Here is a 57,671-nt window from a genome sequence, read left to right on the forward strand (position 1 = left end):
GAATGCGGTCAGGCGACCATACCCGACCATGATAGCAATAAAGTCTACTGTGTCACTACGGGTAAAAAGCCCTCGGGAGTCTCTTATTGCAGTCTTCAGCTACCGTCATTTAACAATACGGCAAAAGGGACTGAGTTTGTTATTAAGAATCAATCGAAGAATTTTATTGAGTTCTGTTCACGTGAGCGAAGGTATCCAATTCCGGCTTGCAGCCAGTGGCTTGGGGCAGGGGAGGCCATCATTCTGCACAGGGCGGAAAAGAAGTGGGAGTGTCTCGGCAAAGCGGGAGGGCATCGGTCTGACCGGGTTGCAACAAACCCTCTACTTAGAGAGTCGGGTTCTGTTGTGGACTGTAATCAAGGGGTCATCAATTACGAAAATGATGGTGAATACTTTCTCACTCGCCCGGTTATTGAGCACACGCTGAGTAAAAAGCTGGCAAAACAGGAGGGTACTTTCAGGTATCACTATTGCACCTCCCCTGATGAATTGGGGGCTGCCATCAAAACCGAAGAAAAGAGTCCGTGTTATTTTGTCTATGAGAATACAGAAAATAACCATGTCACGGCCGGTTGTGTCCAGGTATCCGGTGATGACGTGCAGTGCTACCTGCATGAAACCCTGGGTGCTGAAAGCCGCTATACGGAACCTCTGGTAAAAACCATCCGCAAAGAAATTGAGACCGCTTTTCCGGGAAAGCGTGCAGGCATATTGTTACCGGAGGAGGGGCTACAGATCGATTATGTAAGTTGTGGTGTTATGGCGATCAAGGGCATTGGTTACTTTGCCAAGCATCCTGAATGGTTGGAAACGCTATTCAAACAAGAGAAGGTGAACGACGGTAATCATCTGTTCGACACCGTTAAGGTGGGGTCGTTGCCAGCGGGAATAGTCAAGCTTTGTCAGGATCGCTCGTTGATATACAGTCACCCGGATCAACAAGACAACGTCAACAGCAAGGAGACGCTGCGGGAATACTTAGGCCTTTTTGATGCGATAGCGGTTAAAGAAGGAAGTGGTATAAAAACGTGCGTCAATGCTGCCGCTTATGTAAAACGTTATAAATATCTCATGGATTATATTAAAGATCATAACGTGAGCAGGGCGACAGCCGATACCATTGTCCAGCTCCCGGAGTCTGGGAATAGTAGGAAAAGGCGTATTGCAACGCTATTAGGGCCGCTGAAAAAAATGCAGGTTCTGGATAAGGCTGAAATAGAGAAACCCGCGCCGTGTCCGGAAGAGCATTTATCGTTTGCTTTCCTGCAAGACCACGATTATTGTGCTCTTCATCCCCATTTTCAGTCTCAGACCTCTCGAGATAGTTCGGGTTATGGCTCTTCATAAGTAAAACGACGAGAGTAGGTCTTGAATCTTCCGCTTATGCAAAATGGAAGACATGACCCCTGTCTTCACGACCCGGTCTTTGATTTAGTGAAACCAGGTTTTACCAATCATCGATAAATAACTACCGTCTGTCATCAATCAATGAAGAAAACTAATCAGAATAATGACTGCTTATCATTGAGAGTAAGTAGAAAAGTAACAAAAGATTCAGGACATAAGGGGTTTTCTACTCTTTTTAAGACCCATTGCTTCAGTCATTCTTCAATTTGGAAATTGCTAAAATAATTAATTATTTTTCATTACTTTTTAAAAACACTGATATCCATCTGAAAGATGATAATCGACATCGTCTTTCAGAAATTCAAATGGAGTTTGAATATTTATGGCCATGTCAGCCTGTCAAGTCAGGGATGTTCTTCAGGACGTATGCGAGGTCGTTACATCCACTTCAGGTATTCCTCAGTTATTGAAAGAGTTAGGGCGTACTTCTGATGGTCGGTGTGTTTGCATTAACAATTTTGATGATAAATCGGCGGAGGAGTGTAATCGCCGATTAATGAAAGAGCTTAACGAGTGTATGCCTGCTGACGGGGTTAATATTGAAACGGATATATCGACGGTCAGTAAAAAGCTGGAATCCAGGGTTGTAGAGCTGACGAAAGAGTGGGAAGACATTAATCGTTTTATTAAATCTGCAGAAGATTTACTGAATACCAGCAAACAATCGGTGGTCACTGTAGGCGAGGTTGGCACGTCAAGGAGTGGCAGTAAGTTATTTCTATTAAGTGCATTCCCGGGTGATGCAAGATTTGATGAGGTTCGCAGCAAAGCTGGGAACTACCTGAAAGACAGAGTCCAGAGCTTAATGCCATTGTCTACCGTTGATGAGAGTATGAGCTTGGCTCAAGTCATCAATCGACTTGAGCAAAAGGCGACAGAGCTTAATGGTATAACACTCACAAAAGAGAAAGACTACATCGCACAGGGCCTGATTAAGCGCCTCAACTTCTCAGGAAATCCAGAAATAAAAAAAACACTGTATGAGTTCATGGAAGCTAGAGCCAGGTTCTCTGGCTATCAGCTCCAGCATTTAACCAGACGGCAGTTTGGTATTGCAATGAAGCAGGCCTTACTGGAGCTGCGAGTCAGAGGTTTGGGGGTTGGTGATGACCTGAGCCAAAGTAAGATCAGCACCAACCTGTCACAGATCCGTGACCTGGCTCAAGATTATTCGCAAGTTCTGGCATACGACGGGGTGATGCAAAGTTACCTCCACAGTCATTGTCCGCTATGGTCTGATGAAAAGCCCCTGTATCGTGGTGGTGATGTGCAGCGTGAAGCCCGGAGGAAAAGGCGCAGTAAAAAGGGTAAAGGTTTTTTTAAACCTGAGTCTGAGAACATCAATGGAGAAGCGCTTGGTAAAGGGGTATACCTCACAGGTCTGAAGTCAGAGGCTGTACGCTATGCGTCGGGTGGTATGACAAAACTCTGGCTTAAACGAGGAGTGCCTTTGCTGGATATCAGTACAAAGGAAAAGAAAGAGGTACTAATGAAACTGCTGGGTATTTCTGACCAGGAAAGACTCAACCAGTACATACAGTTTCAGTTTGCCGGGGCTTGTATTTTATATCACTTACCGGGAGTCGAATATTTCACGCTTAAAGATCCGGCCGTCATTGATAAAATTCAAACGATAGAAGCCAGTGCTGGAGAAGATAATAAGGTGTCCAGCCAGCATCTGGATCAGAATGGTGCCATCAACGGTAAGCCAGCGTTTTTTAAGGAAGTATCAGAATTACCCTCGACACCTGAAGATACACCATGGAAAGCGGATGGGTTTTGGAACGATAAAACCGGAGCGGCTGAGTCGCTTGATGTACTTAAGTATCGTGATAGAAAAGGTAAGGAGAAATATGTTGTTAAATCACCGTTAAGTGATGAGCAAAAACCGGTTTACTGGCGGGTTAACCGGGGGGCGGTAAAGGAAGGCCAATTTCTTCTTGAGCCGGATGCCGGTGTTATCAAACAGAAGTATGAAGACAAATGGCAGAAAGGTTACCCCAGGTCCGTTCAGGAAAAAATCGATCATACCATCAATACATTGTATGAACATGTGAAGGGTATTCTTTAAATGGTGAGTGATTCGCGAATGGTGGCAAAAGCCAGCTTCTGATTTTTAAATCACCTCCTCGCTCCCACGCTTTTAGGTCCTGTGGATTTGGCGTGGGAACGAGGTAACATTCATCTTGTTGCCTGAGTGTTTTGACATTATTACTGCATTATTGCTAACGGCGTATCGCCGTTATCAGTCGCAAATTTTCAGGAATGCTACTGACAGGGTACGCCGCCTGATTTTTGCTTCAAACGCTAGAAATGATCATAACTCCTTCATGCCAGCTATTTGAGATAGTTTCAGACAAAGTCGCACATTGCGTAAACATATAGAACTTTATATCCTTAAATAGGAAAATCTGGTCCAATACGATGCGCTAATTTATTTAGGGCATCTAATGAAGATACAGTCTGTTGCATTGTGGAAGCTAACTTTTCACTACTAAAACCCGGCATAAACTCTTTTATTGGATCCTTATAAATAAACGTATGTTCAAAGTCATGAAATCTAAAGGTATACCCTGAACTATCAATTTGGCGATAGTTGACTTCTCTATCTCCAATTTTTTTAAAGCACACTTCATTTGTACCAGGAGAATAAAGAACCTCTATAGCAGTATTATGATTAGAGCATGAAACTAACCATTTTCTTTCAGCAAAGAATCCTAGTTTAGTGTTTGAATTATCATTAAAGGTGGCAGAGGATGTTTGGGAAGTAAAAACAGGGTTGTGGTTTGTTGAGTTTGCACCATACATAAAAAACACCATTACTATATACGTTAGTACCAAGAATTTAATGTTTTAAATTAATTCTTGAGATTGAATTTATTTTCAATAGAACCTTTGTAGACCCAGTTTTAGTGTAATGGTTCCTTTTTTATATAGGTGACTTCAAATTTTAAATAAATAATTAGGGTGTTCTCTCTGAATGATTTAAATAAATACACCTCGAATCAAGGCTGATTAGTTAATCACAAGAAAACATATATCTATGATCAGTAAGGTAAAATGCGCGTTTAAGTTTGCTTAAAATCCGTAAAAAATCATTACTTCTAATAAAATCAGTCATTTTTACTTTACCATCCACCATAACATTTCAATCCAGTTGACTCTTGGTAAATAAGTGAGAAAAAAACAGACAAGAATAGCCCTTTTAGAAGATACTAAAGATTGTGAAAAATATTATGCGTTGGGGCTGTCAGCCAATCAACAGTTTTACTCAGAACGGCAGCATTCAACTGGCATTTTTATCGCTAAAGGCTCAATAAAATTATATGACCCTAATGAGGGCTGCTTCGAGATAGATAGCACTGACTATAACGAGTTTTTTTCCCAGTGGCTAAGCAATAGTATTACACCGTATGGGGGGAGAGAATTTATCGCCTTGAAGAAAAATACAAATTCTTTCACTTGATACCCTGCAGGTAATATTCATTTTCTTTGAAAAGACCTCCCCGGTTTTTTTCAAGGTTAATCAATCTCCGACCTTTGCTTTAAGGGCGGGAATTTACAAGCTACACGCAGCTGTTCGGCCAGTGCTTTTTTGTCCGTAGCATGCCAGTGCCGTATCAGGTCGATATCGTGCTTGCCGGAAGGTTTGCACAACTGCTCATCAGTCATCTGCAGATGCTTTCCGGTAATGGCCAGCAGCATTTTTTCGGCAAGTTCATATTTCTCCATGGCTTCCCATTGTCGTGCCAGATCGATATCGTACTGGCTGGAGTGTTTGAACAGTTCAGTTTCAGTCATCTTCAGATTCTTGCCTGTAATGGCGAGCAGTATCCCTTCAGCCAACCGATGCTTTTCCATATCCTGCCAGAGCCTTGCCAGAGCCAGATCAAGGTCGGTATTGCCGGAGCGCTGGCATAATAAAACCTCAGCCTGAGCCTTTCTCATGTTCGGGTGCCTGCCCGCCATAGCATGGAGCCATTCGTGTGGGTGCTTATCACTCATTATCAGTAGTATCTTTTCAGCAAGCCTGTATTTCTTCATGGCTTGCCAGAGTCTTGCTATAGATAGATCTGTATCGTAATTGCCACAGGGTTGGCACAATGCATCCTCTGGCATGTTTAATTGCCTGTTGATCATGGCCAATTGTAGCTTTTCGGCACACGAGTATTCGCGAACCCCCTCCCAGAGCTTTACTAATGTAATGTCTAATTTATGGTCACCGGAAGGTATGGTTGGGTCGAAACGCCTTCCTCTGAAGTCCAATATAATTGGAATGGCTCTCTGGTAGTTTTTTACTCCCCCTTGATTCTTAATCGCTCTTGCCAGTCCGGTAACAACCCGACATTGATCTTTCTGCCTCAGGCAGCCAAGTCTGGCTGGGTATATTTTTTTAAACTCAATTTCAGCGCGTGAAGGGGCATTTTTTAAGAAGCTGTATCCGATGTTTATTGTGTGTTCCAAATCAGAGCACTGCCCTCGATCGGAAACACGTCCTGGTCTATCGTGAGGTATTTTGTGATTTGCAGGAAAATTAAAACGCTGGGTAGGCGAGTTAAACCGTGGAGTCCTCTGTACACCCGGGTGTCTCTGATAAGAGCCTTGCAATAACGGGGGGACTTGTGAACCTCCCGGTGGTGCTTGGCGAACAGCGGGGTGACCATGACTGACACGGAATCTCTGGGGAGCTGAAGCCGTGGGTTGTGCAAGACGGCGCTCGCCCTCACTGTCAATGCGGTTTACGTTTTTAGCTCGCTCTTCTTCCAGGCGATTCTCCCACTGATCAACCTCTGGAAAAGGCCCCGTAATCACAGGAGAAAGAGTGTCAGTTGCAGAGGCGCTATTCATGTTGACTGGCATCATCGTGGAGCGTGGGTCAGAAAGTCTCAGTTGTTCCATTCTTGAGTCCAAACCTGATTCTGGAGACTGAGAGACTGAATAGTCACTGTTAACACCCGAGGCATCAGTGGCAGTGAGTACTGTGGTTACTGAGCGGCTGTAAGCACTCATTGTCGATGGTTGGGAGGTGCTACTGATTGCAGTGGTTTGACTCTGCCTCGTTGCGGTTGAGTGAACAACGCCATGGGTTTTAAAACTTCCCTGATGATGCGCATGGGGTTGTGAAGGGCGACGATTGGCCGCGCTATTAAAGAAAAGTGGGTTTGAATTGACTCTATCAACGTTATCCATCTGATGATTAACACTTGAGCTTAGGGTTTGTTGATGTCGGAATGTGACGATTGAATGATTTATGATCGGTAAACATAAAGAAATGGGTTGTAAGCTAATCACCAGATTTTATGTAAACGCACCAATCAGACTTAAACTCAGCATCCTTTTGCAAATTCCAATTAGACTGACAGCGTTTTTGGCAGTTCCTTACCTATGAAAAACAGGTCACTAAATGTCCATTAACTGCCTAATGTTCTTTTGATTTACTGTGGCGTTCACTTCAGTCATTGAGCCCAACTGATGCTCGGGATAGATATGTTGAGCTCGTGACGAAGCGTCAACAAGCCCTGTATTCATAATGAAAAAGCTGCCCCTGACTTTCGCGGCTAAACTGGACCATACATTGTGGCTTCAACGTAATTAGCGTCGTAAGTTCAGTCGGTTTGATCCGGGAAGTGTTATGGAATGGCTCAGCGTTATTATGGTACTTATTGCCGGTGCCATGTTGCCGATTCAGGCGGGTGTGAATGCCCAGCTGGCCCGTGCCAGTGGCCATGTAATCTGGGCTTCAGGGTTCTCTTTCTGTGTCGGCACTGTTGCACTTCTGGTCATATTCACCATGCTGCGCTATCCCTGGCCAGCGTTAGGCCAACTGAGAGAAACGCCCGCTGTCGCTTGGACCGGCGGTTTAATGGGTGCGTTTTTCGTGACGTGCATGGCATGCTTTGCGCCAAAATTAGGTGCGACTACTTTGCTGGCGGTTGTCATCGCCGGACAGATTGGTATGTCCCTGACGTTGGACAATTTTGGCCTGGCCGGTTATACCCAGCACGCGATTACCTGGCAAAGAGTTTTTGGCGTTCTGCTGATGTTATCAGGGGTATTTCTGATAAAAAAATATTGAGATTGCCTTTCTTTTCAGGATTAGTACAAAGCAGTGTAAACAGGTCTTACTCTTAAAATTCTATATGACAGTGGACAATTAATTATGAGTCCGGGTCCTTACACCCGTTGACTCGTTTCCACGGTCCTGAGCCTGAGGCTGCTGCAACGCTCAAAAACGAATCTATTAGCGCAGGTCGGTTTACGAAGGGGCTGCCCCCGAACGAGTATAGAGGGTTTTGCAACACGCTCTCATCTGTGGGAAGGCAGACTTGTTTCTCTACCGGTATTGCTATCGAGGCATAATCTCTGCAGTATACATTTCACGCTAGGCCCTCAGGGCCTGAAAACGTGGGAATGTGGAAAAATGAAAAAACGCTGGGGCTATCAGAAATAGACTATGAGTAAAATCATATTTACGCCTTTTTTGTTTATGCTGGGGGCAGCACTGGCCAGTGCCCTGTTTATTTTATTGGAAAATGTGGGCTTCACCTTAGATCTCTATTCTATTTTATTTTTTATTGCTTTTCCGATCGTAGTGATTCCCGCACAGGTTAATTATTTCCCACTGATAATTACGCTACCTTTAATTGCCACCATTTTTATCGCATTTTCTGTTGTTTTTCTGGGTTATAGAAACTATAAAAAAATATGGGGAAAGGCTTTGATTATTTCAGGTGGTAGTCTGTGGGTTTTTTGCGGACTTATTGGAAGCTATCTTTCGTTATAAAAAATTCATATGTCCAATAAATAATAGATCTAACTATTTTTTTGATTTCTTTTCGGACCTTCTCTCCTTAATTCGACTCCTTTGGGGGGTAGGTTTTTCCTTTTGAATTCAGGAGGGATTCAATTATTAATCTATGATCTTGGTTTAACGCTAGTTGATATGGGGATTAAAAAGCAATGGCCGAAGTTTATTCGGGCTGCTCATATCGTAAATACACAAGTATCGATAAACGCTATTTTTGTACTATAAAGCTGAAGTTATCAATTTAAATGATTCATTTCATTGTCAGTTTTGAATAATAGGGTAGTATGTTATGAGAACCCTATTGTTATAAAATATTATTTGGTTACGGAGAAACGAATGAAACCATTTTTTGGTTTGGCGAGTTTATTGCTTTTGAGTACAGTGACCCTTTCTGACGAACGCATCGTTGATACATTTACAGAAGATTTTGGCGGACCAAAGCCGGGGTTTCGATACAAAGTAAAGGATTTGAGTATTGAAGGGGAAGGTAATGTGTTTTATGCCGAACCGGGTAGCCAGGTGTATGTAGAAATGGATGTGCTGCACGATTGCACCTCCTGCGGAAATGCAATTAACCAGATTATCGTCGGGCTGTCATCCGATCATAAAGCACAGGTTTCTGTTTGGAATGGTAAGCAAAGAAGTGGTGGCGGGGTAAAGGTCGTTAATTCTGGAACCAGTGTTGAATGTCTGGCAGAAGATAACGATGGCGAAGCAGAGTGGGTAACGGTTGGATTCCAGTTAACAGTACCGGATCAGCTTGGAGATTATTATATCAGAACCCGTTACTCTCAAGCGTATACGGGGAATCTTCTTACTGAGGACGGTCGTCAAATAAAGCAGAGAGCCTTTGAAGAACCACTGAAGTGGTGGAAGGTTGATCGTCCATCCGGGCCAGGTGAACAGTCAAATATCGGTAAAATTATCGTTGAGTCTGACACACCATTGCCCTGGTAAAGCCACTGAGAGCGGCGTTGAACGACTTGAACATGGAAACATCATTCCAAGCCCAGCCTGGCTAAATTAGAAAGCTCTTAGATATTCCTGACAGCTCTGAAGTCAGCTCTACAGGTTTAGAAAATTTGATTGGTATAAAGCCCTCTACTACTCTGACTGGAATCTTTATTTTATTTATAAGGCCTGTCCAAATATATCCTGAACCTTTGCGTGGACTGCATTAAGCCTTTGCTGATTCTCTGCTGCTAATGTTATTTCATAGAATCCACTGTATCCCGAAGGCATTCTATATTGGCCATTAGTATTCAGCAGGGAGGGTTTTCCGTTGTGCATTACCAATGAAATGGCATGCGCACCACTTCTGTCACGCCTTTCGATCGCCAGCGTTGCAGCTACCTGGTTATCAGCGCAGTACCTGGTAAATCGCTTCAGCTTTTCCATATTTTCCGGCGTTAAAGGGTGTAAATGCCGGAGCTTAACTCTGGTGGCAAAGTCAGTATAATTTTTGAAAATATTAAACGGCAGACCACCACTGGTATCATTAATACAGTGCAGACCACGTGAACCAAGTCTGTTATTTCTGACTTGTTGTATGCTGTGACTCAGCCTTTTAGCGTTAAAATGCAGGATTTTATGGCCCTGGTTAACTTCCGCAATAGTTTCATAAACCGTATCCTCCATCCTTGTTGCCCTTTTTTCTTTCGGAAACCTGATATTAACAACCCTCGGCTCTCTAATATCTCTAGTCACTGACCCCGCTAATGCAGCATTGCCCCAGGGCACACTGTTGAGGGAATTGATACAGGCAATTAAATAACAGTTACCTGTCCTGGTTTGATGCAGGTGATCTCCCTCTCGGAGCGGTTTATTTTCAAAGCAGTCAACACAATGGGTACCGGGACTCAGACTCATAAACTCGTCTAATACGACGAGATCATCAGTATCATTCATGCCTTGCCCCCTTCTCTGATCATGTCGATCTGCATTAGCATGCATATCTATCTTCAAAGTAATAAAGGCATCAATAAGCTCATTGCGACCATTTTCTCTGGTTCTCATTCTTGTCAGTTCATGATGAATTCTGGAGTCATAAGTGTTCATCAACTGATAATATTCATGATTTAGCCTTCCCTGTTCATGAGAGAGCCGTCTGGTGATATCACTGATACTTTTCGACCTTAACTGGTTACTGATGCACTGCCGACTTTGTGGTACAAAATCTTGATGGTTAACCAGAATGTGGAGAAGAAAAGCCAGGTTTTCATTGTTCAAAGGTCGGTTTTGCCTTGCGATGGATACCTGGTTAGCAAGCGCCCAATTAATTCTCGCAAGTGCTTCTATAGAAACGCCATTATTTAAAATGGTCCATCGATCAACAATGCGGCTGGCTGTTACTTTTTTATCCCTGTTACTGTTCTCTACACCAACGAGGCGAAACAGCTCAGTCATGCGCGTCTCATCCAGCCCTTTAATGATGTCAGCTACTTTGTTACGAGCACAATCAAATTTTCTGTACTGAAATATCAGGTTTTCAATGTAACGACATTCATCATCTACGCTGTCCTCCAGCTTAAGCTCTGTTCTGATGCCTTCGATTTTTCCCATCAACTCAAAACAGCGATCAAAAGCCTCATCGGATAGCTCGCTTGCATCTGAAATACGTTTCGTTATTTCATATTCAACTACTTTAAGAGTTTTCACCATAGCCGGTGCTTTAAGTCTTAATGCTGCTTTGATTTCCAAATCCCATTTAGCCAGATCATCCATTTCCGGGGACAGAGCATCAGCCGTACTATCAGAACCGCCCACTGCACCAGGCTCTGACTCTGCTCTCTGTGGTATTTCCTGATCGTCTCTCACGACGCTTATTGGTCTTTTCCTCAAGGCTGACGCTGCTTCGATATGCCTTTCTTGCCCACCTGAACCGCCAGGTTGACAGAGTGGCCTGACTCTATTCGCCTTGTTTACTTGTCGAGAATCCGCCTTAGCTTCACAAAGTAAATTCTCAGGGTTTTTTTTGATGAATTCCAACGTTTCTGGTGATGCGGTCTGTATGGCTACAGCAGAATATATGACGGGAAAAGGCATAGTATTTATCTTCCTTAATATAACGTTCGTTGAATAACGCAATCATTTTTCGGTGTGTAACCGCTTTATATTGAATCACTGAGAAATGAAATAAATGAGAGATAATCGCCAGGCAACGGGGTTATCAATACCTAATAGACCGAACTTCAATGGAAATGTTCCTTATTCTATAATTTTATAAATATTAAGATAACTATGTTCAGTTGTAATGTTATGCGTTTGGAATGATTAGGCGTGCTTTTAATAAGTCTGTGTGCACAGTTATTCCTAGGGCAGGGGGCTGGCGGTGAATCTTGCGTAAATTCAAAATGAAAGTACTGCATCCAGCATTACTATTCCCTGTGCAGGGCAGCGGCTGGATATTGTTTTTTGATGATTATTCCCATCAAAAGGCATTAAGACACCCGGTCACAGAGAAAATCCTTACTCACGCTACCATGCCCCGCCTATCGATTATCTCTCAACTCTCCCATTACAACTGGCACGGGGTATACCGACGAAAATCAGCCGGAAAATATGACGCAAAGCAATATTAAGAAATATGGTTCGTTGGTACTATTTATGACTTATGAAATTACTCACCAAGTGTCGTGCAAGAGAGTGTCCCCTGACTGTTCCTGAAAATGTCTGGAGGGGCGGTAGTGTGGGTTTCAGGCAGAGGTAATGCCAGGGGCTTGCCTTCGCTCTTTCGCAAAGCAAATCACTTTCAAAATTACATGCTTAGGTAGTTAACCTGCCTGATGGTATTGCCCGGTGAGTTCATTGTTGCCCAATACCCAATATCAGGGCGGAACGTGCTCATACTCTGTTAACTGGACAAGTCTGGCTTATCTAAATCAACACTGTAACCTGGAAAATCAGTTGTATTTTATGCTTAGTTCAATGAAGAGATTTATTGTTTTACTTTTATCATTTTTAATCATTTCATGTTCAGATGATGAAGGTAATAATGATGAGCAGGTAGTTCCTAAACCCACTATTACTGAACTCAGGAAAGAAGGAAACCTTATTCCTGGTGAATTAATTACTGCAAGTGCAAGCTGTAAAAATTGCGATCCAGAAAAAACAACGTTTACCTGGATTGTTGATAGAAATGATAACAATACGTTTGGTGATACCGTAGAAAGAGATGAGATTGAGGTCAGCGACCATTATTCAAATGGAGCAACCTATCTTTTTCAAAGTGATGACTTTGGAAAAAAACTAAAATTGATGGCCAAAGCGTATTCACCGACGGGTGAAAGCAGCGAAGAGTATGTGGTTGCTCTTAGAGTTTCTGCAATCAATATTCAGAACAATATCTCTTCTGTATCAGCATTGAAAAATGATGGGCGTGTTGTTTCATGGGGGAATGATCGTTTTGGTGGTGATCAGAATACTGGTAGTGGTGGTGATCTATCCAGTGACGTTCTTAAAGTTATACCCAATAATTCATCATTTGCCGCGTTGAAAGACGATGGAAGTGTTGTGGCCTGGGGTGCTAAGTATTTTGGTGGTGATACCTTTATTGGTAGCAGTGGGGATCTTTCTTCCGGCGTGGTCGACATCATACCATCCCATATGGGCGCTTATGCTGCCATTAAAGAGGATGGGAGTATTGTTGCCTGGGGAAATTCGTCATTCGGGGGCGACGTTAACCATGGCAGTGGTGGTGATTTAAGTTCCGGTGTTCAGCGTGTTGTTTCCAATGGTTCAGCGTTTGCAGCGATCAAAGCTAGCGGTGAAGTGGTTAGCTGGGGGGCCTACAATGAAGGAGGTGATGTCCGTCAAGGAAGTGGCGGTGATTTAACCTCTGGTGTTATCAGTATTACTCCAAACGAATCTGCATTTGCAGCACTGAAAAAACATGGTGAAGTGATTGCCTGGGGAGATTCGCTTCAGGGTGGGGATGTGTATCTTTACGGAAGTGGTGGTGACCTGTCCTCCGGGGTTTTGGCCATATACGCTAATCCCTACTCATTTGCTGCATTAAAAAATAATGGCAGTGTTATTGCCTGGGGGAACCCTGCATTTGGAGGTGACACGAATGCAGGCAGTGGTGGTGATGTAACCGCTGATGTTGCGGATATATATACGACTGATTATGCCTATGCGGCATTAAAAAAGAACGGCAGTGTTGTTACCTGGGGGCATCAGGCATATGGCGGTGATCATCGATGGGGAAGTGGTGGAGACGTAAGCTCGGAAGTTATTAAAATTGTGTCATCAACCAAAGCATTTGCGGCCCTGAAAAAAGATGGATCGGTCGTCGCTTGGGGAGATTGGGAATATGGCGGTGATGTACATTTCGGCTCAGGAGGTAGCCTGGTGGATGTTATCGATATTAAAGCAACAGAACGAGCATTTGCCGCGTTAAAAAGGGATGGCAGTGTGGTGGCTTGGGGGGCAGAAGCGTTCGGTGGTCGCATCAATGCCAGTGACGTTGATGTAACGGCAGAGGTTGTCGAACTTTTTGCCAATCAGAGCGCATTTGTAGCTTTGAAAAAAAATGGAACCGCAGTGGCCTGGGGTGATCCTGCTCATGGTGGCAATATTGAGCATGGCAGTGGTGGCACGCTCACCAACATAAGAGAGATTTATCCATCGGAGCATGTATTTACAGCGTTAACACAGGATGGGCAGATTTTTACCTGGGGTGATTTAATTCATGGTGGAGATAGCAGCCCTGTTAAAAATGAACTGACCCCCGTTGACGTCATTATTGAAAGTTCGCTTGAGTAAAGCGCCACATCCAGCGGGCAGAAAAATAAAAGATTTTCCGGGGCTTCGCCCCCCGAAACTGGGGGGTAGGCTTTTCAATTATAATTCAAGTACGATCCAAGACCTAAAGGGATGGTCTTGAATCTTGCATGTGTGAGCAACGAAAGATCTGAATCGAGCCACATTGCACCAGAAAAGTATGACACGAAACGCAGGTGTAAAAGCTTATGGACGTTATGCTTATCTTTCTAACATTACTCTTAATGCCAGTTGGTATTTTCCATCTTAATGCCGAAGCTGCTGAGCTTTTCAGGGTTATGGAAGAGAGTCATTATGGAGTGTGGGTGAGTTTAGGTTCACCTAAAAGGCTCCTTGGTATAGTCAATGGAGCAAAAGAGCCGGCTTTCAGCTTTGTATACGAGAAGGGGTACGAAAGCCTGGATGACTCAAAAATTAGTAAACTGTGCCACAGCATTGACATTACTTCTAAAGTATTTGTTTTAGTATTTGCAGTATCGTTCATATTAGCCAGCATCTGGAGTGGCATTTTATAAGTAGCAGCATTCGGACTTAGCAAAATCTGTCGCCTTTTTTACTGGCACAAAAATCCGACAGTGTCACAGTGTCGTTGCGCTGGGCATTAGCTGCTTGAAATCATCAAGTAAAATAATAATAGAGAGATTATATCGGTGGAATTAGAAAGCATCGTACCTTGGGGGCGTACTCTTCAAGAGTATGAGTCAATGTTTTGTCTAGATGAAAGAGATATTAAAAAGAGAATCCTTGGTTGTGGCGATGGTCCAGCCAGTTTTAATGCTGAGCTTTCAAATCTAGGAGGAGATGCCGTATCCGTTGATCCGATCTATCAATTTTCAAGAGATCAGATCGCTGGTCGCATTGAATATGTTCGCCCAAAAATAATGCAGCAAGTAAGAAAGAACAGCGGTGATTATCTCTGGAACAGTATTTCATCTCCAGAAGAGTTAGAGTTAATGCGAATGACTGCTATGAGGAAGTTCTTGTCAGATTATGATGAAGGAAAGATCTCAAACAGGTACATTGATGCTTCTCTCCCTGAACTTCCATTTCAAGATAAGGAGTTTGATCTCGCTTTGTGTTCGCACTTTTTATTTCTTTATAGTGAGCATTTTTCAGAACCCATGCACCTGAAGTCCATCATTGAGCTGCTCAGGGTTGCAAAAGAAATTCGTATTTACCCATTAATATCATTAGATAATTCGCCGTCAATACATTTACCACAAGTGCTCAGCAGCTTGAAAGAACTGGATGTGAAGGTAGAGTTGAGAGCTGTTGGGTATGAATTTCAAAAGGGGGCAGATCACATGTTGGTAGCAACCGCTGGCTAACAAAAATGTCCAGTTCGTTCCAAAGTTTCCCCATTTTATAGTCGGAATTAGGGGGCGTTATCAATGGGTTGAATGGCCAGTTGATAATGCCCCTGGAGAGTACTTTATGGCTATGCCATAAATACATCTTGATTGTGCCAAGTGCCATCATCATGTGATGTACATCAGTCACCTGGGGGCTATTTTCATAGCTTATTGAGGATAAAGAGGTACCTGTTAACAGGGTTCTTGGCTGGTGTCATGCTTGTGATATCTTTAAACCCATAGAATCGTTTGACTCTGATGAAAGCCTTAAACAAATTAATTCAGTAAGGAAGGAATTTAAGCTCTCGAATCGAGTAGGATATTGAGCGTTTTTAGCCGCTGAAGTCCTCGTCGGGTCCAGGGCTTCATGATTTTTCCCTGCGACGTCACATAATATTCTTCCCCCCTTGTTTATGGCTTTGTAGGTGTTTATGCTTCCCATTTCTGAATCGATCATAACAATTACTAAGGTTGGTCATGCGCTATAAACTAGCAGGCATCTTATCATTCAGCATCGCTTTTTGCGCGCAAGCTGATACGCTATCCAAATCGGCACTCGAACGTTGCATAAACCTTAAGGAAGAGATTAAAGAATCGAATGAGTATTTAGAACGATTAGATGCTTCCATTGACGAGAAAGAGCGTGAATTTGAAGAGATATACTCTTCTTTGAATTGGGCAGAAACGAATGTGAATAGTGCCATCGCGACCTGTGAAAACTATGATCAAGCCTGTGGGCGAGCCAATTTGCTGATCGATGAATATAACGCAATGGTTCGCAAGAAAAATCAGATAGCCTCCCGACATGAGTACTATATTGAGCGCCAACATCGCGAAGTGAATATTGTCAATGAAGCCAATGATCAGTTTAATCAAGCCTGTACAGGTCAATCGTTTTATCAGAAAGATTTAAATGCACTGTGTTCCGACGTTTTTGACTGGAACTGGGTTTTTTGCAAAGCCAATAAATAAGATGATTGATAGTTTTTACCTTGGACAGAATAAATTAAACAGCTATTTATTTAATTTTAATGACTTACTCATACTGCAATAGTGGGGCGTGAATCAGGTGTATTGATCTCGCATATTTTTTGGACACAGATGACAGGTAGTCTGTTCATTTTCCTATGGCTGTCATCAAAGTCGTATGTATTCACTGTGATACCACAGAAGGTGTTGTGACAAAAGGTAAAATAAATGGGAAGGTGCCACCTATCGAACTGAAGAGAAAAATCATGCGAGAAAGGAGCGTCGCCCTTGTCTGGTAATTAATATATTTGACGAGTTTGTTTATTTCTCATTTGATTGGGAAGAAATGAAAATACTAGACATTGCTGTATCAGTCCCGATGGAAGGAGATAGCTTTAATACGGATAGCATGAACATTCGTTATTATATTTCATCTTCTGAATTAACCGTTGAGAAATTAGCAAAGGCTACCAGAGAATATTGCAGTTAATTTTTATTAACAATACAAAAACGTTTAAGGCAGGCCTTAAACCTAGGCAAAAGATGGCATCAATGAGTACCCGCTAGCGCTCTGAGATATTGGTAGGCTGCGGAGCTTCATAATCTTGCCATGTATTTACAAGTAAACTTAGAACAGGTCTTTAATGATGACTGCATGCAAGGTTCAAGACATGGCTCCGGTTCTTCACTTTTAAAAGGTCTTTTATGTTTCAGTGTCCCCACTGCAAAAATAAGGGAATAGGTATTTGGGCCAAGCTCTGGTGTGGCTCGGATGCGCCTGCTCAATGTAAGTACTGTGGTGAGTTGAGCTTTGTCCACTCCAGGTATCGCTTTGGGCTTCAGTCGGCGAGGCCATTGATTGTTTCATGGCTGACTATTGGATTGTGCATTTATTTATTTTTCGTCAGTCACCCTATGTATGTGTTACTGGCAGTGCCATTTATCTGGCTTGCGGGTCGCTTTTGGGCGCTTGCCCTTCTTCCATTGCAGCCTATTACTCAGCAACAATCAGTAGCCTGTCGTCAATTTGGCAACGGGTTTATTGTTGTGGTGGCGATATTAGTTATTACAGGAATCACCATTGCCAGCCTTTGAGTTATTCAGGCAGTGGATATAAAAAGCGTTGACCATTTCCCATGTTCCTCCGTAGGAGAGCCAGTTTGATTATTTACTGGCATTGCTATCGCGGCATAATCTCTATCCCATGCAGCACCCTAAGTGTCTGAAAGTGTGAGAATGAGTAAAAACGGATATTAAGGCGATCGATGTTTTTCAAAAAGAAAGTGAAATATAAGCTCTACCTGGGCCAGATAGAGGTAGTTGAACGACGTGACCTCAAGCGCTTTCTAGATCAGAGCGGTTATTGGGGGGGCGGAAAATTGAATGAGCAGCTCTATCACCGGTTGCTCGATATTTTTGACTTGCCATTGGCAAAGAGCCTGAGTGTGGTATCTGAACAGGATCTGGCGATTGATATAGCCATTCCCGGGTTTCAGGGGGGCGCTGCTTTTATCGGTTCACTGGATGCCACGGTATTTCCCGTATTCTGGAGACCCAAAGTTCAGGTTAATGCAAAGATCTATACCATTGAAACCGGTCAAACCCTTCATCAGGTCGAGGTCGTGTCCAAAATGGCCTGGAAAACCTACCTTCAGGGAATAATATCTCCGAGAGCCCTACTGGGTTTATTTCCTCCATTTGGTATCAAAGATCTGGAGCCGCTCCTTTTTGAGAGCTGTTATAAAGCCGTGACTAGGCTCCGAGCGAAATATTAACCGTAGCAGAGATAAATATAGACTTTCACCTAAAGGAAGTGATCAAGGTTTCCGCAGTGAACTGTTGAAATAAGAAGCTGGGGGCAGGTCTTGAATCGTGTATGAATTCAAAATGGAAAAACTGTCCGCAGTCTTGCAGGATAATGGTAGCTGATTTAAGTAGAGCTGCTATCAACAAGTTAATTGCATACCGCGATTCCTCCCCCGCATTACAACTCCAGCGGCAGTGCCGCTCATTCTGGTGTTATTGTTAATGATGAAAAAAACACTCTTTATTCTCATTGTCGTGATTGTTTTTTCTGGTTGGATGACTCAGGTTGATGACGATCTGAGCGAAGAAGCTGTCAGCCTTCTTGAACGGATAGACCCTGATGCCACGAGCGAGGCCTATTTTTACCTTTATGGAATATTTGCCAGAGATGGTGAAAATCCGGCCGAGGTTGGGAAAAGCCTGTTTGCCGAATATCAAACATCCGTATCGGACGACTCATATCACGTTGACGGTTATCCCAAAACAAAAAAACTACCGTTGCCTGAGGGCGCCGCATTTTGCCAGTTACAGGAAGCGGGCTGCCTGGAATACCTGTTTTCACACGCGGTTAATGTTGAGCGCCTGTTGAGTGAGCACCGTGTATTACTGTCCCGCTCCCAGGCCTTCCTTGAGTTCGATGAGTATAAAACCCTGGCGAAACCAAGTCCTGAAGAACCCCTGCCTCCCTATCGATATATCACCGCTGCGGAGCGTATCAAGGTACTTGATGCGATATCAGCCTATAACCGTGGTAATGCCCGCAAAGCGATTGATTCCCTGATGCTGCAGTTCACGACATTAAGGAAGGCGCAGGCATTACAGGATAACATCACAGGGAAGATAACCTTTCTCATGTCGCTTTCAGACATCATTGATGTGACCAGTGTCATTTTATCCAGGGAGGGACTTGAGGCCGACAGGATTCCCGGTTTTACGCCATCAGAAAAAAGTTTCGATACGGCCATCGTAAGAGAATTCAAAGCACATTACGATCTGTTCAAAGGAGTGGATAAACACCCGGAATTCTTTCGAACCGGTGGTAACGTTCCCGGCTGGTATACGCGAATATTTTTTAAGCCCAATATGACAATAAATGCCATAACGTCCATGCACTACCGAACTGAACGTTTAGCGAAGTTATCACCATCGGCTTTTGCCAGTGAGATCGAAACCTTGGGCTTCGTTCCGCCCTCGACTTCAACGCTTAGAAATCATATTGGTAATGTGTTAATCAACGTATTATCTGGGTCTGGGTACGATAAATATGTGGCTCGTTTTCATGACGTGGACGCAAAGCTGGCGCTGTTTAACCAGCGCCATCACTTAACACTGGAGCCGGGTGACATGAAAAATCCCTATTATGGTGATGAAGTACCCAGAGAAAACGATGGAAGCTACTGCTTCAGTGGCCCGTTAAACGATGAAAGCGCTCTGCGGTGCCTGAGGGTGAACATATAACCAGCCTGTCAGTCAGGAATATCATTTGGGTAGCGCGCAGTAAGGCCTTCACCGGTTAGACAAGAGGAGCAAAGTCATGCATCCTCGTCAGAAAATAGAGACAGTAAGGACACCCAGTGGCAAGAGTTGAAGTGGGCAAAGGCCGAAGCCAGATCGACAACACGGTATCGGGATTAAGCATCACCATTCCGTCAAAGAAAAACTATTTTCTGATTTTATTCCTGGCCTTCTGGCTGATGGGATGGGCCTTTGGTGAGGTGATGGTATTAATGTCACTCTTTAGTCCTGAGAATAATGCGCCCAGGCTATTCCTGTTTGCCTGGCTGGGAGGGTGGACGGTCGGTGGAGCCTTTGCCATTTATGCCTTGCTCTGGAATATCAAGGGGCAAGAGATTATCAATATCTCAGGCATTGAACTGCAATATATTCGCCGTCTTCCGATTTTTCAAAGATCAAAAGAGTTCGATCTTTCATCGGTGACCAACCTGAGGGTGAAAGTGGAGGAAAGTTCCATGTTTGGGAACTACCGGGGTATGGAACCCTGGGGAATATCCGGCGGATCAATAGTCTTTGATTACGGCTACAGTACCCATAAATTCGGCATAAAGCTTGATGAGGCTGAGGCGAAGCATATTGTCAGCACCATCAGGCAGCGGTTTAAAAGCCTTTGATAAGATCAGTCAGCTGATAATACCCATTCTCAGGGTAGGACATTAGGGCCTGTTCTTATGGGTTAAAGATCGAACCACAGAGATCACAAAGAGCACGAAGAAGCGCTTTTTTTCCTTTGTGCTCTTTGTGGTTAAAAAAAGCCCCCGGCAAGGCCAGGTTCCCGGAGTATATAAATGGACCTGAGACAAGTAGTGACTTTACTGGCATTGTCAACAGAGTCTGATTCCCTTCCCGCTAGCGCCATTTAGCTTTATTCACTCGTCCGGTCTGAGTCGATATTGGACGTACTGCTGGTGGCTCCGACGCGGTGAAAAAAACGTCAAGCCTTTTCATATCTTCTTTAACTTCCGGTGCTAACATTGCCTCCTTTACCCGTGTTCTGAAGAGTTCCAGAGCCGTTTGGCTGTGACTGTTTGGCTGGTCAAAATCGGTGCCGTGCTGCCGTAATATTGAAGTCATCTGCTTTAGCTCATTTATCTCCATGAAGGCGATGTGACTTCTCTGGATGTTGCATATCCGCTTTTCAGTATATGTCGAATAGGTTGTTTCCAGTTTTTTCAATTTCATGATCGCTGCTTCCACCAGGCAGTGCACGGGTGTTGAGTTATCGTAAGTCAGTAGATTTGGGTCTGTGTGAAATTTACCGGGAGAAAACAGAGCCGATAGCGTTTCAATGGAGCCGGGCAGGGAAAACTTCATGCAGGCAACATGAATCGGGTAGCATTCCAGATTGCCAGGTCGCAGTGGTTTATTTGGATTGGCTTCATGTTTTAACAGAAACTTGATCATCTCATGTTGTTTTTTGACTGCGGCTAACTGCACAGGCGTATAAATCATGACCGGTTCAGTGGTTAGCCCACTGAATATGTCCTCTGTAAGGAATTCTGCGGGCATATTGATGTCAACCCCAGCCTTGATGAGTAGGTTTAAGTTATGGAATATAGCGTCTTTCCTAGCCTCCTGATCTTGCTCTGATAACGTGCTTGAAGATAAATCCGCTACTTTATGGACTGCATACAGCCCAATACTGGTGTTTAGTCTCTCCCCACTAATGGTGCATGGGCAGTGAGCATTAAAATCGCAGTCTTTTTCGATCATGCTGTTCACGTGGTGCTTTTGCAGCTTCACCGTGTGGTTGAAAACATCCAAAAGAGGTGTTATTTCCTTGCGTGGTATGAGGGCGTTGATATTTTCGGCCGTCAATTTTTCCATCGCTTTATCTATCCATCCAAGCCCGAGCATAATGGAGTACCGTGAAAGTTCCTCCAGAGGGTGGGTGGATATGGTCGGTGTTGGGGCAACCGCTGGTAATGTGCTGACCGTCGTACCCACATCATTTTGATGGGATTGAGGTTTCTTTTTTTTGTGCGCTTCGCCGGAGAGGGCTGAATCGGGTGTGGGTAAAGGTTTTTCATGAGGTGAGGATACCGGGTTGGATGCTTTCGCTTGTACTGGTCCAGTGCCCTGTTCTGTGAAAAGAGGTGCAAATTTCTTCAGAGCATCCTGTTTAAGCTGCTCGCTGGTTATCTTGCGATTGGTCAGGTGTGTGAAGTACGCTTTAGCAGTTTGGCCGGATTTATTTTTCTTGCCGACATTCAGGTGATGCGCCCTGAGCATCTCAGTTATCCGTGACAGGTTTCTGAAATCTTGATCAAGCCATTGTGGCTCTACCTGGATGCCGTCTTTTTCCCAGTCCTGTAACCTCATGACCTCTGTTTTCGCTAAAACATGCAGGGGAGTTGAGGCATCCATAGTGATGACGCTCAAATCTGTCCGTGGGATGTCGGACTCCTTTACCGGAGAAACGGCCTGGGGGGACAGGAGTATTTGAAATATTAACTCAGTTGATTCGTTTATTGCCATGCTGGCAATATGCGCAGGAGCGTATTGTCGGCTTCCGATGTTCAGTACTGTATTAGGGTCAGCACCGAATGATCTCAGAGTCCTGGCAAAAGGGATTAGCTGCCTTGACAGGGCAAACTGGAAAGGTGTCATGTTCATGACCTTTGGGGTCTTTGCCGGAAAGTTCTCTCCTCGAAGGCATTGACCGGGTTGATCAATTCCTGTCCGGTCTGTGGAGAGTAGGTTGAAGAAGCTCTCCTCAATATTAGCCATTTTTTCCTGGAGATCTTTTCGTTCAGTTTCTGATGCGAACATCTTCCTTTCCAGTAACTCGTCATAACGGTGCATTGCGTACAGTAAAGGGGTGGTATTCAGCGGGGTTTTGTCAACCGTTACGGTGGCTGGCTGATTCGGGTTGCAACCGTTATTAGCCAGTTCTGTGAAATGGCGGGATTGAGCTTTCACGTCACCATCTAATAGATCAAAAAACTGAGTCCTGGCACTGTCTGAGTTGGGAGCGTTGCTATTATCAGCAGGAAGTTGCTGAGTGGTTCCGTCTAAACTGCCCTTTCTTAAGTTAAGGCACTTTTGTTCATGGTTGACGTCAGGTGCCTTTGACGCGCGTTTTTTAGCAGCCGGTTTTGTTTCTAATTCCCTGATTTCTCTGAGTGCCGCATCAATTTCATCTTCCGGTGGTTTTTGCTTCTTTTTTCTGTCCTTTTTTCGAGGGACTGATAAGTTTTGTTTGGGTTCAGGCTTCCGGGAAGATTCCTTTGCGACTTCATGGACGGCAGGCTCAGTGAGAGCATCACTGGTAACGGGTGTGTTCACAGTCGCCTCTGCCTGCTGCTGTTCTGGATTCGGTCGGCTGTGCGTTATCCCTCCGCTGCCCGGACGGGTGGGGGCATCTTCCTGTAAAGCTGTTAAGGCGCCGGTTGATGGCGGCTCATCAATATGAGTTGCTTCCAATAGGATTGCCGGCTCCGCTTCATGGGCTGGTTGATGGTTATCGAGTAAAGACTTAATTAATGATTCAAATAATCGATATTCACTAGCCGTAAAGTCCAATAGTTCACCATTTTCCTGCATAAACATTAATATCGACAGTCGTCTATCAACCGGCAAACGATCATTATCGTGAACGGTGCAGGCGAATTGATACATTGGGCGAATGAATTTCCTGTTTTCGCGGCTGGGTAATAAAATCTTGAACTCATCCAATAGCAAAAGAAGCGGAACCAGCCATTCAGTTTCTTCAAGTGTAATGATGGTTGATTGCCTTATGATTTCATTCAGTATTTCAGTTAAACGCAAAGGCAGGTGCCTTGATAATAGCGCTTCTTCCTCTTGAGATGGATTTTCAGCGCAATCAATGTTGATAAATTTTAAAAGGTCGTTTTTGCAGTCCATGTAAATGCTCTTAAGAGCTTCAGGCAATTGCTCAAAAAAATGGTATTCGAACATACCCAGAGTTTTAACGTCGATATAATATTCTCTGAGCCTACCAGCCAATTTCTGAGCCGGGCTTAAAGCCTCTTTTGTCGTTTTTGAATGCTCTTGAGTTGTTATTGATGATCTTTCTGTCAGGCTGGATCCCATCTGTTTTTCATTGTCTACTGGTTGAGGAGAGAATGCCTGTTCAACATTAAAAGTGCCTGCACTTCTTAGAAAGGCCCTTGCTGTTTTTCCTTCTCCCATGGATATCGTTGAACCTTCTGCCTGGAAGATTTGCTGCGTGGGATTGGTTACCAATGAATTTGATGGGTCTGCCATTGAGTACTTCCTGATAACGGTCAGTTTTATGCAGTAGACCCTCTAATGCCTGTTTGGTTGCATAGGTTATTTACAGAATACACTGACAATAGACACTGGAGCCTCCAGTTCCGAGCACCTTATCTCTAGTTTGGTATCAGAAAGATAGAGAGTCTGCGAGCAAGTGACTTTCAAGAAATACAGTTCATGAAAGTCATTAATTCACTGTTGTTCTGCTAAAAAAGTACTCAGTTTTTTGCTGTATGGGCCAGTTTTACTGGCTTTCAGATACACGTAACCTTCCGTTCGGATCATTTGGTCCAGTCTAACCATGTTTGCCTGATCGAATAAACAGCTCACATAGCTATGGCTAAGCTCCCGCCATTGTAGTGGGCACAGCACCTGTCCAATTAGCCAGAAATATTCGACTACATAATGAGTAGGTACTTAAGAATATCTTTTATCCGTAAACAAATTAATTAAGCTTATGAAGGGTATAAAATGTTCCATTATGCGCTTCTCCTGTCTGCCTGAGAATTGAGTATATTTTTTCTTAATTAAGTCCAACTTAATAAGGTACAATTAATGGATGTATTGTGCGTCAAGTCTGTGTTACCACTTTTAAAAAATAGCCAAGCGTCAGACCCACTAAATCCGGACTTATTTTCTTCTAGTAGAGAAGTGAAATACTCTGAATCCATAGGAGCAAGCGTCAAAACCTCACAACAATACCAACCTCAATCTACCCTGGTAGATTCAACCCTTGACTCAAGATCTATTACTGGATTGCCAACGGAAAGTTCATCCCGCGGAGCTGAAGAATTCACCCGGACACATGAAATTACTATTACCGACTTAGGAAAAACATTAGATATAGAGGCGGTATGGGACGAGATTGATTATTATCTGGAAAGCGTGATTAAAGTATCACCTGAACACTTGGAAAAAACAAAAGAGTACTTACAAAGACTGGAGATTAATGAGTTTCAATATTTTGAGGATCTGGTTGATCACCTGGTTGACATTTTAAATGATAGAGAAAAAACGGAGTACCCGTTAATTGATGACGTAAAACAAGATGACCATCATGCCACACAAAATAAAACAGGCGGCAAACTATGGCGCTTCGGTAAATACATGACCGCAGTATTGGCAGTAGATGCCGGATTAAAATACCTGGTTACACAAAGAGGAGCAGACGCGGCATCTATTCGCAATAATGGAACATCCCTTTCCCAGCCTGAGAATTTAACGCTTTCTTATCGGTTCATTTCTGACTCTGGTTTTAGTCATGTCATTACCAAACCTGATAGCGCTCCAACGCCGGTTTTACCGGATATCTGTTTAACCCAGGGCCCATCCAGTGGCAGAACCACCGAACTGGTTGAAGGAGAACCCGTTTGCATACCGGACGGTGATGATCTTAGTTATTTTTACATTGGTGAATCTGACAAACAGAAAAGCATTGCTATCAGTACTGGTCATGGTCGTGGAGATTTAAGTGTGTTTGTCGGCAGTGGCCAATGGCCCGACCTTTCTGCAGAACCTGCTTCCAGTCATCCAAATAATACGGAATGTGTTGTTCTTGAAAAACCGGAGCAACACTGGACTACGATTGCCGTTAAAGGTCATAAAGACAAAGCATCACTGGCTGTTGATTTTAATACAGATGCATGCCGGCTTCCTGTTAGGAGAGGGTTTACTCATGAAACTCATGTGCGCACCAACGGGTATCCATACAAGTCCGCACATCTGCTGGTTTATAAACTCAATTTTTCTGATGCCCAGCTCGACTGGCCAAATCTGGAAGAGGATCTCCAGAGTGTAAAAGAATATTACAAACGTCAATCCTACGATAACTTTGATGTGTCCTGGGAAATGGTAGAAGTGAATCTCGGTGAGTCGATCGAAAAATACAATAATGGAACGTGGACTGAATGGATAAACCGGTGTTCTGAAGTAGTAAAAAAAACAGGCGTTAACCCTGGTAAACCCGGCAGAAACAATCTCGTTCTGCTGGTGTCACCTCCCGTGAAAGATTACAACTCAAGCGGTGGCCGTTCATATATGCATATATATGATAAACACAATAGCGCCGAAGTTATTGCTCATGAAGTTTCTCATGCCATGGGGCTCAGGCATGCTAAAGCGCTTGAGGCTGGCACTGAAGTTATTAAAGATATGCCGGATAATGATAGATGGTACAACTGTCATAAACTGAAAACACAGAGCAGCGACTGTGTTGAAAAACGTAATCAATACTTCCAGGAATATGGCAACGTATACAGTTTGATGGGGAAGGCTCACGGGCGTAACAGGCTTGGTGAAATGAATTTGCTGTACAAAAGTTTTTTTGGGTGGGTAGATTTAGACACTGACGTACCGATGGCCTCCACTTCAGGTAGGTATCGTATCTATGCCTTTGATCATGCAGACAAATCCAATGGCCCTATTGGATTACGTTTACAATCGGGTAACGGAAAGTATACCTACTGGCTGGAGTATCGAACAACGGAACCCTATTCAGAGAATGCAAAGCAGGGGGTTCTTATTAATCTTGAGGGTTACGCTGAACATGAAACGGAGCCTGAGTATTGGAGAACCACTTCTTATTTGCTGGATATGACGCCTGAATCAGGAAAACCATCATCACCATACTGGAAAGAAAATGATTACGCTGACTCAGCGTTGACCATTGGGGAGATTTACACCGACAAGTGGGGAGGATTTAGAATCAGACCCAACCGAGTGGGGGGTACTGAGGATACGGCAAATGCCTGGATTGAAGTGGAAGTGGTCACGCGTAAAGCCAGGCCAGCTCGTCAAGAGGAGAAGACAAACAGGCCAACGTCCAGACCCCGAAAAATCTCAAGTTCAACAACGACGAATCCAGTGACTGCAAGCCTGTCAACGTTAAATTCTGACAGTACCGTTTTATCCGTTACCAAACGTGCGCCTCTGACCAGTACTTCGGAGATTCCACAAAACTCCGTTGCAGTCCCCCATAATGTTGCTGTTGTATATTTAAAAGATCAAATGAAATCGCCACGATTTGATAGCAATACACTTCAAGAACGGGTTACTCTCCAGGTAGACAGCCTGATCAGAAGCAATAGCTATAACAGGGAAGGATTTGGAAAGGTTGAAAAGTTCGGCTGGCTTGATATTGACAGCGAAGCGTGGAATACCGCCTTAAGGTCGCGACGCTGGACGGATTTAGCGCCCGTTGTTCAGGCAAAACAAATGGGGGCATTAAATCTCGATAACTACGATTATGTTCTCACTGTCTGGGATGACACAGAGGGTAATGTTTCACCCAGAGGGACAGCTGATCCAAATAAACACGATGTTGTTATTGATGGTACGACTTATACAGATAAATCAACAATAGACGTATTCCTGAAACCGAACAGCCTTGAAAATCATTGCTTTTACAAACAACAAAATTACAGAAAACCGGAACTTTGTTATACCAATCCAGCTGGAGAAAACCTCAAAGAGTTTGAAGGTGTTATATTCCATGAATTTCTCCATACAAAAAAACTGGCACACCACAGTGTTACTGAATACTGCGATGACGTTTTACTCGGAAAGTGTTCAAGTGGTGCCTACAATATGTTCGACGCACTGTCTTCAGCACGATTTTTTGGCAATAGCCTGAATGCACATGATAAACACCGGATCAACTGGCTCACTGATGATGATATTGTCACTTTGGCACCCGGCTCAGGTCACCATGAAGTGACGCTTCATCATTTGAACAGTGACGTTAATGGCAAAAAAGCGGTAAAAATTGATTATCAGGCATTTTCAGGCTTTGATATCTGGCTGGAATTCAGGCAGCCAACCGAGCTTGACTACGGCTTATATAATGAGGCTTTTGACAAGGTAACCCATGGGTTGCTTATCTATAAAGACAATCAACTCTTGGATGCGACACCCGAGACAAGAGCTATTGATTTTGTTGATCAACGTGATGTCAGTATTACCGAAAGTTTCGACTTCGAACCTTTAGGGCTCAATATAAACATTCTTGACGTTGACTCAAGTGCCAAAACCATCCATTTTCGTGTGAATCTACATAAGCCTCAGCCGGTTCGAAATCCTCCTTTGCCCAAGGCATCTCGCTGCAACAGGAGATGGGATTGCAATGTTTTAAGCGGTACATCATTCACCACAAAATATCGGGCGAAACTTACTGATATTGGTTACGGCGCTCAGTTTAATAAGCCCTGGGAGTATACGCTTATTGGCCTGCCTGCAGGCATTACCTGGAGTGATAACGGTGTTAAACGTCAATATTCATCAAACCCCAGCATGTATTCAGCCTCTCCCCATACCTATATCACTTTATCTGTCGATGCCAGTGTTAAGCCGGGTACATACCCTTATACGATGCGTTTTCTCAATCCTGATGATCACTCAAAATACAAAGACCTCAGCCAAGTGATTACTGTCGTTGATTAACAGCCTGTTAACAGAGCTTAAAACAAAAGTATAAAACAGTGATCTTGAAAACCAGTGTCATGCCTTCCATTTTGCACCACCTGACACCAACCCCATCAAACTCCCCAAAAACACAGCAAACCTTACTCTCTTCACCACCTCATCCGGGAATACCTGGGGTCATATAGAGGCTGCACCCGTTTGTGACTGTTACCAGACAAAGTTGGATTTAGCCATCTCTCCGTTATCCACCAGGATATCCTGTGCGGTCATGCTGCGATTGACGATGGCCATAAAGTAAACCCATTCCGCAATTTCTTCTGAACTGGCCCATTTAGGCAGCAGCGTTTCATTCATAATGGCCTGCCATTTTTCAGGGTCGTCCATAACGGGCTTGTTCAGCTCGGTGAGAACACCCCCGGGGGAAATACTGTTACAGGTGGCGCCGTATTGGGCTATCTGCAGTGCTGTCCATTTGGTGTAAGCGACGACGCCGCCTTTAGAGGCAACATACTCAGGAAATTCGGCACCCGAATGAGCACTGGCCGAGGCCACATTCACAATCGACTGAATCTCTGGCTGCAACCCGTACAATTTGGTGCAGTTCATCACCCCGCCTAAATTGATGGCGATATCCTGCGCGGTGTTTTGTACCCCGGCATTGTTGATGAGATGAGTCACGCCCTCTATGGCGGGGAGCGAGTCAGGGTTGGCAACATCAGCCAGTACATGGCTATAGCGTGCGTTGCCAAGTTTGCTTGGGTTCACATCGATACCTACCACCGTGATGCGCTCATCTTCCAGAAAGCGCTGACAAACGGCCAGACCAATACCGGCACTGGCTCCAGTGATGACTGCTTTCATGTACGCTCCCATATCTCTCTGACCTTGATTTTTCTGCACAGGTACACGGCAGGTGTATCGCACAGGCTTGTCACCACGAAGATACCATAGCTGGTGATGATGATGCTGAGCAGGTCCGCCACCGGGAACGTCCCATAAAATGCGCCAAAGGTGAACAGAACTGCATTTAATAACTGTGAAATCATGGTGGACGCATTGTTTCGCAGCCACAGGTATTTCTCAGTAAACCCTGTCCAGTGCCAGATTTTGTGGTACAGCCACACATCAAAGCGTTGTGCGATGGCATAAACCACCAGTCCGGTCATCATCAAGCGGGGTGTATTGCTGAAAATCGCCTGAATAGACGGCATGGCAAAATCCAGCTCATTGGGGACGAAATACAGCCAGCTCTGAGAAATGGCAATAAACAGGGCTGAAGTGAAAATCCCCACGTTCACCGCATAGTCGGACCATTTCTTACCACCCACTTCGCTGAGAATATCGGTCACCAGGAAGGTCGTGGCAAACATGATATTCCCCAGGGTCATCTCCATACCGAAGGCATTGATTTGCACCAGTACTTCGATATTGGCGGCCACGATGGCCAGCACGGTATAACACAATAGTCCTACTTTACCGAAGAGCCGGTAAGTTAAAATGACCATGCCATAAAATAAGAAAAGCTGGCCAATCAATAATAATTCGTTCAAGTGTACTCTCTGATCTAAACGGTTTTTTATGGTGCTGCGGGTAGCGATTAACGGATGTTTGAGGGCTTTTTTCAATACCAACATATACCTGCGGCCTTTGGTGTTGTCTCACCATTGGCTTTACCCGCTCACTTGAAATACTGAGCTCAGCCCTTTAATCCTGTGTTCGTGAAAAATAAGAAGCCGGACATGGATACGGGAGGCCGTTATTATGACTGCTGTTTCTAAGTCCCTGCTATGCTGTCGAACTGAATAGGAACTCTGCGTCAAAACTCCTCGCCATAGTTATGGCGAAGACTCATTACTTCACCTGTATGTCCTTCAGGGCATTGCCTTTCTGTCCTGCTCAGCGGGTTTATGTCGTTTCACAGGTATTTAAATGATTTACTTACTGGTTATGACTAAGCATCCAACCCTATGAAATCATATTTTCTGACCATTGGACGGCCGCTCTCGGCAATTGCCCGATGCTCCAGAAATATTCGATTCCATATGGCCGGATACTTATGAGGTTATTTTCGTCTCCCGAAAGCTTTTAGCCCTGAGAAAAGACTGAATACTTTGGATTTTCTTCCTTCCCCAGATGTTTTGCTCTCAGCGTTCGGCGGTGTGGCATTACTGCTAGCAGCTGACGCCATTAGCACCTGGTTAGCCTGGGTGTTTTTAGGCCTGACATCAAGTTTTTTAGGCGACGCAGTTGAGGTTTGGGCTGAATACTGAGGATGAGAGCTTAAAGACGGTTGCCCTGGCGTTCGATTGGAGGGTTCAGTTCCTGTTGGTCTGGGATTCTGCTGAGCCTGATTAAGGGGGGGAGCCAATAGCATAGGTGTTCCACCAAGAGATACAAAGCGATCTCTCATTTTCTGGGGGGCTTGGTGCATTGTCTGGTTAATGGTTCTGTCTGTTATTGCTTTTCTTGCTGAGTAATCAACGGACTGGATGTGTAATGAGCGTAGCTTCTTAGCATCCTGATAGGCTGTTCTTGTAAAACCGGTGCAGAAATTATATGAAACCGTTTGGCTTTTTTTACCTTCTTCAATTGCCAGAGGAATGGTCGCTTCAGGGCCTAAAATGACCTGTACCCCGTTGAGTGGTGACGGAGGAAAAGGCCTCCCATCAGGGTTGATGATCCAGATGTCCAGTGCTTTTTCAAAGTTATCATGCCCACATAAGACCAGTTGAGCTCTTGAGTTTTTGGGATTGAATCTCATGGTAACAGAGGATAAGCCTTGTTCAGCCTCAATAGTCTGAACGAGCTTAAACAGGTCTCTGTCACGAACGTCAAAATGATTGTCAGGATTCTGTTGTATTAGGCTGATGCTCGTACCAAAAAGGTGATTATTCATTGCAAAGCATTGAAAAGGAATATTGGCCAGAAGGGTGATGACACGCCTTATCACCGAACTTGAGACCATACGTTCGCCGAGAGTATTCTGTACAAGGAAATGAAGATTGTCTTCTTCCCAAGTTTTCGCTTTCTTCAGGGTATCTTCCAGCTCTTGTTGGGCAATAGAGTCTATTTGTGCCTTGAGCTCCTGAAGTTTGTCCGGTTTAACCAGCGCTGTTTCTATGCTCTGTTTAAACTCAATCGAGCAACTTGTTCTCCAGTATGGCGTTGTTTTGAGCTCTGTAAGTGCTGCATGCAATGCCTCAGAAGCCTTTTCAGGACGAGCCAAATATTGCCGGAGTAAAGAGGATTCGCACTTTGGTCTGCCTCTGAGCTCGAGGAATGCTTCAACGATCATCATGCCCACTCTATGGCTTGCATCTTGAAGCCTGGAGTAGACCTTTGAAGAAGCCTCATATCGGTCAACAATCACCGAAAATGCTTTAACCTGGGCTGAAACCTGTTCTGTTGTATATCCTTCAGGCAGAGAAAGTGATTTCTGTGTCCCCAGGGTTCTTATCACTCTCTCAGCACACTTGTAAAAATGAGCAAGTTGAGTATGGCTGTATGATGCTTGAGCATCGAATGTGCTGGTTTTTACCAATGCTCTCCGGAACTCCTGGTCACCTAGGGGCTCTTGGTTTGGTTTCGGGTATTCTGTCAGGAATGTACATATTTCATCAATGTCCCGCTCATGGATGAGCCTCTTGTCCGGAGCACTGTCTGTGAATTCAGTCAGATACGATTGCCACCGATCGGGTAATTCATGAATCCTGCTATAAACTTTTCGTTCGAATTCCGCAAATAAGCGGTCATAGCTTCGGAAATTTTTCTCTTCTTTTGCCTCCTGCTTTAGTTGTTTTACTATTTCCTGCAGTTCAAATTCTGTAATGTGTTCAAATAACTGGTGAAAGGCTTTAATGACATTCTCAGGGAATTCTATCTCGGTAGTATCTTAATTCTCGTTTTCATATTCCTCTTCAATATCATTGAGCTCTTTGACTAGGGCTGTAAACCAGCTCTGCATCTCATCATGATTCCCGGCCTTAATTGCGACCTCCACTCGTGTTATGTATTGCCAGACACAATTATCTGGTGTGATGGTAATTTTTCCTGCTTCAACAACGGCACCGCTCCCGGGTGGCTTCATTGCTGTGTGACGAAGAGAATGAGTCGGATCAGCTTGAGCAATATCCAAATCGAAAAAACCGGAGTACAGGTCGTCATTTTCAAAGTCGTTTTGAGGAAGGTAATTACTTTGACCGGTTGCTGTGGTCAGCCCGTGCTGGAAAACAAAGGATGACGACGTTGGTACGCAGGTTCCTTGCTCTGCCTCATCAGATTGGGGGGGGGATTGACTGGTCTGTTGTGTGATAGATGGTTGATATGAAGCGGTGGGTGTTGCCATTTTTACTGCGCCTTGTTAAGTAATGGTTGATTTGTTTCTTTTCTTGGATTAGAACCGATTAATAAAGTTTCATTTTTTGATCTATGATATGGATAGTCTGATCAGGTGCTGGGTGTATTTAATAAAAATCAGAGCAGGTCCTGATCCTTGTATAAATTGAAATTCATAGATTAGAAATCTTAAAGGTACCCTTAGTTAGTTATATTAAATTGTGAACGGAGTTCGTACTGATTTTCCCCCGATAAAATAGACACCACTCTACAGCAATGATGCTGCCTCATATTCTACCGGTGACTGATAATTAAGGCTCAAATGCAATCGACTCCGGTTATAAATCTTGAATGAAAAGCTGGGGTCAGGTCTTGAATCGTGTATGTATTCACAATGAAAGGCCTGACCCCGTGACCTCGTAGGGCTTAAAGAAAGACAGAAACACAGTTCTATTCACAGTCTCAGAAATTCCACCGGTGACCTTCCCCCGTTTTAGTGGACACGTAAATCCAACTAAAACGGTGGCTTTATGGTATACAATACTATAGCCTCGGCTCAGGCCTTGAATTCTGCATGGACTCAAAAAAAGACCTGATCCTAAACCCCGCTTAACCCCACGAATATGGATGTAAAGTAATAAAACAAATGATCAATACGTTTTCACCTACCCTGTATGTTCAAATCTGGCAACATCGAATCAAAGTCTCCGATGTAAAGACGGGACAAATATTTGAAACGTCCTCTGAAGTCGGTCTTGGTAACGATAAAAAAGGGCATACAATAATTACCTCAATAGGGCAGGATACCATCAGTACGGAATGTGGAACCTCTCAAACCATTAATCCGTTTTTACACCCAAGAACCATCATTTCAAACTTTCCTGTCGCCACCCTGGTTTTACAACACGCTTTTCAGCGTCTTCTCAGTACGCGTTCTTTCGCCCCGTCACCGGTCGTCATCATGCACCCTATGGAGAACATTGAAGGTGGGTTAACCATGATTGAAAAACGGGCACTGACGGAGCTGGCTTTAGGCTCTGGCGCTAGAAAAGTTACAGTATATACCGGCGCCGAGCTGATGGGCGATCAGGTCAACTTTGATGCCATTCAAGAAAGAGCAGTCGAAAATGTACCCGATGTCTCATTACCGAAAAAGTCGAGTGCAGTCCGGTCAATGGTTTTCTTAAGCATTGTGATATTGACCACTGCCTATTTAATGGCAGGCAGCTGAAACAGGTCTCCGGCTTATTCCGGGTATGGTTACTTCCAGTGAGCATCCCTGCGGCACACCTGATAACCACGGTAACCGCACAGAGCCCTCTGTAAGTATCATCTACCCTGGGGGGCTTAAAGGTCGTTCCCGGAACATGAGACACTGGGTATAAAATAATAAGGGGAGCAATATGTCAGCTTTAATGGTGGCCTTTGTAAGGGTTCATGATCTAGATGCCTATAACCGGGAGTATCTCTCTTTGGCACACCCACTTATTCAGAAATACGGCGGTAAGGCATTAGTGGTGTCTGAGAAGGTCAACAAGCTGCAAGGTACGCTTCCGGATGGTAAGTTTGTGATTTTGGAGTTTCCAAGCCTCGAAAAAGCGGAAGGTTATTATTATTCAGGTGAGCACCAGGCGCTTTTAGAAAAAGGGAACCCGTATTTCAGCTCGGACAGCATTATTGTTGAACATCAAATGACGGGCGATGAAGGCTAAACTCTGCGTGGTTTGTCGTAAACCAGTATGGAGTGATGCGACAGACAGAAATCAGGGGCAGGGCTGTAGCCCGGTCTCCAATTCCACTCAGTAAAGATCATCGTGATGTATCATCGAATATAGTATTCGATTACATGATGCTGATCCTGATGAAATAAAGGGCAGTTCGAGGTTGCAAGGACGATAGCAATGAAAAAAATAAATCTATTATTTATTGTCATTTTTCTTTCAGGTTGCTCTGTTATGAAGGATTTTGAGCAGTCAGATGATGAAAATTCCTCAAAAATAACCGTTGAAAGGGCATTGTCAGCACCACTATTAGGGTCGTCAACGTTTATTTACGCGACCAATAACAAAAGAAACTGTAAGGGGGACTCATCAGGAAATGACACAAAATTTATGGTTTTGGATAAGTTAAACCCCCTGGTATCTGAATATAATGAAAATGGCGTTTTTGTTGAAAATGGTAAAGAGCTATCCTTACTCTTTCAGTCGGTTGCCGAGTTAAGGCAATGCACGATTATAGCTACATTTACTCCAGAAAGTGCCTCTAACTATCATATTGTTTTAAGAGGCAGGATCGGCTCAATTTTAGACTACTGTGAAGCAGTGCTATATAGAGTGAATAAAATAAGTAAGAAACCCGTTGCAGATAAATTTTCCGTGTACCAATCATGTGAAACATAAGTCACCATAAGAAGGCGCTTAAATTTTTTCCTCAGCTGCGAATTATTTTGAGTCAATATCTGTGCGACAAATTCAGCAAGAAGTAGGGGGGTAGTAAGAGAATGGATAAAGTATCATCAATTCAAGAGAGAATTGTTCAGAAAACACAATTTGAAGCCTTTTTTGCAACTTATCAAATGTTAAGTGACCGTTACGATAAATCCGTCTTGGACTTATACGATGAAAATGCGGTTATTTCTACTTCAAGAATCATGGCTGATGGCTCAACCAGAAGTATGTCATTCAGTAGTGACCAGTTTAAAGCGCTTGCTCTTTCCAGTTGGGAAGCTGGAAAAAAGGCAAACGATAGAAGTGTATTTTCTGACGTTGAGATAAAGCTCTCTGAGAATAAGGCTAGAATTACCGCAAATAGATACTCTTTATCTAAATGTTATAACGATGAAGGGTATTGCATGGTTGTGTATAAAAATGACTCAGGCGAGTTACGTATTTTAGAAGAACATACCGCTTCGCCCCAACTATCAAATTGTCCTGATCAGGCTAATTTGATAGCCACCATTGAGGCTTATGCAGCCTATTTTAATAAGCAAGTCCCTATTGATATAGATGAAGAGTCAAGGCTCGTTCAAGTGACGGCTTCCGGTACCATGTGGTTTATCAATATGAACTGATTGAATTTGAGGCTGATGAAATAGATGTTGTTAGTTTTGAAGCTGAGGTACGACAATCCCTGATTGAAGAAGTGATGAACTCGAATTTAAGGGCGTTAGTTGAGCAGGGTGCTGTCATTTCATTCAAGTATTATGGTTATGATCAGGAAGAAATTACGACAATCAACATCAACCGATTTACTTGTAAGATAGTTTAATCCCCGGACCTGTTCCGGGATTAGGGCCTTACACTGGGTGTCGCCTGTAGCGGTACTCAGCCGATGTTATGAGTGAAGCCCCCCTGGAGAGGCAGTATGATAGAAGCTCTACATTTGCTGGTGTTGAGATGTAAAGATATTGAGGTTACGAAGAGATTCTACTCATTTCTAGGCCTGATATTTGAGAAAGAGAGACATGGGGGAGGGCCAGAGCATTATGCCGCAATGCTCTCTGATACCGTATTTGAGCTATACCCGGCAAGTTCAGAAGCGTATGAAGATAACAGCAGGATAGGCCTGACAGTTTGTGAAGATGCTATATTGCCCGATGCCTTAAGTAATCTCGGTATACCCATTGAATCACAGCATAACTTCCATGACTCAATAGTCTATGTCGTTGAAGACCCTGATGGCCGTAAGGTTGAGCTTGCTGTACCTGCTCATACAAAGGGTTGACGACCATTCCAACTGTTCCGGTTTTTACCGGGTTTCGCGCCGTTTCCCCCCGGCGTTACCCCGTTACTTTGAGCAGCTTTTGTTATCACTTTTCTGACCTCAATACTAATGGGTTATATTGTCATCTCACTGGGCCAGATTGGCTCACCATTAGCCATTATTGCCACTGTGTTATTCGTTGTCTTTCAGTGTGTGCTTATCAGCTTGATGTGATATCAGGGTATCTGTGTTTACCGGAAAGTTTGCAAAGTTTAACTGCTCTGACAGTGGATACAAAAAGCCTGCTGGTTATTCGGTCCGCAGCAGAAGACGTTAAATTCAACATGTAATGTCTGGCCTGAATCGTTGAAATGTAAGTATCTACAGCTGAAAAAAGAGGTGTAGTATGAAGTACTTTCTTGATGTCATTAAAATTTTTCTGCTGGCGTGTATCGCTTTCTTTCTATATCAAAATGGTAAAGATGCACCTGTAGACGGCAAAGCCATTGAATCCGTTGAGGTTGAGACCGCGAATTCAAAAAAGGAGACTGAACTCAGGACAATCATGGAGTACCCCATCCGGCAAGTGTTCAAATTTCCAGATGATGTAAAATTTTCATATGTGGTTTTTGAAGAGAAAGGTGTATACAGCGACATTGGGATAAAGTTATCGAATCCTCACGATGATATTGTCACTGCAAAGATGTGTGGTTTTTATTCCGCAAAAAATGGGATGGGGGCTTATGGTGCGCCGAGAAAGTTCTATGCCATGATGGCCATCGATAACCAGTCAAAAGATATAGGTGGTGAGTTCTGGCTGGTTAATGATGAGGGAGAAGTGAAAAGAACGCTTTCTCTAACCTCAAGCTACTTACTGTCTGATAATAAAGGTGACTTTGATAAAAAGTGGTCTGAGTTATGTGGAGATGACAAAAGAAAATTCCTGGGTCAATACGAAAACTATAAAACGGAAATGGCTCTTTTCCATGCCCAGTATATTGAAGAAAGCCTTCGTTCACGTCTGGAATCAAACAAGGATATGCTGGGTATGCTAAACGCATGCTTATCCACTGGTGAGCTTCAGCCCTGTATATTTTCTGCCAGCTGTATGACCGACAGTGAATTTTCTAAAGAGAATAAAAGTTGTGATATTGTGACCGCTATTTGTAATGATGCTAATCAGTCATGTACAAAAGAAAATATAGATAATCACGTAACAGAGTCTGAGGAAAAATGATATTGCACTTAACACGGGGCCCATAAGGCGTCCCGTGTTGGTGAACCCGATGTCGGCACTGCAATATACATTCTGACCACCCGCTCTTGCAGAATGGATAACAGCAAACATAAGGAACATGTTTTGATTTACGACGATACACTGCGACAAATTCTACTGGCCGCTACACTTGGTATTTTTGTTATCTTCAGCGTATGGGGGGGACTCAGGCCAGAGTCTCTGGCATCCGTCCTGGGCTATAAGCTGGAGTCGGCCAATTCATTCAGTGAATTCCATGCCATTTATGTAGGTGTCTTTCTTGCCCAGGCGCTTTTATGTGCTCTGGCACTGGTACGAATCCATGATGCGGTCTTAGGCAATCTTGTTGCCATATTTTTGTTATCACAACCGTTGGGTCGGTTTATCGCAGCCATTCGCCATGGTTTTCCATCCGGAATTCTAAAGATACTGTTTGTAATGGAAGTAGCCGGTGGGGTGTTACTGCTTGCTATACAGCCCAGCGCCGGATAAATGCTTCCAGTTGGTTCTGGACATTTGGGCTCAGGTCCCGAATCTTGCATGAACTCAAAATGAAAGACCTGGCTCCTGAGTACCCTTTGTACTCTTTACCCAACCAGGTCAGTTTATCATCAGTAACTCAGGTAAGGTGATTTCTGGCACCATTAAGTGCTGCAATGATCTTTACCGTCCACTGTTTCCTGGTATCCTCATCCAGCGCTGTGGATGTTCGGAAGGTACTCAACTCAGCTTTGAGTTTATAGTATGCATCTTTAAAATTCTCAGCATCATAAGCCCCACCTTTTTTGATTTTCCTTAATTCCTGTTTTAGATTTTCCATTAATCGGTTCATCTCACTGATAATCAATTTTTTTGGATCAGGGGGCGTTGTACCTCCGTCGTTTGTTTTCAGGTCAGGTGCATTATTTTGAACCGGTTTATCCGATGTTTTTCTTTTATATCTGGGCACACTTGGAGCGAGTGACGTTTTTTCTCTTACTGGCTGTTTTGGTGGGGGAAGGCGTATAGCTTCCGGTTTTTCGCAACGTGTTTTAGCTGCTCTCAGTAAACTAAAATCGAAATAAAAAACGTTAAACTGTTCAGTGACAGGATGTTCAAAATGAAGCTTAAAGTCCTTACAGTGCCCTGGCACGGTATAATAAATCTCCCCTTTCCCTTTTCGGGTGCACACGCCGGCAATCGGTGGCGGGCTGTCAATAAGCCCTTTGGTTTCTACTTTATGGTATCTTTCATGAAAGAATATGATGTCCCCAACTTGAACACTGCCACCCGTTCGTGGCTTTAGAAATTTATACAGTCTGTTGGCCATAAAGCTATCCAGTTTTCCAAGAGCGGATGATAACGTTAGCCCTGAAAGTTCACTGTTGGGCGAATCAGGCCACTTGACACTGAAATAGCGATTAAAGGCTTCTTTCCCGAAATAATCTAAAAAAGTTCGATAGGTGCGCAATTGAAAAAACTGGAAAAGATCACAAAACATGAGGCTGTTCTCCAGGGATTCAATCGCTTTATCCGGGGGTGTTCCGGGGTGTAATGAAAAGACCGTTCCTTGCTCTCGACCTGCTCCATAATGGGTCATATCGAAATAGGGTGTACGTTCAATGTAGCAAGGCTCATCACAACTTGCCTCGGTGACTACTGTTGAATATGGAGAGATTCCATTCGTAAAAGCACCCAAGTCAGATAGTCGTGTGTATAAGTCAGTAAATGGTTTATCTCTTTCGTTGTACTCATTCCTGACGGCCATTCGCATGAGAATGCTATATTGGCTAACGGGCCAGAATCCCCTGTTTGCGGCACTCCAAGCTTCTTCTTTCCCTGTCTGTGGATCCGCAGGTTTATTTTTAGCATGGGATGGTGACACATGCGCTAATAGTTTGTCTTTGCGTGACTGGTATTCATCATCAGCCATTTGATAGTTTGCTACCAACCGGGCACTCAGTGTTTTCTGGTCATGAATGCCTGAGGTTACCTGTACTGATGATACCGTTGCCCGGGATTTTTTTGTTTTTTTCCTCGCTGCCGGCCCGCCGGTCACAACGGTTGCCTGCTCTACGGTTTTGTTTGTTGTCAGTTTTAAAGGTTGAGTGGCAACGGTGGCACCCGGTGTTGCATAACGCTCAGGGTCATATATTGGTTTCCTCTCTTCAACGATATTGACCCCCATAGTCTGTCGTTCGTCAAAAGGTGGTGGCTTGCGGTAAGGGGGGAGCATTTCTGATTGCGGGTCAGCTTTAAGCGTTATTACTGGCAAGTCTGGGTCAGGTTCAATGGGGCTTTCCGGGGGGGAGGGGAGATCAAATTCACAGAGCTCCACTTCGTTTGCCGGCTGCTCACGATGCTTCAGGTTTTGCGTATCTTCCATCTCAGGCGCGGCTTTTTCATGCACGGGTGTTTCTGATAAGGATAATCGTCTTATTGGCTCACCACACTCTTCAGTCTTATTGTTCTGATCACTGAGTGGCTCACTGTGCTCCGTGAGCGGTGTTACTGATCTGGTTTGAGAAGCGATGAGTTTATCTGGGCTGTCATCGGGTAAAACCAATGATTCAATCTGTTCGGGTTGATGTTGAGCACTGGCTTGTGTCCATATTCTGGCTGCATTCCACTCATCTTCAGGGACTTGTTTCCAGGCATCCCGGAGCTTTGCCAGTAAATGGGCGTAATGAAATAGCTCTAACAAATATTGAGTACCCTCTCCCGGAGAAAAGCGATAAAGCAACGTTAAACAGTCTGCGTATTTTTGATCCAAATCGCTGTAAGGCGTCGAGTCCTCAAGCGCCATGCTAATATGGGTTCGTGCTTTGATAAATGGTATTAGTGCCTGACTTAGCTGAGTGTCATTTTGTTTATCCATTGCCCTTAATAGCAGGTAATGCTGTTCGATATCGAACCATTGATCGATATTGGTCAGTTCTCTTTCTTTCATTGCTTCACTGATTTCAAAGGGCATATCTTCTGATAAATACCTGGTTGCGTAGGCATTATCAATGCTGTCCATTTGCTGTTCTCGCGGGTCATTGAGCAGCCGCGTAAGCAGTTCTATGTCTTTCAAGCGAATCTCGTTACTGCTCACTCTACGTTCTAATAGAGGTGTTCGCCTGATTCTGGCCAGGTTTTTTTCAAGTATTTCGCGAGTGGGCTGGCATTGACGTGTGCAGTCTTCGTTATCCACTGCAGTAATGAGTCTGCCATTGCGATCAATAAAAAAATTGCAGTCTTCACGCCCTGTAAATGCTTCAGGGTCGTAATCCATGATGCCGAGGTGTTTTAAATTATTGGTTATCAAAATAGCCCTGCCTCTCTGGTATTGCTTATCGCCAAATCGATATACAGTGTAGCTATCGTTGATGACCCGGTTGCCGGTACGACTGGCAAATTGCTTCTCAGGGATAAAAATGACCAACCAGATTTCAGGGGACTCAAAGGGGAAGGGTACCTAGAGTTCAGGAAAGCTTAGAGCAGATTCAGAGCCGCATTCCTTAGACATAGCCATCAAGGAAAAATATATATGGAGCATAGGAATTTATTTTTCCTTTATGAGATAGCTTTTATTCAACCTCTTATCTCTCTTTTTCTAGTTCATGAATATTTTTCCACATCATCTCATTTACCTTAGCTTTGCTAAGCTCCTTCATTATATTCCTGAATTTAAACGAAACCACATCGATTTCAAAATCATGAATATTTCTCCAAATCAAATCATCAACTTCAGCCAGAGATAGCTCTTTTTCTAGATCACTGGTATTTTCACAAATTGATATCTGGCTAAAATTACAGATTTTTACTGGCGTACCAAGTTCATCTATTGCGACAGGTTCTTCTGGCGACTTGCAATTCACTGTATATTTTCCAGGAACATAGCGAGGTAGATACTTCAAACGGATATCCAGTTGCCGAGTAGTTGAATGGAGGGGTTCTGCTTCCAAGGAGAGTACATAGCCATCACTCCAACAAGTTTCTATGTGATCATAATCTTCACTATCTTGATTCAAAACAGGAAGTCCAAATTCATCCATTTTAATGGCTATTAGTCTTGCATTTTGTGTATTGTCGGCACCCAAAAAATCAGACTCCATTTCATGCCCAAAAAAATTGGGCATATGCTTAGTTTTTAAATTATAGTTATTCCACTCTACACCAGAATCTTCAGAGTCTTCAGAATCTGAATAGTTTGTAACAACCAAATGAAAATCATGGTCAACACGATTACTGAATGGTGATGTGTTCGACAACATAAGCTTATCTCCTCAGATATAGAAAAAGATAAATTTCAAATGCACGCAAACAATAACCAGGTTACCCTAATGAAATTATCTTTTATCCATTTTAGTAATTTTTAAGAAAGTGATTTATGTTATAATTAACAACAAAAAATAGGAATTGCACTTTAGTATTAAATAAGGCCACATGAATTTGCTTTACTACGATTCTATAATCTCCAAAGGTTTATTACACTGTAACTAGTCACTATCTGGAACTAATTCCCACACAGTACTTACCTTGGGTCAGCTTTATTTATAGTAAGTAGTCTAAGTTAGAATATGGGGGTGAAATCTTAACGGTTTTGAAATCGATCCTACCCCAAGAAGAAATGAATCATTCCATTAAATAAAGTCGTTTTTCAGGATGTGAAGCAGTTCATCGGGAACAAAGACTAGTTCACTTTATCTGGTGCATATCCCTAGAAAAAATGATATCAATACCCATCGTTTTTTCGTGGACAACGGTTGTTGATGGTAAGTTCGGCTGGTGGTTATAGAGTCCAACGGGTCTGATTCATGCCTCTATCAGCCTGTACTTTAGATCCGTACATGAATGAGGACTCATCCGAGGCAAGAAACAGGGCGACAGAAGCCATATCCTCAACACACCTCATACGACCAGCTGAATGATGACGCCCTGATCTGAAGTAGTAAAAATGGACAGACTTACAGCGCGTCAGTGAAGCGTTCCCAGAGAAGTAACTGTGGTTTGTATAATGTGCAGCTGGCATTGATAGGTGCAGGCATTACACAGCTACCCATCTGGATGATGAAAGACGATCTGGAAAGTGGCAGTCTGGTCCAGGTACTGTGTGATTATCAGGCTGATAATATTCCATTCCATGCGATGTACCCATAAAACCGCTATGTGCCGCTCAAGGTCCGTTGCTTTGTTGATTATCTTAAACAAGTGTTGAAAAGCCACCCCGCATTGGAGATAACCAGCGCAATAGGTAATTGAGAAAATGCGATTGGCATAAGTACTCTGGCTGGAAAGGAGGTTGTTTCAACCTCCACCCGATAAACACACGTTTCTTCGAATCGTGCATGCTTCAAAAATGAAAGGCCTGACCGTTTGCACCCTTCTACCTGATCCTGAGTTTTTTGGATCCTGCTTGAGAATATAGTGGGGGGGCTACTGGTTGAGCCGGTTCCACAGCGGGTTGAGTGAAAAAAACCTCAAGCCTTTGCATATCTTGTTTAACCTGCTCTTCAGATATCTCCTGTTCTACGAGGGTTCTGAAGACTTCGAGAGCCGTCTGGTTGTTATTGTCTTTTATTCCAAAGTCTTTTCCGTGCTCCTGTATAGTCTCAGATAGCTGTTTTAGCGCTTGTTGTTCTAGTGTGGTGATGACACTTCGCTGGAGCCCGTGTACCTGTTTTTTATCCTGTTCAGCATGGGTCGTTTCCAGAGCTTTTACTTTCATGACCGCTGTTTTCGCTAAGCAATGCAATACGGTTGAGCCATCACTGGTCACTTTATTTGGGTTTGTCTTAAATTCACTGTGTTCATACAGAAGTTTTAACAGGTCAGGTGTGTCTGACTCTATTTTCATACAGGCGATATGAGCCAGACTGCATGTCAGGTCTCCGACGTTTAGCGGTATATCTGGATTTGCTTTCATTGCCAGAAAGTCCCGTGCAAAGGGAAGTTTTTGCTTTGTGACGGCCAGCTGAAGTGGGGTAAGCATCATTACCTTCTGAGCCGTGTATTCTCGGAATATATTATCTCTAATGAACTCTGCGGGCATATTGATATCAGCCCCTGCCTCGACCACGTATTTGAGGTTTGCATCCATAGCCTTTGTTTTTTTCTCCATCTCTTCGCTTGATAAAGTCTCGGAAGCTAAAACGTCACACCGATGGATCGAATACAGCAAAATACTGGTTTTAACTGTCTCCCCATCAATGATTAAAGGGCAGACAGGATTAAGATCACAGCTTTTATTGACCATACTTTTGAAATGCCGTGGCATTAGTGATGCTTTGTGGTTAAAAATAAGGAAAAGGGGGGGTAAACCCTCGTACATTACTGGTTTATTGATATTTTCCCGAGTGAGATGTCTCATCGCTTTATCTGTCCAGCCTACACTGAGATATCTCAGAAAATCACCATGGCTCTCACCTGGCGGATTTAAAACGGGTTGCGTAGAGACAACGGTTGTATTGACTGGAGGTAGTGCTCTCAACGCGGCATCAATTTCATCTTGATCTTTTTTGGGTTGATGTATTTGCTGCTGTTTTTTTCTCTTCTTTTTGCCTGAGAGTTCTGCATTTTGTGTGGATGATGGTTGTTCTTGAGGAGTGACCAATGGCGCTTTAGAATCTCCGCTGAGTGTTATAACGGGGCGTGTATAGACAATGGTTGGATGAGCTGGGGGTAATGTGCTTACCGAGGCGTCCATGTCAAATTGAGGTATTTTCTGCTTCTCTTTTCTGTTTTTGTTCTGTAAAGGTGCTGAGTCTTCTTGTGTGGATGGGGTACGTTCCCGATAGGGTTCAACAGCGTCATTAGACACGTCAGTCATGTGCAGACTGCTGGTAGCTGCAATGCTTTCTGAATCTTCTGAGTGCTCCGGCTTTGGTTCCGACAGGCTCTCTGGCGGTGTCGGCTCTGCGATCAGTTCACTGAAACAGGGTACAGACCAATTCAGCATATCGTCTTTAAGTAGCTTGCTGGATATGGACTTTTCTACCAGATCTTTGAAGTACTGTTCTGCAGTTTGCTGACGGTTATTTTTTCTTCCAAAATCGAGGCCATGCTCACGTAGCGTCATAGTTACCTTGAGCAGGTTCATGTTAAGTTTCTGATAGAGCCCCCGTATCTCTATTTGACCATCTTTAGCACCTTTCGCATATTGTGTTTCCTGCGCTTTTAACCTCATGACCATTGTTTCTGCTAAAACATGCAGGGGGGTTGAGCCATCCCTGGTAACGACAGTCAGATCGGTATGAGCCATGTCGGTTTCATTTATTGGTGAAATTTGCGGGAGGGCTAAGAGCTTCTGAAATATTAAGGGGGTAACGTCGCTGATTGTCATGCTGGCAACATGCACAGGATAGTATTGGTGTTCTCCAGCCATGAGAGGTGTGTTAGATACGGCTCCGAATGTTCTCAGTGTGTTGAGTGGAATCACTAGTTGCCTTGTTACCGCAAATTGAAGTGGCGTGAGTGTGATGACCTTCGGGGTATTGTCTTGAAAGATACCACCTCTAATGCATTGACCGGGCTGGTCAATCCCGGCTCTATCAACGTACAGTAATTTCATGATGTTCTGTTCAAGCGTTTCCGTTTGTTTTTCCAGAATCATCTTTTCCAATTCGGTTGCGGATACCATTCTTTTCGATAATTCACCCAACCGGTGCATTGCAAACAATACAGGGCTGGTATTCAGGGTGGTCTCGTTAATAGTGACGGTAGCTGACTGATGCAGGTTACAGCCTCTACGAACCAGTTCTTCAAAATGATCAGTTTCAATGGGTACGTCACGATCAAGTAGATAAAAAGCAGGTGGCAGGCCATTGTCAGCAATGGGTTTATTGATGTTGCCCGCATTCAGTTGTTCGATAGCATTGCTTATGTTGCCTGTTCTTAAATCATTAACAAATGTTCCATGCTGTACTTCAGGTACTTTTGATGTGGGTTTCACAGGGGCAGCTTGTGCAACGTCAGGCTTCTTTTTTTCTCTGAGCACGACACTCTGTTTATCTTCCTGTGGTTTTCGCTTCTTTTTTCTGCGCTTTTTGTGTGATGAGGCTGAATCCTGTGCAGGGGGCACCTGCTCCCGTGAGGATTCCACCGTGTCTTCAGGAGAGGCAGTCGCGTTCTTAAAATGACGGGTAACCAAATGTGCAGCTGGCGTCTGCTCCTTTACTGGTTTTGACGGGTTTTCTGGCGGGGGAGGCGCTATCTTGCCAGGGGCTGCGGAGATTGTTTCCTGCGTTACCGAGGTTAAGGGGAGATTTTCTAATGGTGACTCGTGAATATGAACGGCTTCCAGTTCTGCTGTCAACGCTGTTTCAAGGGCAGGTTGATCCTTATCCTGTAAAGAAGTAATCAAGTGCTCAAACATTAGATTCTCATTGGCATGAAAGTCCAATTCTTCGCCATGCGCTTGCATATAGATTAATAACGCCCGCCGTTTATCAGCAGGTATTTCATCATCAAATCGAATAGCGAAAGTCAGCTGATACAGTGGGCGTGCATACTTTATACGTTCACTTCCAGGTAATAAGGTCTTGAGTTCATCAAGTATCAAAACCGTGGGGACAAGCCAGACAGGTATTTCAGAACCTATTCCTTTTGATAGTCTTATGATTTCCGTGGTTATTGCCGTTATGCGTGGAGGCAGGAGCTTAGGTAATAGAGCCAGATCTGCCTCAGAAGCTTCCTCATCTTCATCAATTTTGATGCACTTTTGGAGATCGTCTTTGCAATCCAGGTAAATAGCTTTAAGGCTGTCAGGAAAGCTTTCGTAAAAATGGTTATCAAAGATTCTGAATGTTTCAGAGTCGATGTACTCATGCTTTAGCCTTGCGACAATTTGTTCTGTTGGGCTTAAACATTGTTTTTCCAGTTCTGGTGCCTGGTGGGGCTGAACGATCTCTGACCATCGTTTCGTCAGGGGATACTGTGTGCTGTCTGTTTTTGGGTGCTGATCGCCTCTCTGAGCAGAGAGTTGGTGCGCAACATCGCAACCTTCAGCTTTTTTTTGAAAGACAGTGGGTATTTTTCCTCCTTTGGCCGGTGCAGTGGAGCACGCTTCCTGAGACCCTCGCTGCCAGGAAGTGGTTCCTGCTGGACTTACTGGACTCGTCATAGAGTATTATCCTAATAATTGTCGGTTCCTTCAGTAGACCAACCAATGATTATTTGGTTGCACAGGATTTATTTGGCTTTTATCTATGGTGAAAAAAGCTCGGGGAAGGTCTTGAATGTTGCATGAAGTCTAAATGAGCCACCTCACCCCAGCTTATCGCTTCTGGAAAGATTCTATGAAAAGCAAGTAGCGGCATGGTCTACCTGATGATGTAGCGTTAAATGTCAGCAATTATTGTTTGTAAGAAGGTCATTGATTTGTTGAGCTCCTGCATTTGAGGACTGTTTATATTGGTATTGTTCATTTCAGGTAAGTTCAATACCGGGGAAGAGTAAGACAGCCCCCTTTGTAATAGAGGTTTGGGGCGCTTTCTCTGGCTTACACATTGAGTAGCGTTGAATTCCTCGCAATCGGTTAAAAGGGTGTTTAGCTCATGCAGTCTTGCTACATGATTTTCGTGACCAGGCAGAGAAGATACGCCTAAGCGTGGAAACCTGGTTTTTCCAGATGTTTTTAATTCTGCAGGAGGACGATCGCTTCCCTGATCTTTTGAAATTTCAGTGGTGCTTGTTGATGTATGCATGGAAGGGGTAATAGCCACCACAGGAGAGGGCTTATATTCAGAAAGTGTTTTTTTTGTCACTGTATCATCAGCAGTGATTATATAAGGGCTGTTATCGATCAAACTTGCCAATTTTTTTTCAATTATCTTTTTTGCAACATCAGGTGCTGGAGGGGGGAGGGGGAGTGTAGAAAAATGAGCGCTGGTGGGGCTATTCATGTAGAAGTCTCTATTATTTCAAAAAATGATGGTTCAAGAAAGCTGGGGGCAGATACTGAATGGGATATTAATTTAAAAAATAGTCGATTTTGAAGATCAAGATAAAACTTTATCTTTGAGGAACTTACTGAAAAATAGTGAGCCATATTATTAATGCCTTAAAAATAATATTTTTTGAGTGGAGGTTCCGGTAGGATACGAGACGGAGTTAAATTGTATAGTTCTATGGTGCTATTTTTGTCTTGTAAATTACACACTATATGTCCTACAAAGAACGTTCCCGGCTATTTCTGAAAATGTCTGGATGGGCTGCAGCGTGGCGTTCAGGTAAAGATGAAATCGGGGGGAATCTTTCGTAAAGCAGAAGATATCCGGGTTCTTTCCAGCATTGCAAGGTTAGCTATTTAACCTGCCGGGTGGTATTGCATGGTGAGGTATTTGTTGCTCAATATCCAATATCACTTATTTGAGTTAATTGGACTGTAATATTTAATATCAGGGTAGGTTAGGTCTAATACAATGTTAAGGGACAATGATGATTCCAGAGTATTGGAAAAAATTCGTAGAAACAAATAGCTTGATTGGTGAAGACTTCGAGTTTTCTGAAGATGAAGATCTCTCGGAAATGGGAGCTGACTTCGAGATTATGAACGAGCAGCAGTGCATATCTGAAGCTACTGAAGCTTATCCAGGTATTGTTGCAGTAAAGCTAGGCTACTTTCCTGTTGCCATGTGCTTGGAAGGTTCCGGCGATTACTACTACATAAAAACGGAAGAAGGTCCGAATGGCGCACTTTATCGGATTTATCACGACGCCGTCGAGGGAGAAAAGTTAGCGTCTGACGGTATTGAAAAAGTAATCGAAAGTTATGCGTCAATACTATAAGTGGGCAGCCCTTAACAAGGCGCAGCAACGGACTGTCAAACCTGTCACTTTTTGTGCCTTCGCACAAAAATCGCCAGCTTTCCCAGCCGCTGTGCGCGGCGTGAGCAGTCAGAAGTAAAAAGGAACTCTCAATGGAATTAAAATATCGTTCAGCTAAATTTGAAGACTTGGAAAGTCTTGTAGCTTTACTGTCAAATGACCTGCTTGGCAGTCAAAGAGAAGACTCATCTATTCCGTTGAATAGCGCATATCTTGAAGCGTTCGAAGCTATTGCACGAGATCCAAACAACGAATTGCTTGTTGTTGAACTTGAAAACTCTCTAGTTGGAATGCTTCAAATTACTTTTATTCCTTACCTTACACACATAGGAAGTTGGCGCTGTCTTATTGAAGGCGTGAGAATCCATAGTGATTATCGTGGAAAAGGTTTAGGTGAGAGTATGTTTGAACACGCCATTGAGTTGGCAAAAAACAAAGGCTGTACAATCGTTCAATTGACAAGTGACAAGCAGCGTCCTGATGCAATCAGGTTTTATGAAAAACTCGGATTCAAAGCAACACATGAAGGGTTCAAGCTCGCGTTGTAGGCTGTCTGCTAACAAAGCATTTAAGAGTGATTTGAACTTCCCTCGTTTTAGTGGAGATTAAAATCCAACTTAAACAGAGGGCTTTATGCCTGCATATAAGACTGGTAAAAAGGCCAGACAATATATCAATAAGTTTAAGGTCACTGCCGAGTGGGGGATTTTTTAACCACAGAGATCACAAAGAGCATAAAGGAAAAGAAAAGCTCTTTTTGGTCTTTGTGATCTCTGTGGTTCAATCTTTAATCCATGAGAACAGGCCCTAATGCCTACCCTGAGAGTAAATATCAGATTTAACAATGCTATAAGAATCGATCGGTGTTTTAGTGTTTATAAAGCGTCTCTGATCCATAAGGCCTTCTATATGGGTGCTTTGTGATCAAAAACTTCCGAGTCGCTCCCGGATTCAACGTCCGAACTGGTCGTGTACTTAACATCCGTAGTGGACTCCGATAAGCTGATTTTGTCAAAGCTGCTTCCTAGTGACCATTTACTGGGAAGGCCTATCTTCTTATAGATGAGGCCTGGCACAGGATCAAAAGCCTCTGAGAACAGTGGCCATTTAACCAGTTTTCCCTCACTGATATTCTGCTCATGTTCTGCAAACTCATGGAGAATATCGATGTCCAGGAGCTGGTTAAACTCAACATCAAAAAATACCGGTTTCTGAGTGTTAACATCCAGCTTCAGGTTGGCACTTTCATCGGTTATTTTCGCATGGCCTGAATCCTTTATTTGATCTTTAAAGAAATCCATAATCGCTTTGTATTTCTCTTTGTCAGCTTCTGAAAAGCTGGTCATTTCAATATATTCCTGAATGACCGCAAAAACACACAGCTCATCAGCAGTATCTTTATGTTTTGATATAAAGTGATATCCAGAATTTTTTGACAGAGTTTCGCCATAAATTGTAGTCAGGTCTCGATAGCTCATACAGACAATCCTTGTTTCAGGGACAATCACCTGCTCCGGGAAACAGTCTTTCACTTTCTTTCCAAAACACTTGCAGGCCACATAATCGGTCCATGCCTGCTGAAACGTAATTAGAGTCAAGTCATCATGATACCTCTCAATAAGCTGTTTGCTGGATGCGTTGGTGATTTTAATGACATAACGGGAAACAAAGTTATCGCCTTCCCGGATGTTCATTATCTGGACAAGCCGATGACCACTCCCTGAAGGTGGCAGAAATTGATAACCACTTGAGCTAAGGTCCAACAACTGGATAGGCGCTGAGGTTCGAGTATTCTGACCTCTGACAGAGAGTCGAATTTCCTGACTGACCAGGCTCAGCTGACAAGTATTCAACCGGGCCCTTTTGAGCGCTATCGGGGACTCTGGAATTGAGACCCGCAGATCTGGCTTAGCCCTTTTTCCCAGTTTTTTAATGGCAGCAGGCGTTTCACTACCCACACGGCTCTCACTCGAATAACTGCATTCAGGCGACTCAGGCACTGGAGATAGTCTCATCTTAACACGGGGTTCTGGCATTTTCCCCAGCCCGGCTCTCTTTTCCTGTACCTCCGGGATATTGCGCAGAGGGTCTGATTTCCGCCTTATGTCAATGGCTCTGGCTGAAGGGCTTCTCTTACCGGATACCTTCTCTGGGCCATTTCCACTCTGTTCAGGGAGGGCAGGTAGTTTGGGTATAACGGGTGGTCGGTATGGTGAATGGAGACTTTAAGCACCTTGCCTCCAGCTGTTGATATTCCTTTGTACTGTCGCTACTTTCCACCATTTCTACCTGTTCAAGGACGGAACTTTGAGTGGAGGTCGTTGGCTCCGTTTTATCAACGGTGGATCCACGGAAGATTTTCTTGTTATCTGAGGTATCGAGCCTCTGGTCCGTATATTCACTGCTTCCCGGTACATTTGTCCCTGAATTGCACCTCATATCAAATCAAGCTCATGAAGAGTATCAAGGATAAAGAATAAATCAGAATCATTTAAACGCATTTAGAAACGGATAGCTTTACCTCAAAGTGGTATGTTTTTACATCAATAAAATTAACGATCTCGATACAGCAGAAAGTCCGTGGAAAATATATGGATAAGTAAGGTCAGGATGTTTGGATCCATGATGCTTTAAAATCTTAAGGGGCTCCTCCCCTGTAGGAACTGGCAATGTGATATAGTCATTAAGCATCGGTTGATGCCTTCTGCAGCTGAGTCAGGTATTACAAACCATCAGGGAATTCAACACCATGCAAGTTAATAGAATTGATCATTTAGTACTGACGGTCAACGATATTGAGGAAACCGTTCAATTCTATACATCCGTTATGGGCATGGAAAAAATCGAGTTCGGTGCAGGGCGTGTAGCCTTAAGTTTTGGCCAGCAAAAGATAAATCTTCACGAGCTGGGCAATGAATTTGAGCCAAAAGCACACACTGTGGCCTCTGGCTCAGCGGATTTATGCTTTATCATCGATACACCCCTACAGAAGGCCATGGATGACTTAGCGGCGAAAGGTGTTCAGGTGATTGAGGGGCCAGTCCAGAGAACGGGCGCTTCAGGTAAGATCCTTTCAACGTACTTCAGGGACCCTGATGGGAATCTTATTGAGGTGTCTAACTATATAGATATATAGCAAGGTGTGACCCTGTCTTGCGCTATCCCGAGAAAACCAGACTTCAATGAGTGCTGTGTGCGTCGCTGGGTTGTGAGAAAAAACCATTTCTCTGCATTTCTCATTTTGGGCATCCATCATTTTTATGGTTTTTAATGCATATCATTTACCGCATCCTGATTAAACTGGTTGAAACCAATCACTGCAAATGTCGGACAGATCTTGAATAATAGGGGATTACGGTTACGGTTTATACGGCAGTGGTAATATGAGTAGATTGAAGAAGTATGGATGGCTTGTATTCATGATGATTCTGGTCGATTTCATCGCTTTTAAATATTGGCAGCGCTATCTATCTTCAGGGGCTATTCACGATGGTAAGCATGGCCTCACTTTTCTGGGCGAGGCAACTGTTGGTCATCTGGTTGGTGCAACCACAGGGGCGATCCTTCTTACTTACTATGTTATAAAGGTTCTGTTTAATGATAATTATAAGCAGTAAACAGAGAGCTAAGTGTACAGCTGGTCAGTAATTGCAGTGTTCTGAACTCCCGGTTGTCTGCTGTTCTGTGGATACAAAGGAATATATTTCTTGATATGACATCCCTGAAAATTAGTACCACGCTTATCATCTGTTTTTGGTTGGCTGGGTGTGCTGCTATCTCAAGCCATACTGTCAGTGTGCCGTCTTTAAGTGAAACTGAAACGTCTAACCCGCATAAGGTATTCGGTTATCACGATGAGGAGCTATTAAGATCAATCTTGTTTGAGTCCATTGAATTAACCATTATTCCCTATAATACCAGAGTCGATGATTACCGGCAGGAAGTGCTCTTTTTTCCCATTAATGGTGGGAATCCTTTTGCTGAATCACCTATCGATAAAAAACCATTTCAGGTTGAATTCAACATAAAAGGGGAAAAAGACCGCTATCTGTTTTATCCCTACTCAACAGCCTTAAACAGTGCGCATTTTCCAGAACTGGTACGATTTCAGGAGTATGACCATGCTCAGGACTGTACTCGTTTCGCTAAACCCTGGAGTGATATTGCCACAGAGCAACCCGTTATGGTTAAAGATCGCAATATAGAGTACAAGCATTGTTATAAAACCTCAGGGCTCTATTATTTAATGATCTTTGATGTGGTAACGCCGGCCCCAGACCAGATTTTTTCGGTAGATATGGTGTTTTTTGATCGTTTCGAAAAGAGGGAAATATCGCAGAAGGTTTTCTTTAGAGGTGTCAGGGTTGAGTCTGTTTCAACCCATTAGCCGATCACTGCACAGTAAAGATTTATAAATGTGCCTGATTAGCCGAATACGTAAAACTCATTGAAGCATGTACGAGTGTGAGTTAACCACTAAACCCTTGACGCCATAATTGCGTAATTAACGGCTATAAACGCTGGTATTTAATGCCAAAAATATTTTTTATCCGGATGCTCGTAAATAGCCCCGTTGTTGCCGAACCTTTTCTGCGTATTTTCATTTCAGCCTTAATAAACCTGGCAATGGCTGTATAGTTTTGATCTTCAGCAATTTGTAAAGGGGATTTTTGACAGCTCATACCTGCGGCGATGCCTGATTCAAGGTCTGCACCATGTTGAGCCAGCAGGCTGACCATCTCCAGATTATTACTGGCTACGGCTCTGCAGAAGATAGGTATGCAACTCCATGACGTATTGATATCTGCACCATGCTCAAGTAGTAAGGCTGCAATATCAACATGGCCTTTCTGAACAGCTTTAAAGAGTGGGGTTAGACCGTTATAAGCAGATTCAATATTTACCGAGGCATTCAATAAACATCTGACAGCCTCAATGTTTTTATATTCTACCGCAGTAAAGAGCGCTGATGCGCCACTGCATTGAGCATTTTTATCAATGCCCTGATTCAGTAATAGTTTGATTACATCGGCATGCCCTCTCTGGGCTGCCGCATATAGATACTTTGGGCCTTGTTCCTGAAGCTCAATCCTCGTTTTTTCCGTCAGCAATAATTCGACGATGGCGGTATGCCCACGGTAGATGGCCTGATACAAAGGGGTCGCTCTTCCGCATGCAATGGTCGGGTTTGCTCCCTCTATCAGTAAATACTCCGCCACGTCTTTCCGCCCCCACCGGGCAGCTAACAGCAGTGGTGTTGCGCCGTTATGGATTGAATCAATATTTGCTCCGTACCGTAGCAGTAGCTGAGCGATTCCTAAGTGGCCGTTACACGCAGCCTGGTGAAGTGGGGTTACGCCATCACAGGCTTTGTCAGGATCTGCACGATTTTCCAGCAGGTATTCGACGATACCATAATGCCCGTTGCTGGTAGCCATAAATAATAACGTTCGTAGAAAACCGGATCTTGCCGATCGAAATTCTTCACTGATAAGGTTCGGTCTTTCAGTGAGTTCATTTTTTAAGAGTTCAATATCTCCAGCCCTGCAAGCCGATAGGGCTGGGGGTTCATTAGTATTGCCTTCCGTACAGCGTTCCTGGTTATTGGCTTCCGGTAGCTGTGGCCGGGAAAACCGGGTGTCATGGCTAAGGCGCCCATGTAGCCTGCTTTGAAGGAAATTTGGAAGCATACGGATTGCCTGGGGCGTTTTGTTCAATTGACAAATGACAGTATATTTTGGGATGTATACCGCGGATGTTTTGCCTTACTCTATTATGAGGCAATTCAGAGTAGACAGTATTCTCAGAAGTTTGAATGAAAGAATAGGCGACTTTATAGAGTTTGAAGAAGTAATTGGAATGCTACTTATTTCTATTTCGGATAGATGGCGCACAAGCCGTTTACCAGGGAATACTCTTACCCTTTTCATCAACAAAAGCCCCACTTTTTACACCACTCTCAATAACACCGATGATCCCTTCAGCGCTTTCTTTCGCTGAGATACGGTTGGGTTGAACACTGGGGAAGTTGGTTATCACCGCGCCTGGATGAATGGACAACACTCGCCAGTGCTCTTGCATCTGACTGAGACTGGAATAAGCCATGTTTCCTGCTGCCTTTGATGAAGTATAAGCAGTACGGTTTAGATATTTTTCATCACGATTTCGGGTGATACTGCCTCGTCGGCTGCTGATATAAACCGCTGTCGGGTCGTCACTTTTATCAAGATTCGACGCCAGTGCCTGGGTTACCAGCATCGGTGCGATGGTATTGACCCGAAACGATTTCGACCATGCCGGTCCCGCCAGAGCACCAAACTTATTCGCTCCCTTTTCAAAATAACCCGCATTGTTGACCAGAAGATCCACCTTCCGGTCACCCACGGTTTTCTTGATTTGAGCAATGCCAGTATCCAGACTTTCCTCCGTGTCAAAATCCGCTTTAACCAGGATCAATTGAGGGTTTTTATCTGCCATCTCCAGCAATGCCTCAGAGCGCTCTTCTTTCCGGTAGGTGGCGTAGACTGTGCAGTGCCTGTTCAATAGGGACTCAGTTAATGCCAGACCAATCCCCGAATTCGCCCCGGTAACCACAGCGACTTTATTGGTCACTGAGTGTTTTGGCTGCACAGCAACAGACCGGCTCCCAAAGTAGCTGGAACACCCATAAATAAGAGCTGCACTCAACACGGCAGCCCCGGTAAGCCCCGCTGCCCGAATAACTGTATTCATGATTCATCACTGGATTGTTATTAAAGGTGACTCTTAAGACATGAAATAAGCTTGTTAATTCAGGTGAATAACCGGTTGGTTAGTTTTACTTAACAGCAGATCCGGTGACCGCAGGGTTTGCTCCATTGAATGCTGTTCTATTAACTGTATTCCTATGGATGTAGGAGGGAGGGGCGTTTATCGGGGCGTTAGAAACTATTGATTTAACCATTAAACAACTTCACTAGGAGGGCACTATTGATGAAATGAATTGACACTCCTGAGATCGTAAGCTTGAAGCTCTCTTGCCAGGCATCAGGGTCTTCGAGTTGATGGTAACCGAACCTGAGCGAAAAGCTGATGAGATGGCAAGGCAATTAGTAGAAGCAGGTGAATAAAACAGCAGAATGTTGAAGTCCAGTTGATCGCCTCCTGCTCTGATTAATTCAGGGGAAAATCTTATTGAGAAAACAAGCTGGAGTGATCTGGTTGATTTAGCGCAAACTGATTCATCTAAGGAACTGGATGAAAAAGATGCTTATCTGTGCCTGATCTCTGACATGTTAAATTTGGAGATTGATGTGGATTTTGGCTCAGGAGAAAAACAACAATATAAACCAGGGTTTCAGGTCGTTTCAGGTATAGAAGGAACACCCATTGAGACGGGTGCGCCCCCTGTTAGTCTGGCTGTTTATGAAGGTCGTTTTTATACTTCATTTGACCATTATTGGTCATTGGGGTGATTGGTGGGTTCAAGACCATCTCTGATGGTGTTGTCTGTCAACAAAACAGTGCACTCTGTAAAGTTTCTTAGCTGATTGATGAAGAGATTATTTATTCCTAATTATTCAACCTGAAAATTGATTTCAGTTCAGACTTATAAAGAGTTCAAATGAAATTATTGGGGTGAGAATGGAATTTGATGGGCGTTTACAGGGGGCGGGGCAGTCTTCTTTTGCAACGAGGGATTCGGGATCTGCAATCAAGGGGCAGGAGCCTGATCAGAAGGTAAATGTTTTTCATCGGGAGGCTCAAGGAAGCCCTGTCAATGAACCACGGGTTGCAACTCATCAGGAAGGCTCTTCTGCTCATTCAAGCACTGTGCCCATTCATCGAGATAAGCCTTCTCTCATGCAGGCGAGTGTCCGGACGGTTGACGTTACTCCTTATCATGTTCAATCTCCCGGTGGCAATGAAGAACCTGTGCGAGAGGTTGAAGATTGCATTATCGGTCAAGAGCTGACGACTGGCGGTACAGCTGGAATGGATACCATCAGATCCGATGGGTCAGCAAACGCAGTGTTTGTCGAAGAGGAAGTAACTGAAGATAGTGTTGCAGAGGCTTCTCAGTCAGAGCTTTCGACGAGGGGGGATGGCGTACCCAGGTCGCATCAAAGTACTTCTGAAATTAAAGGAGAGTATGAGCCTGAAACCGTTTCCGGTGCCAAAGTGGCCAGCAGTGATTCGTCCAGAGATCAATTTAAGGATCTGGTTAATCAAGGCAGATATTTTGTGAGCTGTTTAAGCAGCTACCATCGATGTCCACACTATTTACCAATGCCACAGCTTATTAATTGTTTGATAAACCTGCCAGGTAAAGATCTAATTACGTTTTTTGAAAACACAGGGCTTTTAGCTCGCGTAGCCCTTGATTGGTTTGATGATCATAGTAATGAGGCGATTCTAAAGGCAATGACCCCTACTTTGGTCGAAGGAGAGCTGAATCTGGATCAATTAAAGCGACTTCTTTTTAAGCCCCTGAATGCACGACAGGGCAGCTATTTTTCCCAATACCTTTATGTTATCCGATATGCTCATGTATGTGGCGTACGAGCCAACACCGCTATAGCATTGATGGGGCTTTTGAAAGCGGCTGTCGTTGACAAGGTCGCGGCCCAGCGAATACTCCGCTGGATTACCGATGTGGAAGTTCAAAAGGCCGGATCAGGCGGTTTTTCTTCAAAAAAAGATTCAGATATTGCTAAACAGCTCAGTGCATCGTTCAGGCACTTTAAAAAACAGGCTGCAAAGCTGGATGCTGCCGCTCGTCGTAAAGGTGAGTCTGCTGGTCGTCGTAAAGAAGAAGCTACTCGTTATAAAGACACCGCTGCTCATTATAAAGATGAGGTGTCTGCATTGCTTGAACAATATCAAACGGTTCTCAAGGTGCTTTCTGAAAACGTTGGAAATAATGAATCCATCAAAAAATTAAAGGAAAGAGCTCAGACTGCGTCATCTTCTTGGGCTGAGCGTATTGGAGAGAAAACAGGCTCAATAAGCATATGTGAAAGTCCAGAGACTGCCCTTGTTGACCTGCAGCCTGAGCAGGCAGGAGATTCATTGAGTGAACGGATGGCTCTGGCTATTAAAGAAATGCAGGATCAGGGAGAACAGATTAACAAGAGCAGGTTCCGCAATTGGATTTCAGGGGAGCCAGAAAAGGAAGCGCCAACGGCAGATCAGAAAGTCGATCAGCTACAGCAGCAAGTCGGGCAGCAAGCGGAAGAGATTACAGTTCTTAGGCGGCAGGTTACCGAGCTTTTGAAGCGTGTTTCAGCTCCTCCTGAAAGCTCAGAAG

Annotated in this window: 46 protein-coding genes (2 of these 46 running past the window's edge); 30 read left to right on the top strand and 16 right to left on the bottom strand. The window is 43.8% G+C overall.

Features of this window, described 5'->3' with window-relative positions; all coding sequences use genetic code 11:
• Positions 1 to 1,347, top strand: the 3' portion of a protein-coding gene (locus GV64_RS10745) for a hypothetical protein (RefSeq protein ID WP_020582827.1). Its footprint begins 285 nt before the window's first position; the window shows 1,347 of its 1,632 coding nt (coding positions 286-1,632); the start codon falls outside the window, past its left edge; its stop codon occupies positions 1,345 to 1,347.
• Between the two features lie 382 nt (positions 1,348 to 1,729).
• Positions 1,730 to 3,478 (top strand): hypothetical protein, encoded by a 1,749-nt coding sequence (locus GV64_RS10750; RefSeq protein WP_020582828.1) that lies wholly within the window; start codon positions 1,730 to 1,732, stop codon positions 3,476 to 3,478.
• A gap of 326 nt (positions 3,479 to 3,804) precedes the next feature.
• Here GV64_RS10750 and GV64_RS10755 read toward each other — a convergent pair whose 3' ends face one another.
• A complete protein-coding gene (locus GV64_RS10755; RefSeq protein ID WP_020582829.1) occupies positions 3,805 to 4,215 on the bottom strand; it encodes a hypothetical protein in 411 nt (136 codons plus the stop codon).
• Positions 4,216 to 4,582: 367 nt separating this feature from the next.
• Between GV64_RS10755 and GV64_RS10760 the strand changes: the two genes are divergently transcribed.
• Positions 4,583 to 4,873 (top strand): hypothetical protein, encoded by a 291-nt coding sequence (locus GV64_RS10760; RefSeq protein WP_033403076.1) that lies wholly within the window; start codon positions 4,583 to 4,585, stop codon positions 4,871 to 4,873.
• 56 nt (positions 4,874 to 4,929) lie between these two features.
• Here the strand turns inward: GV64_RS10760 and GV64_RS10765 are convergent, their stop codons facing one another.
• Positions 4,930 to 6,597, bottom strand: a complete 1,668-nt coding sequence (locus tag GV64_RS10765; protein ID WP_152554019.1) for a hypothetical protein — start codon at positions 6,595 to 6,597, stop codon at positions 4,930 to 4,932.
• Positions 6,598 to 7,039: 442 nt separating this feature from the next.
• Here GV64_RS10765 and GV64_RS10770 point away from each other — a divergent pair, with 442 nt between their 5' ends.
• The 3 genes from GV64_RS10770 (at position 7,040) to GV64_RS10780 (ending at position 9,172) form a co-directional block, all read left to right on the top strand.
• Positions 7,040 to 7,483, top strand: a complete 444-nt coding sequence (locus GV64_RS10770) for a DMT family transporter (RefSeq protein ID WP_020582832.1) — start codon at positions 7,040 to 7,042, stop codon at positions 7,481 to 7,483.
• A 378-nt stretch (positions 7,484 to 7,861) separates the two neighbouring features.
• A complete protein-coding gene (locus GV64_RS10775) occupies positions 7,862 to 8,191 on the top strand; it encodes a hypothetical protein (protein ID WP_020582833.1) in 330 nt (109 codons plus the stop codon).
• Between the two features lie 360 nt (positions 8,192 to 8,551).
• Positions 8,552 to 9,172 carry a hypothetical protein gene (locus GV64_RS10780; protein WP_020582834.1) on the top strand — a complete coding sequence of 207 codons (621 nt, stop codon included), beginning with the start codon at positions 8,552 to 8,554 and terminating at the stop codon, positions 9,170 to 9,172.
• A 174-nt stretch (positions 9,173 to 9,346) separates the two neighbouring features.
• Here the strand turns inward: GV64_RS10780 and GV64_RS10785 are convergent, their stop codons facing one another.
• Positions 9,347 to 11,032 (bottom strand): hypothetical protein, encoded by a 1,686-nt coding sequence (locus GV64_RS10785; protein WP_152554020.1) that lies wholly within the window; start codon positions 11,030 to 11,032, stop codon positions 9,347 to 9,349.
• 1,110 nt (positions 11,033 to 12,142) lie between these two features.
• Between GV64_RS10785 and GV64_RS10790 the strand changes: the two genes are divergently transcribed.
• The 8 genes from GV64_RS10790 to GV64_RS10825 all read left to right on the top strand — a co-directional run bounded on the left by GV64_RS10790 (position 12,143) and on the right by GV64_RS10825 (position 20,255).
• Positions 12,143 to 13,981 (top strand): RCC1 domain-containing protein, encoded by a 1,839-nt coding sequence (locus GV64_RS10790; RefSeq protein ID WP_020582836.1) that lies wholly within the window; start codon positions 12,143 to 12,145, stop codon positions 13,979 to 13,981.
• A gap of 206 nt (positions 13,982 to 14,187) precedes the next feature.
• Entirely contained in the window at positions 14,188 to 14,514 is a 327-nt protein-coding gene (locus GV64_RS10795) for a hypothetical protein (protein ID WP_020582837.1), read from the top strand.
• 135 nt (positions 14,515 to 14,649) lie between these two features.
• Positions 14,650 to 15,327, top strand: coding sequence for a methyltransferase domain-containing protein (locus GV64_RS10800; RefSeq protein ID WP_026258293.1), 678 nt, complete (start codon positions 14,650 to 14,652; stop codon positions 15,325 to 15,327).
• A gap of 501 nt (positions 15,328 to 15,828) precedes the next feature.
• Positions 15,829 to 16,323: a hypothetical protein gene (locus GV64_RS10805; protein ID WP_020582839.1), complete on the top strand. Its 495-nt coding sequence runs from the start codon at positions 15,829 to 15,831 to the stop codon at positions 16,321 to 16,323.
• A 702-nt stretch (positions 16,324 to 17,025) separates the two neighbouring features.
• Positions 17,026 to 17,415 carry a hypothetical protein gene (locus GV64_RS10810; protein ID WP_020582841.1) on the top strand — a complete coding sequence of 130 codons (390 nt, stop codon included), beginning with the start codon at positions 17,026 to 17,028 and terminating at the stop codon, positions 17,413 to 17,415.
• Positions 17,416 to 17,585: 170 nt separating this feature from the next.
• Positions 17,586 to 18,095, top strand: a complete 510-nt coding sequence (locus tag GV64_RS10815; protein ID WP_020582842.1) for a hypothetical protein — start codon at positions 17,586 to 17,588, stop codon at positions 18,093 to 18,095.
• A 253-nt stretch (positions 18,096 to 18,348) separates the two neighbouring features.
• Complete coding sequence (locus GV64_RS10820) at positions 18,349 to 19,584, top strand: hypothetical protein (RefSeq protein WP_020582843.1); 1,236 nt, start codon at positions 18,349 to 18,351, stop codon at positions 19,582 to 19,584.
• 116 nt (positions 19,585 to 19,700) lie between these two features.
• Positions 19,701 to 20,255, top strand: a complete 555-nt coding sequence (locus tag GV64_RS10825) for a hypothetical protein (protein ID WP_020582844.1) — start codon at positions 19,701 to 19,703, stop codon at positions 20,253 to 20,255.
• Positions 20,256 to 20,490: 235 nt separating this feature from the next.
• Here the strand turns inward: GV64_RS10825 and GV64_RS10830 are convergent, their stop codons facing one another.
• A complete protein-coding gene (locus GV64_RS10830) occupies positions 20,491 to 23,871 on the bottom strand; it encodes an ankyrin repeat domain-containing protein (protein WP_020582845.1) in 3,381 nt (1,126 codons plus the stop codon).
• A gap of 660 nt (positions 23,872 to 24,531) precedes the next feature.
• Here GV64_RS10830 and GV64_RS23760 point away from each other — a divergent pair.
• Positions 24,532 to 28,317, top strand: coding sequence for a hypothetical protein (locus GV64_RS23760; RefSeq protein WP_152554021.1), 3,786 nt, complete (start codon positions 24,532 to 24,534; stop codon positions 28,315 to 28,317).
• Between the two features lie 189 nt (positions 28,318 to 28,506).
• Here GV64_RS23760 and GV64_RS10840 read toward each other — a convergent pair whose 3' ends face one another.
• The 4 genes from GV64_RS10840 to GV64_RS10855 form a co-directional block, all read right to left on the bottom strand.
• Complete coding sequence (locus GV64_RS10840) at positions 28,507 to 29,160, bottom strand: SDR family NAD(P)-dependent oxidoreductase (RefSeq protein WP_020582848.1); 654 nt, start codon at positions 29,158 to 29,160, stop codon at positions 28,507 to 28,509.
• Positions 29,157 to 29,933 (bottom strand): queuosine precursor transporter, encoded by a 777-nt coding sequence (locus GV64_RS10845; protein ID WP_020582849.1) that lies wholly within the window; start codon positions 29,931 to 29,933, stop codon positions 29,157 to 29,159. The genes GV64_RS10840 and GV64_RS10845 overlap by 4 nt, the downstream gene beginning before the upstream one ends.
• 428 nt (positions 29,934 to 30,361) lie before the next feature.
• A complete protein-coding gene (locus GV64_RS10850; protein ID WP_152554022.1) occupies positions 30,362 to 31,759 on the bottom strand; it encodes a hypothetical protein in 1,398 nt (465 codons plus the stop codon).
• 432 nt (positions 31,760 to 32,191) lie between these two features.
• The gene (locus GV64_RS10855; RefSeq protein WP_020582851.1) at positions 32,192 to 32,644 is read right to left on the bottom strand and encodes a hypothetical protein; all 453 of its coding nucleotides are present in this window, start codon (positions 32,642 to 32,644) and stop codon (positions 32,192 to 32,194) included.
• A 636-nt stretch (positions 32,645 to 33,280) separates the two neighbouring features.
• Here GV64_RS10855 and GV64_RS10860 point away from each other — a divergent pair.
• From GV64_RS10860 to GV64_RS10895, 7 genes are all read left to right on the top strand, one after another.
• Entirely contained in the window at positions 33,281 to 33,865 is a 585-nt protein-coding gene (locus tag GV64_RS10860; RefSeq protein ID WP_020582852.1) for a rod shape-determining protein, read from the top strand.
• 172 nt (positions 33,866 to 34,037) lie between these two features.
• On the top strand, positions 34,038 to 34,346 hold the full coding sequence (locus tag GV64_RS10865; protein WP_020582853.1) for a DUF1330 domain-containing protein: 309 nt from the start codon (positions 34,038 to 34,040) through the stop codon (positions 34,344 to 34,346).
• A gap of 189 nt (positions 34,347 to 34,535) precedes the next feature.
• On the top strand, positions 34,536 to 35,033 hold the full coding sequence (locus GV64_RS10870; RefSeq protein ID WP_020582854.1) for a hypothetical protein: 498 nt from the start codon (positions 34,536 to 34,538) through the stop codon (positions 35,031 to 35,033).
• 101 nt (positions 35,034 to 35,134) lie between these two features.
• A complete protein-coding gene (locus tag GV64_RS23765) occupies positions 35,135 to 35,704 on the top strand; it encodes a hypothetical protein (protein ID WP_020582855.1) in 570 nt (189 codons plus the stop codon).
• Between the two features lie 293 nt (positions 35,705 to 35,997).
• Entirely contained in the window at positions 35,998 to 36,357 is a 360-nt protein-coding gene (locus tag GV64_RS10885) for a VOC family protein (RefSeq protein WP_020582857.1), read from the top strand.
• 385 nt (positions 36,358 to 36,742) lie between these two features.
• Positions 36,743 to 37,573, top strand: a complete 831-nt coding sequence (locus GV64_RS10890; RefSeq protein ID WP_020582859.1) for a hypothetical protein — start codon at positions 36,743 to 36,745, stop codon at positions 37,571 to 37,573.
• A 123-nt stretch (positions 37,574 to 37,696) separates the two neighbouring features.
• Complete coding sequence (locus tag GV64_RS10895; RefSeq protein ID WP_157237020.1) at positions 37,697 to 38,083, top strand: DUF4345 family protein; 387 nt, start codon at positions 37,697 to 37,699, stop codon at positions 38,081 to 38,083.
• Positions 38,084 to 38,210: 127 nt separating this feature from the next.
• On the opposite strand, the gene GV64_RS10900 is transcribed toward GV64_RS10895, so the two are convergent.
• The 3 genes from GV64_RS10900 to GV64_RS26270 all read right to left on the bottom strand — a co-directional run bounded on the left by GV64_RS10900 (position 38,211) and on the right by GV64_RS26270 (position 42,587).
• Positions 38,211 to 40,997: a hypothetical protein gene (locus GV64_RS10900; protein ID WP_020582861.1), complete on the bottom strand. Its 2,787-nt coding sequence runs from the start codon at positions 40,995 to 40,997 to the stop codon at positions 38,211 to 38,213.
• A gap of 157 nt (positions 40,998 to 41,154) precedes the next feature.
• Positions 41,155 to 41,829 (bottom strand): hypothetical protein, encoded by a 675-nt coding sequence (locus tag GV64_RS10905; protein ID WP_020582862.1) that lies wholly within the window; start codon positions 41,827 to 41,829, stop codon positions 41,155 to 41,157.
• 518 nt (positions 41,830 to 42,347) lie between these two features.
• Positions 42,348 to 42,587, bottom strand: coding sequence for an SDR family oxidoreductase (locus GV64_RS26270; RefSeq protein ID WP_081622137.1), 240 nt, complete (start codon positions 42,585 to 42,587; stop codon positions 42,348 to 42,350).
• Between GV64_RS26270 and GV64_RS25265 the strand changes: the two genes are divergently transcribed.
• Positions 42,566 to 42,715, top strand: coding sequence for a type 2 periplasmic-binding domain-containing protein (locus tag GV64_RS25265; protein ID WP_236632940.1), 150 nt, complete (start codon positions 42,566 to 42,568; stop codon positions 42,713 to 42,715). The genes GV64_RS26270 and GV64_RS25265 overlap by 22 nt on opposite strands.
• 226 nt (positions 42,716 to 42,941) lie before the next feature.
• On the opposite strand, the gene GV64_RS10915 is transcribed toward GV64_RS25265, so the two are convergent.
• Positions 42,942 to 46,676 (bottom strand): ankyrin repeat domain-containing protein, encoded by a 3,735-nt coding sequence (locus GV64_RS10915; RefSeq protein ID WP_020582864.1) that lies wholly within the window; start codon positions 46,674 to 46,676, stop codon positions 42,942 to 42,944.
• A gap of 217 nt (positions 46,677 to 46,893) precedes the next feature.
• The gene (locus GV64_RS10920) at positions 46,894 to 47,457 is read right to left on the bottom strand and encodes a hypothetical protein (RefSeq protein ID WP_020582865.1); all 564 of its coding nucleotides are present in this window, start codon (positions 47,455 to 47,457) and stop codon (positions 46,894 to 46,896) included.
• Between the two features lie 532 nt (positions 47,458 to 47,989).
• Between GV64_RS10920 and GV64_RS10925 the strand changes: the two genes are divergently transcribed.
• Complete coding sequence (locus GV64_RS10925; RefSeq protein ID WP_020582866.1) at positions 47,990 to 48,343, top strand: hypothetical protein; 354 nt, start codon at positions 47,990 to 47,992, stop codon at positions 48,341 to 48,343.
• Positions 48,344 to 48,474: 131 nt separating this feature from the next.
• Positions 48,475 to 48,930, top strand: a complete 456-nt coding sequence (locus tag GV64_RS10930; protein ID WP_020582867.1) for a GNAT family N-acetyltransferase — start codon at positions 48,475 to 48,477, stop codon at positions 48,928 to 48,930.
• Positions 48,931 to 49,287: 357 nt separating this feature from the next.
• On the opposite strand, the gene GV64_RS10935 is transcribed toward GV64_RS10930, so the two are convergent.
• Complete coding sequence (locus GV64_RS10935) at positions 49,288 to 50,418, bottom strand: hypothetical protein (protein ID WP_020582868.1); 1,131 nt, start codon at positions 50,416 to 50,418, stop codon at positions 49,288 to 49,290.
• Between the two features lie 713 nt (positions 50,419 to 51,131).
• Here GV64_RS10935 and GV64_RS10940 point away from each other — a divergent pair.
• From GV64_RS10940 to GV64_RS10950, 3 genes are all read left to right on the top strand, one after another.
• On the top strand, positions 51,132 to 51,518 hold the full coding sequence (locus GV64_RS10940; protein ID WP_020582869.1) for a VOC family protein: 387 nt from the start codon (positions 51,132 to 51,134) through the stop codon (positions 51,516 to 51,518).
• 247 nt (positions 51,519 to 51,765) lie between these two features.
• Positions 51,766 to 51,999, top strand: coding sequence for a hypothetical protein (locus GV64_RS10945; RefSeq protein WP_152554023.1), 234 nt, complete (start codon positions 51,766 to 51,768; stop codon positions 51,997 to 51,999).
• A gap of 179 nt (positions 52,000 to 52,178) precedes the next feature.
• Complete coding sequence (locus tag GV64_RS10950) at positions 52,179 to 52,769, top strand: hypothetical protein (protein WP_236632941.1); 591 nt, start codon at positions 52,179 to 52,181, stop codon at positions 52,767 to 52,769.
• Positions 52,770 to 52,893: 124 nt separating this feature from the next.
• On the opposite strand, the gene GV64_RS10955 is transcribed toward GV64_RS10950, so the two are convergent.
• Both GV64_RS10955 and GV64_RS23770 read right to left on the bottom strand, forming a co-directional pair.
• Complete coding sequence (locus GV64_RS10955) at positions 52,894 to 54,072, bottom strand: ankyrin repeat domain-containing protein (protein WP_020582872.1); 1,179 nt, start codon at positions 54,070 to 54,072, stop codon at positions 52,894 to 52,896.
• A 211-nt stretch (positions 54,073 to 54,283) separates the two neighbouring features.
• Positions 54,284 to 55,114 (bottom strand): SDR family NAD(P)-dependent oxidoreductase, encoded by an 831-nt coding sequence (locus GV64_RS23770; protein ID WP_020582873.1) that lies wholly within the window; start codon positions 55,112 to 55,114, stop codon positions 54,284 to 54,286.
• 539 nt (positions 55,115 to 55,653) lie between these two features.
• Between GV64_RS23770 and GV64_RS10965 the strand changes: the two genes are divergently transcribed.
• On the top strand, positions 55,654 to 55,836 hold the full coding sequence (locus tag GV64_RS10965; protein ID WP_020582874.1) for a hypothetical protein: 183 nt from the start codon (positions 55,654 to 55,656) through the stop codon (positions 55,834 to 55,836).
• A gap of 169 nt (positions 55,837 to 56,005) precedes the next feature.
• Positions 56,006 to 57,671: the 5' portion of a hypothetical protein gene (locus GV64_RS10970; protein ID WP_020582875.1), read on the top strand. Its footprint extends 23 nt past the window's final position; only the first 1,666 of its 1,689 coding nucleotides appear in the window; it begins with the start codon at positions 56,006 to 56,008; the stop codon falls past the right edge of the window.

It is taken from the genome of Endozoicomonas elysicola (assembly GCF_000710775.1).
GTDB lineage: Bacteria > Pseudomonadota > Gammaproteobacteria > Pseudomonadales > Endozoicomonadaceae > Endozoicomonas > Endozoicomonas elysicola.

What these genes read in the sequence shown, in the direction of transcription:
- GV64_RS10770 (WP_020582832.1), top strand. Translation starts at nt 7,040, where the DNA reads ATGGAATGGCTCAGCGTTATTATGGTACTTATTGCCGGTGCCATGTTG.
- GV64_RS10805 (WP_020582839.1), top strand. Translation starts at nt 15,829, where the DNA reads ATGCGCTATAAACTAGCAGGCATCTTATCATTCAGCATCGCTTTTTGC.
- GV64_RS10755 (WP_020582829.1), bottom strand. Translation starts at nt 4,215, where the DNA reads ATGTATGGTGCAAACTCAACAAACCACAACCCTGTTTTTACTTCCCAA.
- GV64_RS10795 (WP_020582837.1), top strand. Translation starts at nt 14,188, where the DNA reads ATGGACGTTATGCTTATCTTTCTAACATTACTCTTAATGCCAGTTGGT.
- GV64_RS10890 (WP_020582859.1), top strand. Translation starts at nt 36,743, where the DNA reads ATGAAGTACTTTCTTGATGTCATTAAAATTTTTCTGCTGGCGTGTATC.
- GV64_RS10855 (WP_020582851.1), bottom strand. Translation starts at nt 32,644, where the DNA reads ATGGCAACACCCACCGCTTCATATCAACCATCTATCACACAACAGACC.
- GV64_RS23765 (WP_020582855.1), top strand. Translation starts at nt 35,135, where the DNA reads ATGGATAAAGTATCATCAATTCAAGAGAGAATTGTTCAGAAAACACAA.
- GV64_RS23770 (WP_020582873.1), bottom strand. Translation starts at nt 55,114, where the DNA reads ATGAATACAGTTATTCGGGCAGCGGGGCTTACCGGGGCTGCCGTGTTG.
- GV64_RS10815 (WP_020582842.1), top strand. Translation starts at nt 17,586, where the DNA reads ATGTTTTTCAAAAAGAAAGTGAAATATAAGCTCTACCTGGGCCAGATA.
- GV64_RS10925 (WP_020582866.1), top strand. Translation starts at nt 47,990, where the DNA reads ATGATGATTCCAGAGTATTGGAAAAAATTCGTAGAAACAAATAGCTTG.
- GV64_RS10830 (WP_020582845.1), bottom strand. Translation starts at nt 23,871, where the DNA reads ATGGCAGACCCATCAAATTCATTGGTAACCAATCCCACGCAGCAAATC.
- GV64_RS26270 (WP_081622137.1), bottom strand. Translation starts at nt 42,587, where the DNA reads ATGCCAGCTGCACATTATACAAACCACAGTTACTTCTCTGGGAACGCT.
- GV64_RS10775 (WP_020582833.1), top strand. Translation starts at nt 7,862, where the DNA reads ATGAGTAAAATCATATTTACGCCTTTTTTGTTTATGCTGGGGGCAGCA.
- GV64_RS10915 (WP_020582864.1), bottom strand. Translation starts at nt 46,676, where the DNA reads ATGACGAGTCCAGTAAGTCCAGCAGGAACCACTTCCTGGCAGCGAGGG.
- GV64_RS10935 (WP_020582868.1), bottom strand. Translation starts at nt 50,418, where the DNA reads ATGCCAGAACCCCGTGTTAAGATGAGACTATCTCCAGTGCCTGAGTCG.
- GV64_RS10940 (WP_020582869.1), top strand. Translation starts at nt 51,132, where the DNA reads ATGCAAGTTAATAGAATTGATCATTTAGTACTGACGGTCAACGATATT.
- GV64_RS10905 (WP_020582862.1), bottom strand. Translation starts at nt 41,829, where the DNA reads ATGTTGTCGAACACATCACCATTCAGTAATCGTGTTGACCATGATTTT.
- GV64_RS10750 (WP_020582828.1), top strand. Translation starts at nt 1,730, where the DNA reads ATGGCCATGTCAGCCTGTCAAGTCAGGGATGTTCTTCAGGACGTATGC.
- GV64_RS10930 (WP_020582867.1), top strand. Translation starts at nt 48,475, where the DNA reads ATGGAATTAAAATATCGTTCAGCTAAATTTGAAGACTTGGAAAGTCTT.
- GV64_RS10945 (WP_152554023.1), top strand. Translation starts at nt 51,766, where the DNA reads ATGAGTAGATTGAAGAAGTATGGATGGCTTGTATTCATGATGATTCTG.
- GV64_RS10790 (WP_020582836.1), top strand. Translation starts at nt 12,143, where the DNA reads ATGAAGAGATTTATTGTTTTACTTTTATCATTTTTAATCATTTCATGT.
- GV64_RS10965 (WP_020582874.1), top strand. Translation starts at nt 55,654, where the DNA reads ATGTTAAATTTGGAGATTGATGTGGATTTTGGCTCAGGAGAAAAACAA.
- GV64_RS10920 (WP_020582865.1), bottom strand. Translation starts at nt 47,457, where the DNA reads ATGAATAGCCCCACCAGCGCTCATTTTTCTACACTCCCCCTCCCCCCT.
- GV64_RS10780 (WP_020582834.1), top strand. Translation starts at nt 8,552, where the DNA reads ATGAAACCATTTTTTGGTTTGGCGAGTTTATTGCTTTTGAGTACAGTG.
- GV64_RS10865 (WP_020582853.1), top strand. Translation starts at nt 34,038, where the DNA reads ATGTCAGCTTTAATGGTGGCCTTTGTAAGGGTTCATGATCTAGATGCC.
- GV64_RS10860 (WP_020582852.1), top strand. Translation starts at nt 33,281, where the DNA reads ATGATCAATACGTTTTCACCTACCCTGTATGTTCAAATCTGGCAACAT.
- GV64_RS10870 (WP_020582854.1), top strand. Translation starts at nt 34,536, where the DNA reads ATGAAAAAAATAAATCTATTATTTATTGTCATTTTTCTTTCAGGTTGC.
- GV64_RS10820 (WP_020582843.1), top strand. Translation starts at nt 18,349, where the DNA reads ATGATGAAAAAAACACTCTTTATTCTCATTGTCGTGATTGTTTTTTCT.
- GV64_RS10955 (WP_020582872.1), bottom strand. Translation starts at nt 54,072, where the DNA reads ATGCTTCCAAATTTCCTTCAAAGCAGGCTACATGGGCGCCTTAGCCAT.
- GV64_RS10810 (WP_020582841.1), top strand. Translation starts at nt 17,026, where the DNA reads ATGTTTCAGTGTCCCCACTGCAAAAATAAGGGAATAGGTATTTGGGCC.
- GV64_RS10765 (WP_152554019.1), bottom strand. Translation starts at nt 6,597, where the DNA reads ATGGATAACGTTGATAGAGTCAATTCAAACCCACTTTTCTTTAATAGC.
- GV64_RS10845 (WP_020582849.1), bottom strand. Translation starts at nt 29,933, where the DNA reads ATGTTGGTATTGAAAAAAGCCCTCAAACATCCGTTAATCGCTACCCGC.
- GV64_RS10840 (WP_020582848.1), bottom strand. Translation starts at nt 29,160, where the DNA reads ATGAAAGCAGTCATCACTGGAGCCAGTGCCGGTATTGGTCTGGCCGTT.
- GV64_RS10885 (WP_020582857.1), top strand. Translation starts at nt 35,998, where the DNA reads ATGATAGAAGCTCTACATTTGCTGGTGTTGAGATGTAAAGATATTGAG.